The organism is Kocuria salina, from assembly GCF_013368965.1.
Classification (GTDB): domain Bacteria; phylum Actinomycetota; class Actinomycetes; order Actinomycetales; family Micrococcaceae; genus Kocuria; species Kocuria rosea.
Genome location: NZ_SSSF01000001.1, coordinates 336,792 through 392,154, shown reverse-complemented (window position 1 = coordinate 392,154; position 55,363 = coordinate 336,792). Strand labels below are relative to the sequence as shown.

Below are 55,363 nucleotides of genomic sequence, written 5' to 3'. Positions count from 1 at the left end.
AGTTACCGCCCGAGCTCGGCCAGCCGGTCTGCGACGATGGCGGGGATGTCGTAGTCGGTGTGCGCCCCGGCAGTGGTGATCCGCTGGGCCTGGTCATAGCCGGCCTCCCGGAACTCCGTCTCGGCCTGGGCGGCGGCGTCCAGGGCCGACCAGGCCCCGGAGTCGGAGGCCCAGGTGCCGTCCCGGTGGCCCACCACCCAGGTCAGGTCGAGGTCGTCGGTGGCCGGGGTGGCCTCGGCGATGGGCTGGCCGTAGGTGCCGCCGCCGCCGATGAAGGCTGCCCCGGAGCCGGCCGGCAGCCAGTCCATGCCCTCGCGCAGCAGGCTCCGGGAGAGGAACTCCGCGCCGCCGGAGTAGCCCGCCATCAGCACCCCGGCGTCGGTGGTGGGGGTGATGTTGGTGGTGGCGAACTGGCGCACCGCCGCGGCGGTGGCCGCGGTGTCCCCGGCGCGCCAGCTGCGGGTGCCGTTCGGGGCCTCGACGAACACGAAGGCCCGGTTGGTCTCGGCGGCGACCTCGGCCAGACGGGTCGCGAAGGGGCCGTCGGGCTGCTCGGCGCGGGCCGTGCCGTCCCCGTCGAAGTAGAAGACCGCTCCGGCCGAGCGATCCCAGTCCACGCCGTCGGCGTAGTAGTGGTAGCTCAGCGTGATGCCGTTGTCCGCGCGGAACGTCCGGTCGGTGCCGCTGACGGGGTGCCACCCCGTGGAGCTGGTGGTCACGGCGTGGGCCGGGGTGGCGGTGAGGGCGAGCGCCGCAACGGCGAGGATGCCGACGCCGGTCCGGAGCAACGGCGTGCGCACGCGGCGGGCAGGGACGGAGAAGAGTGCTGAGCGGGGGGAGGTCATCGTGGTCGCTTTCATCGTCGGTGATGGGGCGGAGCATCCGCGGGGGCGCCCGCGGGCACGGTGCGGCGGAGCCCTGGGGGAGGGCGTCCCGGCTACCCGGGACAGCCTAGGGGCGTGCGGCCTGGCCACGGCGGCTATCGCGCCTGGTGGGAGGGGTGTGCCGACCGGGGAGCGGGCCCTTGGATGGCCGGCCGGCGCGCCGTGCCCGCCGAGATGGACGACGACGCCTCCGGCCACGGGCCTCGCTCTCCTCGTAGGCTGGATCGCATCCGAGACGGGCAGGAGGCCGAGGTGGCCGAGACAACGGTGGACGACGTGCTGGCCGAGCTGGCCGCGCTCGAGGACCCCAGGGTGCGCGCGGTGAACGAGCGGCACGGCGACAACCACGGGGTGAACCTGACTAGGCTGCGGGCGGTCGCGAAGCGCCTCAAGACGCAGCAGGACCTCGCGCGTCAGCTCTGGGAGACCGGGGATACCGCGGCGAGACTGCTGGCACTTCTACTCTGCCGGCCGAAAGCTTTCGAACGGAACGAGCTGGACGCCATGGTGCGCGAGGCGCGCACCCCCAAGGTCCAGGACTGGCTCGTGAACTACGTGGTGAAAAAGAGCCCGCATGCCGAGGAGCTGCGCGTGGCGTGGTTCGCCGATCCGGATCCCGCGGTCGCGAGCGCCGGCTGGGCGCTGACCACCGAGCGCGTGGTGAAGAAGCCCGAGGGCCTGGACCTGGCTGGACTGCTCGACGTCGTCGAGGCGCAGATGGGAGATGCCCCGGAGCGCCTGCAGTGGGCGATGAACACCTGCCTGGCGCAGATCGGGATCGAGCACCCGGAGCACCGGACCCGGGCTCTCGAGATCGGCGAGCGCCTGGAGGTGCTCAAGGACTACCCGACACCGCCGAACTGCACGTCCCCGTACGCGCCCGTCTGGATCGCCGAGATGGTGCGCCGACAGGCCGCTCCGTAGCAGCACCGGCCCGCGGTGGGGCTAGCGTGAGGTGAGCGCGGTCACGCCGCGCACTCCCGTCCCGCCGTGAAAGGCCCTGCATGTTCCTCCGCTCCGGCGCCGCGCCCCGCCGTCGTCCCGTGCTGCCCGCCCGTGCGGCGTTCTGGGTGCAGGCGTCCGTGCTGGTGGTGGTCATGGCCGCCTCGAGTGCGCCCAGTCCGCTGTACCCGCTGTACCAGGACCTGTGGGGCTTCCCGCCGGTCGTGCTGACCGTCATCTTCGCCGCGTACGTGGTGTCCCTGCTCGCCGCGCTGCTCACGGTGGGGGCGCTGTCCGACCACCTGGGGCGCCGGCCGGTGCTGCTGGCCGCCCTGGCCCTGGAGATCGCCGCGATGCTGGTATTCGTGCTGGCGGACAGCGAGGCGACCCTGGTGGTGGCACGGCTGGTCCAGGGCGTGGCGACCGGCACCGCGACCGGGGCGCTGGGCGCCTACGTGATCGAGCTCGAACCGGAGGGCCGACGAGGGCTGGGGACCGTGATCACCGGGGCGGGGCCGGTACTGGGACTGGCCGGGGGAGCGGTGGCCTCGAGCCTCATCGTCGCGGCCGCCCCGCAGATGATCGACCTCATCTTCCTCGTGCTGCTGGGGCTGCTCGTGCTGCAGGCCGTGGGAACGGCGCTCGGCCCCGAGACCGTGGAGCGCGCCCCCGGGGCGCTGGCCTCGCTGCGCCCGCGCGTCTCCTTCCCGCCGCAGGTGCGCCGCTCGGCGGTGTGGGTGCTGCCCGCCACGGCCGCGTGCTGGTCCCTGGGCGGTCTGATCATCTCCCTGGGGCCCAACCTGGTCCGCTCGCTGACCGGGGCGGACTCCGTGGTCCTCACCGGACTGGTGGTCGCGGCACTGACGGGCACCGGCGGGATCGCGATCCTCCTGTTTGGCCGGACGGCGCCGGAGCGGGTGCTCGCCGTGGGCATGAGCGTCCTGGTGGTGGGCATGGCCGCCACGATCGCCGCGCTCGTCGTCGGATCCGTGGGGCTGTACTTCACCGCGACCGTGGTGGCCGGCGTCGGCTTCGGCGCCGGCTTCCTCGGGGTGCTGCGCACGCTCCTGCCTCAGGCGGCACCGCACGAGCGGGCGGGACTGCTCTCGGCGATCTACGTGGTCAGCTATCTCTCCCACAGCATCCCGGCGGTGGCGGCCGGTGCCGTCGCGGGCGAGGTCGGCCTGGTGCCCACGGCGATCGGCTACGCGGGCATGGTCCTGCTGCTGGCCGTGGTCGTGCTCCTCGGCCTCCTGCGGAACCGCACGCGCCGCTCATGACCTCCGGCGGTGGTGGAGCACGAGCAGCCGCGCGTAGCCGTCCGTGAGGTGGTCGATGAGATCCACCTTCAGGTACTCGTGCTCCGAGATCCGGCGCACGGTGTGCAGGGAGATCCCGTCGTACTGCACGGGGTGGGGCAGCTCGCCCCGCCCGCCGGGAGGCTCCACGTCCAGCCGCCACGCGTCCAGGTCCTTCTGGGGTGTGGGGTCGTGCAGCGGCGTGCGGGTCCACAGCCGGCCGTCCGTGCCGACGACGAGGCCGCGGACGACGTGCCACCCATAGCCGCACGCGACCCGGGAAAACGCGTGGCCGACCAGGGGATAGGACCTGGCGCCGCGGGGGACGTGCACGAGCTTGGCCGGCTTCAGGCCCTCTCTGCGCAGCAGGTCGCTCGCCTCGACCCCGACCTTCCGCACCTCGTCCAGGGCCCGTTCCAGGCCGGTCTCGCGTGCACCGCGGTCGTGCGGGGTACGGCGGCGCGGCTGCGGCTCGTGCGGTGCCCGGGCGGCAGCGCGGGTGCGCCGTTCGTCCTCGATGCTCATGCCAGCCCCTTGTCTCGGTGGCCTCGATTCTATGTGGGCCACATCACTCACGGGGTATTTCCGACGGGGGCGGTGCGCGTGGTCCTCCGCCGGATCTCGCGTCGGTCGCCGCCGGTGCCGAGGGTAGACGTCCGGTCCGGTCACCCCGGGCCGTCGACCGAGGTTCCCGGGCCGGGGCTGCGCGGTGCTGTCCACTCGGCGGCCGCGCGGCGTTCGGCGTCCCGGCCGAGGGGTCACGTACCCCGGCCTCGGACGCGGCGCTCCAGCGCCACTAGGAGCGTGAGCAGGACGACCGCCACCAGGACCTGCCACTCGCCCTCGACCGCTCCGAGGCTTCCGGCGGCGTTCCAGGAGGCGTGCTGGATGCCGATGGCCAGCACGCTGCCGCCCGTGTCCAGCAGGTGCATGCCCAGCAGGTACCGGTAGACGGGAACGAGCAGGAAGAGCAGCGCGAGGTTCCTGGCGGTCTCCGCGCTCCAGCCCTCGGCCAGGTACAGCGGCAGGTGGATCGCGGCGAACGGCAGGCCGGTGAGCAGCGCGGCGATCAGCAGTCCGTGCCGGGCGATCAGCCGGGACTGGAGGAACCCGCCCCAGGCGGTCTCCTCCCACAGGTTGAGCACCAGCGCCCCGTAGACCAGGGTGGCGAACAGGTACCACCCCGCCTCGGCCGCCCAGCCGGCCGGAGGGCTGCGCAAAGACCCGGTGGCCGCGGCCAGGACCAGGGTGAGCACCGGCATGCCCAGCAGGACCACGGCCCAGCGGGCTGCGCCGAAGCGCCAGGCGAAGGCCCGCCCCAGCAGCCGGCGGACCGCGCCCGGCCCGTCCGCCAGACGGGTCACCAGCAGGGCCCAGCCCAGCAGCGCGACGAAGTTCACGAACAGCAGGAACGGCTCCATCGGGGCCCCGGTGAGCGCGGGAACCGTCAGCGCCGTCCAGCCCAGGCCCAGGGACAGGACGAGGAACACCGTGACGGGCCGGCGCCGGGCCGGCGAACGATTCCGGGGACGGTGGCCGGTGTCCCGGGGGCCCGGGGCGGACGTGGTCATGGTGTTCCTCCCGGCCGGTGCATGCCGTCCGCACCCGGGGACGGGAGATCCTACCGCCGCGTGCGCGGGCGGTGCTGATCGTCGTCGTGGCGCGCCCTGGTGCGTGACTCTCACAGTGCGCGCGGGAAAGGACGGGAGCAAGGGGGAGCGGCCGGGGAGCACTTGTGTGTCGCCGCCAGCCGACCATGATGGAGAAGGCACGGCCACGCGCGGTCCGTCCGCAGCCGGACCGGGATCGCCTCCCGAGCCCGGAGATCCGATCGAGTGGTTGCCACGACGTACAGGAGGTCTCCGATGACCCGCACCGTCTTCTACACCGCCACCACCCTGGACGGCTACCTCGCCGACGAGCAGGACTCCCTGGAGTGGCTGTTCCGGCAGGACTCCGATCCCGAGGGCCCGTTCCGCTACGACGAGTTCATCGCCGGGATCGGGGCGGTCGTGATGGGCCGCACCACCTACGAGTGGGTCCGCGCGCACCTGCAGGCCTCCGGAGAGGACTGGCCCTACGACATGCCCACCTGGGTGGTCACCCACGCCGAGCTGCCAGGGATCACCGGGGCCGACCTCCGCTTCGCCCAGGGAGAGGTGGCACCGATCCACGCCGCCCTCGCGGAGGTCGCCGGCGGAAAGGACATCTGGGTCGTCGGCGGCGGCGACCTGGCCGCCCAGTTCGCCGAGGCCGGACTGCTGGACCAGCTGATGGTCTCCATCGCGCCGGTCACACTCGGGGCGGGCCGCCCGCTGTTCCCCCGCCGGTTCGACCTGGAGCTGAAGGACGTGGCCCGCAACCGCGCGTTCGTCTGCGCGACCTACCGCGTGGTGGGCCCGATGGCGCCCTCGGACGGATAACCGACCGCCTGAAGCCGGGCCCGGCTCACATCTCGATGCGGTGGGCCTCCCGCAGGTTCACGAAGCGCTCGGGGTTCGAGGTCAGCACGATCACCTGGGTCCGCTCCCCGGCGGTGGTGATGGCCGAGGCCAGCCGGCGGAGCCGCTGCGGGTCGGAGTGGCCCAGGGCGTCGTCGAGCAGCACCGGCACCCCGTCCTCCGGGTCCACGAGCAGGGCGGTGGCGAGCCGGATGAGGATCACCAGCTGCTCCTTGGCCCCGGTGGAGAGGGCGGAGAAGGGCAGCCAGTCGCCGTCGAGCTTGCGCTGCTCCACCTCCAGGGACCCGCTCACCTGGACCTCGAAGTCCGGGCCGTAGACCGACCTGCCGAGGTGCTCCACCTCGGTGCGGAACGGCTGGACGTACTGGGCGTGGGCGCGCTCGCGGTGCTCCAGCAGCGTCCGCTCCAGGAGCAGGGCGGCCTCGGCCCGCCGCTCGATCCCGGCGAGGTGGCGCCGGGCGGCCTCGAGCCGCGTCTCGGCCTGGTCGTGGGCCAGCTGCACCCGGTCCCGGCCCATGCCCTCGAGCCGGCCCGCCAGGGACTGGTGGCGGCCCCGTCGCTCGCCCAGCATCGTCTCGAGCCCCGTGATCTCGTCCGCGACGTGCTGCTGGTCGGCGAGCACCCGGTCCGCGTCGAGACCGGCGAGGGCCGCCTCGTGCTCGTCGATCTCCGCCTGGACCGATGCCAGCGCCTCGGCCGCCGCGGTGGCGGCACGATCCAGGTCCTCGTCCGGGGCCTCGCGGCGGGCGTCCTCGAGCCGGGCCCGGGAGCCGGCGAGGGCGCGTTCCTGCTCGAGCGCGGCGCCCTGGAGGGAGTGCAGCGTCGTCTGGGCGGACTGCAGGGCGGACCGGGCGGCTTCGGCAACGGCCTCGGCGTGGAGCGCGGCGTCCTCGGCGTCGTTGAGGGCGGCCTCGGCGGCCTCAACCGTTTCCTGGGCGGCACCGGCGGTCTCCGGCAGCGGAGCGCCGCGGTCGCGTCGGTCGCCGTACTGCTCGATCGCTGCGGCGAGGCGGTCCCGGTCGTCGCGCAGGCGGCTCTCGTCCTCGCCGTCGAGCAGCCGGTCGCGCTGGGCCACGGCCTCGCGCACCTGCTGCGCCAAATCCTGCGCGGCACGCCACTCGGTGCGGGCCGCGGCGACCGACTCGACCCCGTGTCGGGCCAGCAGCGCGGTGAACCGCTCGCGGGCCGTGCGGGCGGCGTCCCGGCGGGCCGCGATGCCCTGCTCCGGGAAGACCCGCAGCCGCCACTCGCCGGGGATCTCCACCTCGACCTCGTCCGTCACCGGGACGGACCACGGCTCCTCCGGGGCGATCTCCTCGGTGCTGTCGCCGCGAGTGATCGGGCGCGCGCGGCCCAGCGCGGTCAGCTCCACCCGGGCGCTGCCGGCCGCCAGCTCCGCCTCGGCCTTCTCCGCCGCCCGCTCGGCCCGCTCCAGCTCGTCCAGGACGTCCTCGTCGATCTCCGTGCCGGGACGGGACCGCAGCTCGGCCAGCTGCGCCCGGACCGCTTCGAGCGAGTCCAGGATCTCGAGCACGCGGCGGTGGCGCTCGACGTCGTCGAGGTGCTTCCGGTCCTCCCGGGCGGAGCGGTGGGCCGCCCGGGCCTCCTGCACGGCGGCCTGGGCCGCGGTCCGGCGCTCCTCGGCCTCCTCGGCGTGCTCCCGCACCGGGGCGAGCTCCTGCTCGCAGGACCGCAGGTCCTCGGCGAGTGCTGCGCTGCGCTCCTCGTCGGCGGTCAGCGCGGCCACGAGCTCCGCGCGGCGGGCCGAGCGCTCCCGGGCGCGGTCGAGCTCGCCCTGGGCGGCGTCCCGCCGGCGCTGGGCCTCCTGCCGCTGCCGCTGGACGGCCTCGATCTCCCCGGCGGCACGGTCCAGATCCGCCTTCTCCGCGCGGGCAGTCCCGAGCTTCCGGCCGGTGGCGGCGATCTCCTCGGTGAGCTCGGCGAGCTCCTCCTCGACCACCGCGATGCCCCGCAGCTCCTCGGCGGCCTCCGCGGCCGCGGTCCCGGCCGCACGGCAGTCGGTCTCGGCCTGGAGGTACTTGGCGTTCTTCTTCCGCGTCGAGGTCCAGTACCTGTCGCACTCCGCACTCACGCGTTCCAGGAGGGAGGCGACCTCGCGGTCGTCGCCCTGGGCCTGACCGGCGTGGCACTCCAGGGCCCGGCGCAGGGCCGCGCTGTCGGTGAGGGCGTTCTGGGTCAGCCCGCCGGCCTGCATGAAGCGCAAGGCCTTCCACAGCGCGGTGTCGGCCCCGCCCCACAGCTGCTCGGCGGCGTCGTGGGCCTCGCGGCTAGTGAGCTTGTGGCCGCTCCGGGGGCCCGAGATGTACTCCAGGGTGGTGGACGGCCGCTTCAGCCACTGCTTGGTGTAGACCACGCGATCGGTCCCGATCGAGAACTCCGCCTCCACCAGGACGGGCACGTCCCGGCCGGCGGGCTTGGCCTCGGCGATCTTCTTGTGCCGGCTGCTGTCCGGGAGCTCGATCAGCGCGTCCAGGGCGTCGATCATCGAGGTCTTGCCGATCTCGTTGCGGCCGGTCAGCACCACGACCCCGGCGTCGGGAAACTCGACCTCGCGGGCGGTCACGCCGCGGAAGTTCTCCAGCTTGAGACGGTGCAGCTTCATCGGGTCGGTCCTCCCACGAGGCGGTACAGGAGCCGGAGCGCGTCCCCGGCGGTAGGCGCGGACGCGGAGTCCGAGGCCGCCAGTTCGCGCAGATCGGTCACGGCGTCGGCGGCGTACCCGCCGACGTCCAGGTCCTCGAACTCGTGCTCGTCCGGGATCACCACCAGGTCGGTGTGCCGCTCCCACGCGTTGAGGCTCGCGAAGATCTCCGCCTGCTCCTCGAGCAGCCGGTCCAGCTCTGCGGACTCGGAGAGGTTGAGGGTGCCGGTGAAGACGGTCTTGAGGATGATCCGCTCCTTCGGGGTGAGGGCGGCGAGCTCGGCCCGCAGCGTCCCGACGTCGTCAGCGCCGTCGAGCTGCCGGGCGAGGACGCGGTGCTCCCACTGGCCCACCTCGTGGGAGGTGACCTCCACGGTGCTCCCGTCCAGCGCCACCTCGAGGACGTGGCCGCGGCCGTGCTCGCGGAAGCCCGTGGACTCGTGGGTGCCGGAGTAGTGGATCGCGCCGCGGTCGTCCTCGGGCCAGCGGATGTGCCGGTCGCCCAGCGCCACGTAGTGGATCGCCCCGCGGGCCAGCGCCTCGTCCAGGGGCGCCCGGCGCACGGTCACCTGAGAGGTACGGTCGGGGTCCAGCTCGTCGAGCATCCCGTGGCCGACGACGACGCGCAGCGTCCCGTCCGGTTCCAACCCTTCCAGGGCCGGGGCGACCGGGTCCGCGTCGGGCCGCTTGCTGCGCCAGGGCGCGGCCACGAGCTCGACGCCCTGGGCGACCGGCCAGGGGCCCACCTCGTCCAGGAGGACGACGTTGTCCGGTTTCGCGCCGACGAACGCGTCCTGGGCGTAGATCGACCCCGGACCGAGCGGGTCGTGGTTGCCCGGCAGCAGGTACACCGGCAGCCCCACCGAGCCCATGGCGTCCAGGGCGCGCCCGACGTCCCGACGGCTGAGATTGGCGTGCTCGAAGACGTCGCCGGCCACCACCACGAACGCGCATCCCCGGGCGCGGGCCAGCTCCCCGATGCGGCGGATCGTCTCGACCCGGTCGCCCGTGTACCGGGACTGGGCCTCGCCCTCGAGGTAGTGCCGGGTCATGCCGAGCTGCCAGTCGCTCGTGTGGAGGAATCGGATGCTCGTCATCGAGGCTCCTCGTGCGGTCGGGGGGTGCTCTCCCAGGGGGTGGGTCCAGTGCCACGCTATCGGGATCGGCGGACACCGAAGGCCCCGGCACCCCGGCGTGTGCTTCGATGGGGCTCATGGAGCCGAGCAACCGGAACGACCTGTGGGCTGCCATCCACGCCGAGCGCGCGCGCCTGGCCGAGGACCTGGCCGGCCTGGACGAGACGCAGTGGGCGGCGCCGTCCCTGTGCGAGCGGTGGACCGTGGAGGACGTCGTCGCGCACCTGACCGCGGCCGCGAGCATCGGCCGGCTCCGCTGGCTCCGGAGCGTGCTCGGCGCCCGCTTCGACTTCGACCTGCACAACCAGCGCCGCCTCGAGGAGCACCGGGGCGCCACCCCGGCCGAGACGCTCCAGCGGTTCCGGGCCGTGGCCGGCAGCACCGCGGCGCCCTCCAAGGACACGGCGGCGTGGCTGGCGGAGGTCGTGGTCCACGGCCAGGACGTCCGCCGCCCGCTGGGGCTGCCGCGCACGCCGCCGGTCGGGACCGTGACCGCGGTGGCGCGGTTCTACGCGAGCAAGGACTTCGCGGTGCCCAGCCGCAGCGCCGCCCAGGGCCTCCACCTGGTGGCCACCGACGGTCCGTTCGAGTCCGGCGCCGGGCCCCTGGTCAGCGGGCCCACCCTGGCGATCGTCATGGCGCTGGCCGGCCGCGCGGCGTACTGCGACGACCTGACCGGTGAGGGCATCTCGATCCTGCGGTCCCGCTGCTCGCCCGCCTGAGCGCGTTTCGCCGAGCGCGGGACACCGGCGGTGCCCATGGGGCGCGGGGTGGAGCCGTCCGGGATGTCCGGATCTGTGGGACGGTCGTCCGGTCGGACGCTGGGCATTCCGCCACCGGTGGGAGAGAGTGAGGAGAGGACCGGCCGCGTGCCGGTCCCGCACGACACCACGCACCCGAGCAGAGGAGACACCTTGGCCGAGACCATCGCCGGCATCACCGTTCCGGACTCCGCCCTCGTCCGCGAGACCACCGAGCTGGTCCGGCGGGCCGCCGACGAGAGCCTGTTCAACCACTCCCGCCGGGTCTTCCTCTTCGGCATGCTCAAGTCCGCCGCGCGTGGACTCGAGGTGGACCCGGAGCTCGCCTACGTGGGGGCGATGTTCCACGACCTCGGCCTCACCGACGATTACCGCACCCAGGACCAGCGCTTCGAGATCGACGGCGCGGCGGCGGCACAGGCGTTCCTGCGCGACCACGGCCGCTCCGCCGAGGAGGCGCGCAACGTGTGGCTGGCGATCGCCCTGTACACCACGCCGGCCATCCCGCTGCACCTAGAGCCCGAGGTCGCTGTGGTCACCCTCGGCGTCGAGACCGACGTGCTGGGCCTGGACCTGGACCAGATCTCCGAGGAGCACCGCGCCGAGGTCGTCGCCGCGCACCCCCGGCCGGACTTCAAGAACAAGATCCTCCGCGCGTTCTACGACGGCATGGCCGACCGGCCCGAGACCACCTTCGGCACCATGAACGACGACGTGCTCGCCCACTTCGACCCCGACTTCCACCGGGAGGACTTCGTGCGCATCATCCAGGAGAACGCCTGGCCCGAGTGAGCCCGAGCGCACCGGCGGTGGGGGAGAACGCGACCGTGACGACCGGTTCCCGGCGGGTGGTGTTCCTCGTGTTCGACGGCGTGAAGATGCTCGACGTCGCCGGCCCGGCCGAGGTGTTCGCCGAGGCCAACACCCTGGGCGCCGACTACGCGCTGAGCTACGCCTCGCCATCCGGGGAGCCGGTGCGCACGTCCGTCGGGGCCCTGCTGCCGGTGGACGCGCCCGTCGCCGAGCTGTCCGACGCCGACACGCTGATCGTCGCCGGCGGTGACGGCCTGGTCTCCGCGCCGCTGCCCGAGGAGCTCGTCGACGCCGTCCGCGCATCCGGGGCCCGGCCCCGGCGGCTGGTCTCCATCTGCACCGGGTCCTTCGTGCTCGCCGCCGCAGGGGTGCTCTCCGGTCGGCGGGCCACCACGCACTGGCGCCACGCCGAGCTCCTGGCGCGGGCGCACCCCGACGTCCGGGTGGAGCCGGACGCGCTGTTCGTCGAGGACAACGGGGTGTTCACCTCGGCCGGGGTCTCCGCCGGCATCGACCTGGCCCTTGCCCTCGTCGAGCGGGACCACGGGCCGGAGCTCGCCCGGGACGTCGCCCGCGGCCTAGTGATGTTCATGCAGCGCCCCGGCGGCCAGTCCCAGTTCTCCGCCCCGCTGCAGGCCCCGCCCCCGCGGACACCGGTGCTGCGCGCCGCCGTCGACCGGGTCTGCGCCCAGCCCGCCCTGGACCACAGCGCCGAGGCGCTGGCCGCCGCCGTCGGTGTCAGCTCCCGCCACCTCTCCCGGCTCTTCGCCGCCGAGCTGCAGAGCACCCCGGCCAAGTTCGTGGAACGCACCCGCCTGGACCACGCCAAGGGCCTCCTGGACGCCGGGCACAGCATCGCGGAGACCGCCCGCGCCGCCGGCTTCGGCAGCACCGAGACCCTGCGCCGGACGTTCGTGGCCCGGTTCGACGTCTCGCCCAGCCAGTACCGCGACCGCTTCGCCAGCACCGGCACTGAGGACCGGCCCCGCTGAACGGTGCCGCACACCGTGCACCGCAACGGGGCGGTCACATCGTTGTGCCGATCGGAGGGCGGGGGGAGCATGGAGACCCGGCCCGCCGAAGCTCCAGGAGTTCCCGTGGCGTACAAGTTCTTCCCCCACATCCCCGTCGCCGACCTGGAGCGCTCGCGGTCCTTCTACCAGGCCCTGGGCTGGCGGACGGCCCCCGGCATGGCCGAGGGGCACAGCCTGATCCTGGACCTCGGGGAGGACTTCGGGGTCACGCTCGTCGAGCGGCGGTTCATGCAGCAGGCCGTCGGCGAGGGCCAGGAGCTCGCGGATCCCCTTCGTACGGTGAGCGGCAGCTTTGCCCTGCTCGTCGACATCCCCGAGGAGGTCGACGCCCTGGTCGAGCGGGCGGTCGCCGCCGGTGCCACCGCGGGGCACCGCAAGGATGACAGCTACACGAGCCACCGGGTGTTCGCCGACCTGGACGGCCACCGGTGGAACATCGTGTGGGCGGACCCCATCGTGACGGCCCGGGACTGAGGCATGATCCGTTCTGGGGAGCAGTACGTTGGAGACGTCAGATTCACAAGATTCACAAGATTCACCGACATTCACAGGGGCAGCGTGGAGAATCCTTTTCGTCCCACGGCCGGGGCCTCCCCGCCCGAGATCATCGGCCGGGCCGGAGTCCTGGACGAGTTCGCCTACGGACTGCGTCTCCGTTCGGGAGCACCCGGACTGCTGACCATCTTCACGGGGGCCCGGGGAGTGGGCAAGACCGTGATGCTGGGCGCAGCCGAGGACCTGGCCCGGGCCGAGGGCTGGGCCATCGTGTCCGAGACGGCGACACGGGGATTCATGGGCCGCATCGGCAACTCGATGCGTCGGCTGGCCGACGAGCTCGGCAGCGGACCCCAGGGCCGGCGGCTCACGTCCGTCACAGCGGCGGGCTTCGGCTTCACCACTCAGCTGCCACCACACCAGCAGCTGGAGTGGCGCGAAGAGGGGCTGCGACTGCTGCGGCTGTTGGAGGAGCAGCGGACGGGACTGCTCATCACCGTGGACGAAATCCATGCCGCAGACCGCCAGCAGATCGCCCAGCTGGCCGCGGACGTGCAGCACTTCATCCGGGCGGACCTGCCCATCGGTCTGCTCTTCGCCGGCCTGCCGGCGGCCGTGTCGGACCTGCTGAACGAGGGGGTGGCCACATTCCTCCGCCGCGCCGACCGGATCGACCTGCACGCGGCCGCGGTCGGCGAGGTCCAGCAGTCCTACCTGGAGACCTTCGCGGCGGGCGGCTTCGTCCTCGACGACGATCAAGCCCGCCGTGCCGCCGAGGCCACCGGAGGCTATCCCTTCCTGATCCAGCTGGTGGGGTACTTCCTGTGGCAGGAGGCGGAGAAGGTCTCCGCCGCGCTCACGGACGAGATGGTGGACCACGCCGTGACCGCCGCTCGCCGCCGGAACGAGCGCGTGGTCATCGAGGCGGCGCTCTCGACGGCCTCCCCGCGCGATCTCGACGTCCTCCGGGCCATGGCCGAGGACGACGGCCCGTCCACCGCCGGGGACATCGGCGCCCGGATCGGGGCCCGGCCGAACACCGTCGGCAACTACAGGACCCGGCTCATCGACGCCGGGCTGATCGAGCCCGCGGGGTACGGGCGGGTCCGCTTCGCCATTCCCGGGCTGCGCGAGCACCTGCGACAGCCCCCGCACCAGGACGCCCGGGGTGCCGAGAATCCGCGTGTCCCCTAATCAGGGGATAGGAGACAGCCCTAAAGCGGTGAGACGACATCGGTTCTCGTCATGAAACCAGTGTTTTCCGTGGCCAGCGACCGATTATGGGCCTTTGACCACCTCATTGCCCTGGTGGGTGATCACCCTTCTTATGATGCACAGACAACGAATTACGTGTGCACACACTTGGAGGATCAGCATGAAGAAGACCGCAGCAGCAGTGGCCGCACTGGCCGTCGCCGGGTTCACGGGACTGTCGATGGCCCCGGCCTCGGCGCAGATGTTCCAGAACTGCAAGGCGGCGAACAACGCCGGTTACTACAACATCCCTGCCTCGTCCGCCGCTTACAGTCCCGACCTTGACGGCAACAGCGACGGCGTGGCGTGCGAGGGCGGCGGCACCACGGTCTACATCTCCCCGACGGTCGACACGCCGGTCGCGCCGGACACGTCCGACGTCGTGCAGAACACCGCCGTGTTCGACAACTGCACCGAGGCTCGCGCGGCCGGCCGGGTCAACATCCCCGCCGGTGATCCCGCGTACGGCCTGCACCTCGACGCCGACCGTGACGGCTTCGGCTGCGACGCCGACGGTACCGACGACGGCGTGCAGTACCAGGAGATCATCGACCGGGTGCCGGCGGACTGGGCCGACGGCGGACAGGGCTACGACCAGGTCGGCCAGGTGCCCGCCGGCGGTGCCGACACCGGTGTCGAGGGCGAGTCCGCCGTGCCGGGTCTCGTGCTCGCGGGCGGTCTGACCGTGATGGCGGCCGCCGGTGCGACCGTCGTGGCCCGCCGCCGCGCCACCCAGGGCTGAGCCGATAGCAGGTCCGCGACAGCGGGGTAGGTTCGTGCCCGTGCTGATGTTCTCCCGCGACCGCCGCAACAGCTTCCTCGCTGCTGCGGCGGTCGCTGCCCTGCTGCTCGCCGGGTGCGCCCAGGAATCGCCGGCTGAACCCGGAGCGGGCGCGGCCGGTCCGGCGTCGTCGTCCTCCTCGTCCGTGCCTTCGCCCAGGGCGACACCGTCGGCGGGGACGACCTCCGCGCCCGCCTCCGCCCCGACACCCAGGACGACAAGTGGGCCGACGGGTGAGCCGACAAGCGGCCCGCGGCCCATGACGGAATCGGAGCCGCTCTCGGTCGACATCCCCGCCCTCGGTCTCGGCTCCGAGCTGCTGCACCTGGGCCTGCGGGGGGACGGCACGCTGGACGTGCCACCCGGCGATCCGGGCTCTCCCGCGTCCTGGTACGACCAGTCGCCCACACCGGGAGAGCAGGGGCCGGCGATCCTGCTAGGCCACGTCAACGCGACCGACGGCGGCCCCGGCGTCTTCGCCGGCCTGCGCGACCTGGTGCCGGGGGACACCGTCGAGGTGGTCCGGGCGGACGGCTCCACCGCCGTGTTCGCCGTGGATCGCGCCGAGCAGTACTCGAAGGACACCTTCGACACCCGTGCGGTCTACGGGAACACCGAAGGCCCCGAGCTTCGGCTCATCACCTGCGACGGCTACAACCTCTTCACCGGCGAGTTCGACGACAACTACGTCGTCTTTGCGACGCTCATCGGCTGAACCGCGCATCCCTGCCGAGTGCAGCGCCCGCCCCGGCTCATCCGCGCCGGTAGGCGTGGCCCATCTCGGTGTGGGACCAGCGGGTCTCGATCCGGGCGTCGCCGCTGCGCCGCACGGCCTCGGCGGTCTCCCGGTCCAGCTCGGAGCGCCACTCCTCGATGGTGAGCAGGTCCGAGGAGCGCAGCAGCGGCTGCCGGTAGATGTTCAGGGCCCGGGTCACCTCGCCCTGCTCGAGGGCGGTCCGCAGCTGCAGGACGTCGCTGGTGACGGCGGACGGATCGGCGAAACGATAGGGGCCGGTGGTGATCACCGCCCCGAGCCGGCGGCGGACCCGGTGGATCTCCGTGCGGACCGTGCCGGGGGTGCCGTGCTCGCCGTAGAGCTCATAGGCCATCTCCTCGGCGCTCCACCCGCGCTCGCGCAGGCTGAGCAGCGCGAGGATCTCCGCCGAGCGCGTCGGCAGGGGGAACCAGTCCCCGCCGCCCACCCGGGCCGCGGCCGGCTCGGCGAGCAGGCGCAGCTCCAGGGACGGCGTGCCGGTCGTGCCGGCGGGGTGTCGTGAGGCCGTATGGGCGGCGAGCAGCGTCTCGACGACGCGCGCGGCCGAGCGGACCAGGGCCCTGGTGTCCGGGGTGGCGGTGCCCCGCGGCCCGGACAGGTCGATGACGCCGAGCACCTCCCCGCTGCCCGGGTGGCGCACCGGGGCGGACGTGCAGTCCCAGGCGCTGTGGGACCGGGCGAAGTGCTCCGTGCCCCGCAGCTCCTCCGCGGCCCCGCTGCGCAGCGCCTGGGCGATCGCGTTGGTGCCCACGCCGTGCTCGTCCCAGCCGGCGCCCTCGACGAAGCCGAGCCCGTCGGCGCGTCCCAGCGGCGAGCGTCCCCCGCGCCGCCACAGCACGGTGCCGTCGGGGCCCGTGAGGACGGCGACCCGGGCCTCGGCGGCATCACGGACGACGCCCAGGAGGTCGGCGACGACGTCGACGTGCGCCCCCAGTGGGGAGAGTGCGCGCAGCTGCTCGACCTCGTGGTCCGGGAGCACCTCCCGCGGGCCGTCCAGGTCGCGGGACATGCCCCGGGCGGCGCACCGCTCCCACGCCGAACGCACCCGTTCCGGTGTCCTCGCCGATCCGCAGCTGTCCACAGCGCGCTCCTCCGTCCTCTGCGCCTGTCCTGACGTCACCGGGCCCGTCACGGCGTCCGTCCTGACGTCACCGGGCCCGTCACGGCGTCCGTCCTGATGCAACGCCGGGGAAACCCCCTCGGCCCCACAGTGGTGACACGCATCACATCGGACCCTATGCCACTGGGCGTCCGGCGTACACCGAGGAGGAACCATGACCACGATCGACACCGGCGTGGGAGCCGGCACGGACACCGCCCGCTCCTGGCTGGCCGCCCTGGAGGACGCCCTCGCGGCCGGCAACGCGGACGCGGCGGCGGATCTGTTCGCGGAGGAGAGCTACTGGCGCGATTTCCTGGCGTTCACCTGGAACCTGAAGACGCTGGAGGGCCGCGAGCAGATCTGCCGGATGCTCGCGCAGACCCTGCCGCACGTCCGGCCCTCCGGGTGGGAGGTCGAGGGCGAGCCCACCGAGGCGGACGGGGTGACGGAGTGCTGGGTGCGCTTCGAGACCTCCGCCGGCTCCGGGTGGGGCTACCTGCGGCTGCGCGACGGGAAGGCGTGGACCCTGCTGACCACGCTGCAGGACCTGCGCGGCTCCGAGGAGCAGAAGGGGCCGCGCCGGGACCGCGGGGTGGTCCACGAGATCACCCGCGAGCGCACCACCTGGCTGGAGCGGCGCCGGGCGCGGGAGGAGGCCCTCGGCCGGACGGAGCAGCCGTACTGCCTCGTCGTCGGCGGCGGCCAGGGCGGGATCGGCCTGGCCGCGCGGCTGCAGCGCCTCGGCATCCCCACGATCGTGGTGGACAAGCACGAGAAGGCCGGGGACGCCTGGCGCAACCGCTACAAGTCCCTGCACCTGCACGACCCCGTCTGGTACGACCACATGCCCTACCTGCCGTTCCCGGACGACTGGCCGGTGTTCCCCGCCAAGGACAAGGTCGCCGACTGGCTGATGCACTACGCCGACATCATGGAGCTGAACTACTGGGCGAGGACCGAGTGCCGGTCGGCCGAGTGGGACGAGCAGTCCGGGACCTGGACCGTGGTCGTCGACCGCGACGGCGAGGAGGTCGTGCTGCACCCCACTCAGCTGGTCTTCGCGCTGGGCGTCTCCGGGTACCCGAGAATCCCTGACTTCCCGGGCGCCGACGTCTTCCGGGGCGCGCAGCACCACTCCTCCGCGCACGCCGGCGGCGACGACTGGGCGGGCAAGCGGGCCGTGGTGATCGGCTCCAACAACTCCGCCCACGACATCTGCGCGGACCTCTGGGAGCACGGGGCCGAGGTCACCATGGTCCAGCGCTCCTCCACCCACATCTCCCGCAGCGAGTCGCTCATGGACCTCGTCCTGAAGCCGCTCTACTCCGAGGAGGCGCTGGAGGCCGGCATCACCACGGAGAAGGCGGACATGCTCTTCGCGTCCTGGCCGTACCGGGTCCTGCCGGACGTCCAGCGGCCCGCGTTCGAGGCGATGGCCGAGCGGGACCGGGAGTTCTACGACGCGCTCGAGGCGGCCGGCTTCGACCTCGACTTCGGGGAGGACGGCTCCGGGCTGTTCCTGAAGTACCTGCGCCGGGGCTCCGGGTACTACATCGACGTGGGCGCCTCGCAGCTGATCATCGACGGGCGGGTCCGGCTGGCCACCGGTCAGGTCGACCGGCTCACGGAGGACGCGGTGGTGCTCGACGACGGGACCGAGCTGCCGGCCGACCTCGTCGTCCACGCCACCGGCTACGGGTCCATGAACGAGTGGCTCGCGGACCTGATCTCCCCGGAGGTCGCCGACCGGGTGGGCAAGTGCTGGGGCTACGGCTCCGACACCACCCGGGACCCCGGGCCCTGGGAGGGCGAGCTGCGGAACATGTGGAAGCCCACCAACGTGGAGAATCTCTGGATCCACGGCGGGAACCTGCACCAGAGCAGGCACTACTCCAAGTACCTCGCCCTGCAGCTCAAGGCCCGGATGGAGGGCCTTCCCACCCCGGTGTTCGAGCTCGCGGAGTCCCACCACCCCCGGTGATGCCGGCCCGGGCGCGTTGACGGGGCGCCGGGACGGATCGACCGTTCCGGCGCCCCGTCCGCGGGCGGGTCACTCCTCGAGCTTCCGGGCCTGTTCCTCCCAGGCGGTGCGGGCGTCCCGGCCCGCGGTGGGGTGGTGGGTCTCCCGCAGGGCGCGGAGCGCGGCGGTGCGCTGCTGGGCCAGGGCCTCCGCGGCGGCCCTCGTGGCGGCGTCCTCGCGGGCCTGGGCCCGGGCGGCGGTCACGGCGTCCATGATGAGGTCCACCCCCAGGGCGCCGCCCTCCAGGTAGGCGGTGCGGACCTGCCGGTCCGGGTGGTACAGGTACTGGTCGTTGACCTGGCCGAGGGCGGTGTCGAACTCGGCGTCCGTCAGGTCGGAGATCATGGCGACCACCCGGTCCAGGCGGGCGTCCAGCTGGTCGAGCAGGTCGTGCCGCCGGGCGCCGCGGCGCAGGGACCACAGCGCGCGGCCGTGCGTGCGGAGCCGGTCCACGTCCCAGTCCGCCTGCGGCACCACGGACAGGGTGCCCACGAGGAGCCGGGGATCCCGGGAGTCCTCCGGCGGGGGCAGGGAGCGGAGGTGCCACGAGATCCAGGCCGTGCGCATGTTGGACGCCCCGGCCGCCCGAGCCTCCTCCACCGACGTCCGCCCGGTCTGCGGGGCGGTCAGCGGCGGCCCGGCGTCGTCGTCCTCGGGCGCGTCCTGCCCGGCGGCGCGGGTCCGGCTCGTGATGACGCCGGCGCTGAGCCAGATCAGCAGGCCGACCAGGACCACGCCGAGGAGGGCCACCCCGCCGAGGAGCACGAACCGGAACAGGCCGACGGCGACCACCACGGCGACCACGACCACCACCCAGACGGCGGCTCCGCTGCTGCTCCCGGTGTTGTTCATGACGGCCCCCGAATGACCACGTGCGTGCTGGGCACCCATTCTACCGCCGCGGCTCCAGCGGCCCCGGGGGCTCAGGACCGCTGAGGCAGGCCCTCGCGGAAGACCCGCTTGAGCTCGGTCAGCTCCGGGCCGTGGCCGGTGCCCTCGGTGTTGAGCGCCGGCTGGTGCCCGGCGACCCAGTGCTGCTCGAGGGCGTCGACGTCGTCCTTCGTCCCGCACTCCGCCCAGCCGAGGAGCAGGTGCTCCTGCATCCACGCCGTGAGCCGCTGCTCGTGCGCCTCGTCGAGGACCACGCGCCCCCGCCCGTCCACGGCGGCGCCGTCCCTCCAGGACGGGTCCCCGGGCAGGAGGACGGCGAGCAGCGTGCGCCGCAGCGCGGAGGAGCGGGTGCGCCGCAGGTGCTGGCCGCTGATCCGCTGGTGGAGGTCGCGCCGGGCGCGGCCCACGTAGAGCAGCTCGGCCGTCCCCGACGAGTGGCGGAGCCGCGGCACCGCGGGCAGGTGCAGCCCGGCCGCCTCCGGGGTGGGGGAGCGGGCGGTGTCCAGCCACCAGGCGTAGACGCCGCGGGAGGGGCGGACCTCCGCCTCCAGCGGCGTGCTCAGTGGGAGCGCGGCGAGGCCGGGCTGCGTGCTCACGGATCACCACCTCCTCGGGGCGTTCTCTTCTGCAACTCTGCTTCGACTGTAGGCGCAGGACGCGGCGGTGCCCACCCCGCCCGACTCGCGCCGTTGTTTCCGGCGCCACGCTTGCCATACCTAGCGCTGCTAGGGTTCAATGCATAGCACACCTAGGTATCAGGAGGCGCAGTGCGCATCGACAAGGACCTGGTCGCCGCCTCGGCCACCCCGCTCGTGCTGGGGATCCTGGCGGACGGCGACCTGTACGGCTACGCGATCCTCAAGCGCGTCAGCGAGCTCTCCGGCGGCTCCATGCAGTGGACCGACGGCATGCTCTACCCGCTGCTGCACCGGCTCGAGCGCCTCGGCCACGTGTCCTCCTCGTGGGGCACGTCCGAGGCCGGGCGCCGGCGCAAGCACTACGCGATCACGGCCTCGGGCCGGGCCGCGCTCGCCGACCGGCAGGAGCAGTGGACGGTCGTCGCCGACGCGCTGCGGCAGGTGTGGCAGGCCGCGCAGCAGCCGCCCGCCACGACCGAGCGGTGGGCGTGATGGAGCTGCACGCGGAGCAGGAGGCCCAGATCGGGCGGTGGCGCGGCTGGGTCCAGCGCCGCCAGGCGATCTCCCCGGCCGACGTGGACGAGCTCGAGGACCACCTGCGCGAACAGGTCGCGGACCTGAGGGCCACCGGGCTCGACGACGACGAGGCCTTCCTCGTCGCGATCAAGCGCATGGGCAACCTCGACGCCGTCTCGCACGAGTTCGCCCGCGAGCACTCCGAGCGGCTGTGGAAGCAGCTCGTGCTCCTCCCGGAGGACGCCGAGGACGCCGGCGCGCCGCCGTGGCGGGAGCTGGGCGTCGTTCTGGCGCTCGCGGTCGGGGCCGGGCTGGCGGTCAAGGCCGGCACCGCCTGGCTCGGCGACGAGGCGGTGCTGGCGCGCAACCTCGGCCTGCTCGTGCTGCCCTTCCTCGCCGGGTACTTCGCGTGGAAGCGCCGGCTCACCGCGCGCGTGGTGGCGGCGCTGCTCGTCCCGTTCGCGCTGCTGGCGGTGGTGCTCAACGTCTATCCGTTCGTCCCCGGCGGTTCCACCGAGCTGCTCGCCGTCCTGCACGCACCGGTGGTCCTGTGGCTGCTGGCCGGGATCGCCTACACGGGCGGGAGGTGGCGCTCCGACAGCCGGCGGATGGACTTCGTCCGCTTCACCGGCGAGCTCGTGATCTACTACACGCTCCTGGCCCTGGGCGGGGCGGTATTGGTCGGGCTCACGTTCGGGGCCCTGCAGGTCCTCGGGATCGACCTGGAGCCGGTGCTGGAGGACTGGATCCTGCCGTTCGCCGTGCCCGGTGCCCTCGTGGTGGCGGCGTGGCTGGTCGAGGCCAAGCAGAACGTCGTGGAGAACATCGCCCCGGTCCTCACCCGGGTGTTCACGCCCCTGACGATCCTGATGCTGGTCGCCCTCCTCGTGGTGCTCACGGCGGCCGGCGGGCTCGTGGACGTCGACCGCGGGCTGCTGATCCTGATGGACGCGATCCTCGTGCTGGTCCTGGCGCTGCTGCTCTACTCGATCTCCGCCCGGGACCCGCTCGAGCCTCCCGGCCTCTTCGACGGCCTGCAGCTGGTGCTCGTCGTCGCGGCGCTGGCGGTGGACGCGGTGATGCTGACCGCCATGCTGACCCGGATCGCCGAGTTCGGCTCGAGCCCCAACAAGATCGCCGCGCTCGGGCTGAACCTGCTGCTGCTGGTGCACCTGGTGCGGGCGGCCTGGCTGAGCGCCGGGTGCCTGCGGGGACGCCGGCCGTTCGCGGAGCTGGAGCGCTGGCAGACGCGCTACCTTCCGGTCTACGGCGTGTGGGCCGCGATCGTGGTGGTGGTCTTCCCGCTGGTCTTCGCCTTCGCCTGACCGGCGGGCTCCGCGGTCACACCGCGGAGCGGCTGCTGCGGGCGGAGAGGGGCCTGCGCGTCCCGGTGGCAGGGGAGTCGCCCCCCGACGACTGACCAGATGGTCCGAGGCCCGCTGCCACCAGGACGGCGGCATCATGATCGTCGTCGTGCCGGCGGCCTTGCGGCCGGTCGTCCCGACGCGATCCTCACGCGGCGGCTCAGCCCCCCGGCTGATCACCTGCGTGATGCATCAACACTAACACTGGCTTATTACCCGATCGATTCGCATTCTGTCCACAGTTGCGCCGACTTGCCTCGGAGCTCCGCCCCGCACCCGACGGCGTGCTGGCCCTCCGGTCCTGCGGTGGGAGCGTCCGGTGCTCAGGCGCTCGTGCGCACGACGAGCTCCGGAGGGAGCCGGACGCTCTCCACGTCCCGGCCGTCGAGAACGTCCATCAGCATCTCGAAGCCCTGCCTTCCGATGCTGTGCATGGGGGAGCGCACGGTGGTGAGCCCCACGCTGCCGGCCAGCGGCGTGTCGTTGAACCCGACGAGGGCCAGGTCCTCCGGGACCGTGATCCCCTCCCGGGCGAAGACGCCGAGCGCGCCGATCGCCGCGAAGTCGTTGACCGCGAACACCGCCTCGGGCAGCGGCCCGGCGGCCAGGATCCGGGCGGCGGCCACGCTGCCGGCCGGGGCGTCGAAGCCGCCGGGGACCACCCGCTCCGGGTCCACCGCGAGGCCGTGCCCGGCGAGCGCGTCCAGGAAGCCGGCGCAGCGGTCGATCGAGGTCGAGGCCCGCGGATTGCCCGCGATGAGCCCGAAGGTCCTCCGGCCGGACGCGACGAGGTGCTCCGCGACCATGCGTCCCCCGGCGTAGTCGTCGCAGGTCACGGACCGGTGCCCCGGGGACCGCCGGCTCACCAGCGTGAAGGCCACGCCGCGGTCGGCGAGCTCGTCCAGGAAGGGGTCCTCGAACAGGGCGTCGCCGAAGATCAGGCCGTCGGCGCGGCGGTCCAGCAGCTTCTCCGCCTTGGCGCGGTGGGCCGCGGGGTCGTCCAGGGAGTTGGAGACCACGGTGAAGTAGCCGTGCTCGGAGGCGGCCTCGTCGATGCCCTCGTACATGGTGGCCAGGACGTAGTCCTGCAGGCGGGGCACGACGACCCCGATCATGTGCGACTTGGCCGTGCGCAGCGACGCGGCGTAGGGGTTCTTGCGGTAGCCGCGCTCCTCCGCGAGCGCGAAGATCCGCTCCGTGGTGTCCGGCGAGGCCCACTTGGAGCCGAGGCCCTTGGGGTCGTTGAGCACCCGGGAGACCGTGGAGGGATTGAGGCCCAGCTCGGCCGCCAGGGCCTTCAGCGTGACCGCCGGTCGTGCGCCCATGTCCACCTCCTCGCGGCTGTTTCCACACAGTAACGGACGTTAAATTCTCGTGAATGTGTTGCGCATCACTCTAGAGACGCTCTATGGTCGATCCCAACATCGTACGCAATCGATTGCGGCATTCGTTTGCATAGACCGTTGACGCTCCCGCGGAGCGGGACGACCCCACGGAAGGGAGGCGGCACGTGACACACATCCAGCTGCTCGGCACGGGGGGCACCATCGCGTCCCGGGGCGGCGGGTCCACGGGCTCCGTGGCCACGGACACGGCGGCCGACCTGTCCCGGAACCGGTACGGCGAGCTCACCGTCTCCGCCCGGGACGTCCTCACCACGGGCAGCTACCGGCTCACCCTGGGGGAGCTGCGGGCGATCGCCGAGGCGGCCCGGGACGCGCTGGCCGATCCGGCCAACGACGGCGTGGTGGTCACCCACGGGACCGACACCCTGGAGGAGACGGCGTTCCTGCTGGACCTGGTGCACGGCTCCCCGAAGAGCGTGGTGCTCACCGGCGCCCAGCAGCCGGCCGACAGCCCGGCCCCGGACGGCCCCCGCAACGTCGAGGAGGCGGTGCTGGCCGCCGCCTCGCCCGAGCTGCGGGGCAGCGGCGCGCTGATCTCCTTCGACGGGACGGTCCGCTCCGCCCGCGGCGCCCGGAAGGCGCACACCACCGCGAGCAGCCCCTTCCAGGGCGGCGCCGAGGTGGCGCACATGGCCGGGTCCGGGCTCGTCGTCACGGCCAGGCCGGTCCGCCGGGAGCCGCTGCCGCTGCCGACGGCGGCCTTCGACAGCACCAGGGTCGAGATCATCACTGCCCACACCGGCGCCACCCCGGACCTCTTCGACTTCGCCGTGCGCTCCGGCGCGCAGGCCGTGGTCCTCGCCGGATCGGGCGTCGGCAACGCGGGGCCCGGCTTCGCGGAGTCGGTGGCCCGTGCGGCCGGGGCCGGCTGCGCCGTGGTGCTCAGCACCCGTGCCCCGTGGGGACCCGTCGTCCCGCTCTACGGCAACGGCGGGGGCACCGACCTCGTGGCGGCCGGCGCCGTCCCCTCCGGGGACCTCAACCCGCTCCAGGCGCGCGTCCTCGCCGCCCTCCTGCTCTCCCTGGGGACCTCGGCCGCCGAGTTCCCCGGGGCCTTCACCGCCCACCTCTAGAACACCCACCACCAGAGGAGACATCATGTCCAAGAAGATCTACGTGTCCGTCGGTATCGACGTCGACGCCGTCGGCGGCTGGCTCGGCTCCTACGGCGGCGAGGACTCCCCGGGCGACATCTCCCGCGGCCTCTTCGCCGGCGAGGTCGGCGTGCCGCGGCTGCTCCAGCTCGCCCAGCGCCGCGAGATGCCCGTCACCTGGTTCTGGCCCGGCCACTCCGTGGAGACGTTCCCGAAGGAGTTCGACGCGGTCGTCGCCGCCGGTCACGAGATCGGCGTCCACGGCTACAGCCACGAGAACCCCATCGCGATGACCCGCGAGCAGGAGACCGAGATCCTCGACTACTGCACCGACCTCATCGAGCGGCGCTCCGGGAAGAAGCCCGTCGGCTACGTGGCGCCCTGGTGGGAGTTCTCCGGGGTGACCAACGAGATCCTGCTCGATCGCGGCTTCCTCTACGACCACTCGCTCATGCACGACGACCACACCCCGTACTACGTGCGGGTCGGGGACACCTGGACCAAGATCGACTACGACGCGGCCTCGGCCCAGGAGTGGATGAAACCGCTGGTGCGCGGCGAGGAGACCGACCTCATCGAGATCCCCGCCTCGTGGTACCTGGACGACCTCCCGCCGATGATGTTCATCAAGTCCAGCCCGAACAGCCACGGCTTCGTGTCCCCGCGGGACATCGAGCAGCTGTGGAGGGACCAGTTCGACTGGGTCTACCGCGAGATGGACTACGCGGTCTTCCCCCTCACGATCCACCCCGACGTCTGCGGACGCCCGCAGAACCTGCTGATGCTCGAGCGCCTCTTCGACCACATCCAGGGTCACGACGGCGTGGAGTTCGCGTTCATGGAGGACGTCGCCCGCGACTTCGCCGCCCGCAGTCCCCGCACCTCCGCCTGATCCCACCGGCACGAAGGAACACCGCCATGTCCGCTCTGCGCTCGAACCCGACGCCCTCCGGCGTCGAGCCCTGGAACGTGCCCATCACCCCGAAGGTGGTCAAGCAGGTCTCGATCGTCTGCTTCATCGCCTGAGTGGCCTCCGTCTACGACTTCACCCTCTTCGGCACGCTGCTCCCCGTGATCGCCGAGGACTTCGGCTGGTCGGTGGCCGAGTCCACCGCGATCAACACCTACGCCACGATCGGCGTGTTCATCGTGGCCCTGGCCGTGGGCACGATCATCGACAAGATGGGCCGCAAGAAGGCGCTCATCGTGCTCATGCTCGGCGGCGCCGTGGCGTCCGGTCTCACCGGCGCCGCCATCGGCGCCGCGAGCCTGGTCATCATCCGCTCCTTCTCCGGCTTCTCCATGTCCGAGGAGGTCGTCAACGCGGTCTACCTCAACGAGATCTACAAGGAGGCCAAGAGCCGCGGCCTCATGTACTCGCTCGTCCAGGGCGGCTGGCCGGTCGGCGCGCTGGTCTCCGCGGGGCTGTCGGCCCTGACGCTCCCGCTCATCGGCTGGCGCTGGAGCTTCGTGGTCGCCGCGGTGCTGTCCCTGATCGTCGTCGGCCTGGCCCTGCGCCTGCCGGAGTCCCCGACCTTCGCCGCGATGAAGGAGGTCCGGCGGCGCCGGGCCGCCGGCGACACCGCCGGTGCCCACGCGCTGGCCGACGAGCACGGCCTCGAGGAGGCGGCCCACCACGCCACCGGCGTGAAGGACGTCTTCACCCCGGAGCTGCGCCGGCACACGACCTGCCTGTCCCTGGCGTGGTTCTTCAACTGGTTCGGCATCCAGGTGTTCTCCGTCCTGGGCACCACCATCCTGGTCGAGGCCAAGGGCGTCTCCTTCGACAACGCCCTCATCATCCTGGTGCTCTCCAACGCGGTGGGCTTCGTGGGCTACGTGTTCCACGGCTGGCTGGGCGACAAGATCGGCCGCAAGCCGACCGTGGTCCTCGGCTGGATCGCCGGCGGCATCGTCAGCCTGGCGATGCTGCTGGGCCCGGGCACCTCCGGCTACATCATCCCGCTGTACGCCATGACGCTGTTCTTCCTCACCGGACCGTACGCGGCGCTGCTGTTCTACATGGGCGAGTCCTTCCCGCCCCAGGTGCGCGGCATGGGGGCGAACGTGGCCCACGTGATGGCGCCGCTCGGCGGCATCGCCGGCTCCGGGCTGCTCACCATCCTGCTGACCGCAGGGGTGGACACGGCCACGGCGGCCATCATCACCGGCTCCGGCGGGCTGATCCTCTCGGCGCTGTGCATGGCCGGGACCCGCACCCTGAAGGACGCCCACCTGAAGACCACGGTGATCGCATGAACCGCGACGACGGACTCGAGGGAAAGGTCGCCGTCATCTCCGGCGGCGGCAGCGGGATCGGCCGGGCGCTGGCGGTGGCCTACGCCCGGGCCGGGACCCACAGCGTCATCGGCTACCTCCCCTCGGACCCCCACGACGCGACGGACACCGTCCGCGCCGTGGAGGCCGCGGGCGGGCGCTGCACGGCCGTCCCCATGGACGTGCGCAGCTTCGAGGACACCGAGAAGCTCGCCCAGGCCGCGCTCGACGAGTTCGGCCGGCTGGACATCTCGGTGGCCGCGGCCGGCATCCTGCGCCGTGCCGCGCTCGCGGACATGACCGACCAGGCGTGGGACGACATGATGGCCGTCGACCTCTCCGGGGTGATGCGCGTCTTCCGCTCCTGCAGCACGCGGATGACCCACGGCGGGGCGATGGTGGCGACGTCCTCGATCGCCGGTGGCGTCTACGGGTGGGAGGAGCACAGCCACTACGCGGCGGCGAAGTCCGGGCTCATCGGCCTGTGCCGCTCGCTGGCCGTGGAGCTCGCCCCCCGGAAGATCCGGGTCAACGCCGTCATCCCGGGGCTGATCGAGAGCCCCCAGTCCCTGGACCCCGTGAACTCCCTGGGCCGGGAGGGTCTCGACGCCGCGGGCTCGATCATCCCGTGGGGCCGCGTGGGCAACGTCGACGAGGCCGCCCGCACCATCCGCTTCCTCACCGGCGACGACTCCGCCTACGTCACGGGTCAGCAGCTGATCGTCGACGGCGGGCTCACCGTCCGCTGGCCGAGCTGAGCCCACCAGGAAAGGCAGACATGGAACAGCAACTGACCGGCAAGGTCGCCGTCGTCACCGGCGGCGGCAGCGGCATCGGAGCGGCCATCGCCCTGCTCTTCGCCCGGGAGGGCGCGGACGTGGCCGTGCTGGACCGCGACGAGCAGCACGCGGCGGCCGTCGCGGAGGAGAGCGGCAGCTTCGGCGGGCGCACCACGGCGATCGCCGTGGACGTCACCGACGGCGAGGCGGTGCAGCAGGCGATGGAGAAGGTCGTCGAGGAGCTCGGCGGGATCGACGTCCTCGTCAGCGCCGCCGGCATCCTCGACGAGACGCCGCTGCTGGAGATGACCGAGGCGACGTTCGACAAGGTTCTGGCCGTGGACCTCAAGGGCGTCTTCCTGGCCGCGCGCTGGGCCGCGCCCCACATGGTGGCGCGCGGCGGCGGGCGGATCATCAACATCGCCTCGCAGCTGGGGATCAAGGGCGGCACCGGCCTGACGCACTACGTGGCGGCCAAGGCCGGGGTGATCGGCATGACGAAGGCCATGGCGCTGGAGCTCGCCGAGCACCACATCCTCGTCAACGCGATCGCGCCGGGTCCCGTCGTCACGCCGCTGATCGAGGGGCTGTCCGAGGAGTGGAAGGCCGCCAAGCAGGCGGAGCTGCCCATCGGCCGCTTCGGTCAGGCCCACGAGGTGGCGCCCACCGCGCTGCTGCTGGCCTCCTCGCCCGGCGGCGACCTCTACACCGGCCAGACGCTGGGTCCCAACAGCGGCGACGTGATGCCGTAGCCGGCCCGGGAGGAGATGTCACGATGTGCGCAGGATGCCCCGGAGGGCGTGCGGTCTCGAAGGTGACCGCCTACATCAACCTCAACGGGATGAAGCAGGCCGTCCTCGCGGAGTTGCGGCGCAGCGTGGGGCGCCGCGCGAGGATCACCGTGCTCGGCGACCGGTGGGTGCTGGGCTCCCGGACGGGCGCCCAGCAGGTCTTCCCCGACGTCGAGACGCTGGCCGACGCCCTGGTCGACCAGCACCTGGTCGACCGGCGCCTGCTGCCGGACGACGGCGGCGCGGAGTTCGAGCGGATCCTCGCCGCCGGGACCCACAGCGCCCCGCCCCTGGACGCGGGGCGGCTCGTGCGGGCGCTTCTCCTCAGCGCCGACACCGTGTGAGGCTGTCAGAGGCACCCGCCGACCGAACCACCCCTGAACGACTGTCGAAGGAGACGCACATGCCGGAACTCGACCCCCTCTGGTCCCCCCTGCAGATCGGTCCCGCCGCACTGGAGAACCGCGTGGCGCTGGCGCCGATGACCCGGATCAGCGCCACGGAGGAGGGCCACGCCACCGAGCGCATGGTCTCCTACTACGAGGCCTTCGCCCGCGGCGGCTTCGGGCTGCTGATCACCGAGGGGATCTACCCCGACGCCGCCCACGGGCAGGGCTACCTGTACCAGCCCGGGATCGCCACCGACGACCAGGCACGGGCGTGGGCCGAGGTGGTCGACGCCGTCCACGCGGCCGGGGCGAAGATCTTCGCCCAGCTCATGCACGCGGGGTCCCAGGCCCAGGGCAACCGCTTCGTCGACTCGACGATCGCTCCCTCCGCGGTGGCCCCCAAGGGCGAGCAGCTGGGCTTCTACCGCGGTGAGGGCCCGTACCCCGTGCCCGCGGAGATCACGGCGGAGCAGATGGCGGAGGTCCGGCAGGCGTTCGTGGACGCCGCGCTGCGCGCCCGTGACGCAGGGTTCGACGGCGTCGAGATCCACGGCGCCAACGGGTACCTGCTCGACCAGTTCCTCACCGACTACCTCAATCTCCGCACCGACGAGTACGGAGGTTCGCCGGAGAACCGGGTGCGGTTCGCCGCCGAGGTCTGCCGGGCCGTGCGCGACGCCGTGGGACCGGACCTGGCGGTGGGCATCCGGATCTCCCAGGCCAAGGTCAGCGACCACGACCACCGGTGGAGCGGCGGGCCCGACGAGGCCGAGGTGATCTTCTCGACCCTGGGCGCCACCGGGATCGACTTCGTCCACACCACCGAGTACCGGGCGACCGCCCCGGCGTTCGGCGACGACGGGCCGTCGCTCGCGGCGCTGGCCAAGCAGCACTCGGGCGTGCCGGTGATCGCCAACGGGCACCTGGACGACCCGGAGACGGCCGTGTCCATGCTGGCGGACGGCACGGCCGACGTCGTCGCCCTGGGCAAGGCGGCGCTGGCCAACCGGGACTGGCCGCAGCGGGTGCGCAGCGGCCGGCCGCTCGCCGAGCTCGACGGCAGCCTGCTCGCGCCCCTGGCCGACGTCAAGGACTGGGAGCTGGAGCTCTCCTGAGCGGACGCACCGCGGCGGGCGGTGCCGGTGCGGCACCACCCGCCGCGGGCCGCGAGCCCCGGCCGCTCACAGCGCCCAGATCTCCTCCAGCCGCTCGGCCCGCTCGTGCCGCGCCTGCAGGGCCTCCTCCATGGACACCGCGCGGAACCGGGTGGCCGTGCCCGGGGCGGCGCGGGCCAGCAGGTCCATGTCCGCGGAGATCACGGTGCCCACCATGGCGTAGCCCCCGCCCGAGACCGCGTCCCGGTGCAGCACGATCGGCTGGGTGCCGCCGGGGACCTGGATGGAGCCCACGGCGTAGCCGGCGTCCACGATGTTGGAGGGGTCCGAGCCCGCCCCGAACGGCTGCCGGCGCTGGATCCACTCCACGCCGGGGCCCTCGAAGCGCAGGCCCATCCGGTCCGCCACGGGGGTGAGCTTCCACTCCTCCTCGACCAGCCGGCGCCGGCCCTCGTCGGTGAGCAGGTGGTCGTAGAGGCCCCACATGATCCGCAGCTCCAGCGACCTCCCGAAGCCCGGGCGGAGCCGCTCCGGGATCTCCTCGACCTCGGGCAGCAGGCCGGTGGGCTCGCCCACCGGCACCACGTCCCCGGCCTCCAGCTTCCGGCCGTCCAGTCCGCCCAGCCGCCCGATCGCGTAGGTGGAGCGCGAGCCGAGCACCTCCGGCACGGCGATGCCGCCGCGGACGGCCAGGTAGAACCGGGCGCCACCGCGGAGCACGCCGAACTTCACGGCGTCCCCCGCCGCCAGCTCGATCCGCCGCCACGACGGGCGCTCCTCGCCGTTGACCAGCACGGGGAGGTCCGCGCCGGTCACGGCGATCGTCGTCGGGGCGTCCACGGTGAAGGCGGGGCCCGTGTAGGTGCACTCGAGCACGGCCTCGACCGCGGTGTTGCCGACCAGCTTGTTCGCCGCCTGCGCGGACTCCTGGTCCATGGCCCCGCCCTGCGGGATGCCCACGTGGTAGTACCCGATCCGTCCCTGGTCCTGGACGGTGGTCAGCAGTCCGGGCTGCTCAATCGTCAGCGCCATCGAGGGCCTCCAGAAGGGTGCGGTTGTAGCTGTCGGGATCGGCGAGCGCGGCTTCGACGTCGAGGGTCACGGGTGCCTGCTTGTACCGCCAGGTGCCGTCCTCGACCTGCTGCTGGATGGAGCGGTACTCGGCCTCGTCGACCGGCCGGAACTTCACGAGGTCCCCGGGCCGGAACAGGATGAGGAAGTCCCGGAAGTCGCGCAGGTGCTGCTCGGGGTCGTAGATGGGGGCGGCGGCGATGCCGAACATCTGGTAGCCGCCGGCGCCGCGCACCGAGTAGATGCACGCGAAGCACCCGCCGTGGCCCACGGTGAGCGGGGGAGTGTCGGTGCGGGGGCTGAGGTACTTGGGCACCTCGAGCTGCCGGTCCCTCGGCACGAGCTGGTACATGAACGGCAGCCCGGCCACGAAGCCCACCATGGACACCAGCCACGGGGACTCGTGGTGGCGGCGGATGAACTCGGCGGCGTCCGCGAGGCCGTTGACCTTCGCGGCGTAGTCGAGGTCGGTGCCGGAGGGGTCCTGGTGGTAGCCCTCGCGGAAGCGGGCCACGACCTCGGCGGTGTAGGGGTCCTGGTACCAGACCGGGACCTCGATGATCCGGGTCTCGGCGGTGTACTGCGTGGACTCGCGGGCCTGCCCCTCGAGCTCCTGGGTGCGGCGCTTGAGGTCCTCGGCCCTGATGACGTCCGGGTCGAAGCGCACCAGCAGGGACGCGTTGGCGGGGCAGACGTCCACCACGCCGGGCAGGTCCAGGGCGGAGAGGCCGTGCGCCACGGTGGTGGCCAGGTAGTTGGCGGTGAGGTTCATGGCTTCGTCGAACTCCACGAACAGGAACTCGTCACCGCCCCACGTGTACCGGGCGGTGGGCAGGTACAGGGTCTCGGTCATGGTGCGCTCCCCTCACTGGGACTGTCGCCGGGCTTGTCGCCGGGCTCGTCGCTGGGTGTGCCGCCGGCCCGGCCGGTCAGCAGCTCGGTCTCGATCCAGGTGGTGTGGTGCGCCACGGCCGCGAACTCCGGGTCCAGCACGAGCCGCCGCAGCAGCGGCACCGTGGTCCTGATCCCCTCCACGTGCGTGGCGGCCAGGGCCGCGCCCATCCGCTGCACGGCCGTCTCCCGGTCCTCGGCGTGCACGACCAGCTTGGCCAGCAGCGAGTCGTAGTACGGGGCCACGGTGTCGCCGCTGCGCACGCCGGAGTCCACGCGGTACTCGGAGCCCTCCGGCCAGTCGAGGCGGCTGATCGTGCCCGGGCTCGGCATGAACCCCTTCTCCGGGTCCTCGGCGTTGATCCGGCACTCCACGGAGTGCCCGGCGAAGGAGATGTCCTCCTGCCGCAGCTCCGTGCGCCCGGTCGAGGCGATCGTGAGCTGCTCGGCGACCAGGTCCACGCCCGTGACGAACTCCGTGACCGGGTGCTCCACCTGCAGGCGGGTGTTCATCTCGATGAACGCGGCCTCGTGCCGGACGGGGTCGTAGAGGTACTCGACCGTGCCCACCCCGGTGTAGGAGCACAGCCGGGCCAGGTTCACGGCGGAGTCCCGGATGCGCTCGCGGACCTCGTCCGGCAGGTCCGGGGCGGGGGCCTCCTCCACGATCTTCTGGGAGCGGCGCTGCAGGGAGCAGTCTCGGTCGCCCAGGTGCAGGAAGGTCTGCCCGTCGCCGAGGACCTGGACCTCCACGTGCCGGGCCCGCTCCACGAACCGCTCCAGGTACACGGTGGGGTCCCCGAAGCTCGCCCCGGCCTCGGACCGGGCGGTGTCGACGGTCCGCAGGAGGTCCTCCTCGGCGCGGACCAGGCGGATGCCGCGCCCGCCGCCACCGGCCGAGGCCTTGATGACGAGCGGGTAGCCGACCTCCCGGGCCAGCGCCAGGACGGCGTCGTCGTCGCCCTCCAGGGGCCCGTTGGACCCTGCGAGGACGGGCACCCCGGCTGCGATCGCGGCCTCCAGCGCCCGGGTCTTGTGGCCCATGAGGTCGATGACGTCGGGGGCGGGGCCCACCCACGTCAGCCCCGCCTCCTGGACGCGCCGGGCGAACGCGGCGTTCTCGGAGAGGAAGCCGTAGCCGGGGTGCACGGCGTCGCACCCGTGCTCCAGGGCCGCGGCCACGAGCGCCTCCGCGTTCAGGTAGGACTTCTGGGCCGGGGCGGGGCCCACCACGGCCACGGCGTCGGCGAGCTCCGCCGCCATGGAGTCCTGGTCCACCTCGCTCACGGCCAGCACGGTGCGCAGGCCCATCTGCTGCGCCGAGCGCAGGATCCGGACCGCGATCTCGCCCCGGTTGGCCACCAGGAGCGTGGAGATCGGCACGGCTCAGCTCTCCGCGACGACGGCGATGACGTCCCCCGGGTTGACCATGTCGCCGTCCTCCACCTCGAAGGCCTGGATCGTGCCGTCGGCGTCCGACTGGACCTCCGAGAACTGCTTCATCACCTCGATGAGACCGATGACCTGGCCGGCCTCGACCGGGTCGCCGTCCCGGACGAACGGGTCCTTGTCGGGGGACGGGCGGCGGTAGAAGACACCGGGGAGCGGGGACTGGATCTCGGTCATGGTGCGGGTCCTTTCGGTCGGGTGGGAAGACGTGGGGTCGGCGGGCACCGGGTCGGAAGGCCGGGACGACGGCGGCCGGGCGGGTCAGGTGCCCGTCGCCGCGTGGGCGTCGATCGCCGCGCGGACGGCGCGGGCCACCGCGGGCGCCCCCGGGGCGTCGGAGTGCACGCAGACCGACTCGAAGCGCATCGGCAGCTCCGTGCCGTCCTCGGCCCGCACGACCCCCTCGGCCAGGGCCTGCGTCACCCGGTCGGCGGCGGCGCGCGGGTCGGTGGCGTGGGGCGTGCGCTGGATGATCAGCCCGCCCTCGGCGTTGTAGTCGAGGTCCACGTAGAGCTCGGCCACGAACGGCACGCCGCGCTCGGCGCACACGGACTCGTGGGCGGTGCCGGCCATGCCGAGCACGGGCACGCGGTAGTCGGCGGCCACCGCCGCCACCGCCTCCATGAGCGCCGGGTCCTTGGCGACCATCCCGTAGAGCGAGCCGTGCGGCTTGAGGTGGTGCAGGTCCGCCCCGTGCTGGAGCAGGAAGCCGGTGAGGGCGCCCACCTGGTAGCGGACCAGGGACTCGACCTCCTCCGGGGCGAGCACCATGGCGCGGCGGCCGAAGCCCCACTGGTCGGGCAGGGAGGGGTGGGCGCCGATCGCGACGTCGTGGGCCACGGCGGCGGCCACGGTGGCGGACATGATGTCCGGGTCCCCGGCGTGGAAGCCACAGGCGACGTTGGCGAGGTCCACGACCTGCAGCAGCTCCGGGTCGTTGCCGAAGCGGTGCAGGCCGATCCCCTCGCCCATGTCCGAGTTGACGGTGGGCCGGGTGCGGGTCTCAGGTGTGGCCATGGTCACAGCCTATGGACGCGACGCGCCCGTGGGAACGGCCTCGGGGCGATCCCCCGGCGATCTCGGGGTGTCCGCGGGGGCAGTGGGGCCCGTCACTGTGCTTTTCCCCGAACACCTGTAGAGTCATCACCAGTTGTTGAAGTTTCGTTCTTGCAGTTCAAGCAGTTCGCCCGGACATCGGGCGCAGCAGTTTTTCTGAGAAGACGTTTTGGCAGGCATCGCAACGCCCGAGCACCCCGATCGCCGGGGACGCTCCGTTTCCCAGAAAGACAGGTTCCCCATGACTACTGGCACCGTGAAGTGGTTCAACGCCGACAAGGGCTTCGGCTTCATCACCCCCGAGGACGGCTCCAAGGACGTGTTCGCGCACTTCTCCGCGATCAACTCCGGCGGGTTCCGCTCCCTCGAGGAGAACCAGCGCGTCGAGTTCGAGACCCAGGACGGCCCCAAGGGCCCCCAGGCCGCGAACATCACCGTGCTTGCGTGATCACGCTCTGATCTCCTCGTGAGATCTCCGGCGCGGGGCTGAACGCCCCGGCGTCGACCTGACATCGCCACCCGGCTCCGGCCGGGTGGCGATGTCTTTCTCTGCCGGACCCCCGCACCGGGTCCCGGGTCCGGCAGCCCGGATCGGGGCGCGCCCGAGCCGACGCAGCCGGGAGGAGGGGCGGAGGATGCCCGAGGTCGAGGTGCAGCCGACGGCCGCCCAGGTGCGCCGCCTGCTGGAGGCGCAGCTGCCGCGGGAGCTCCGCGGACTCCTGGACCTGACGCCGACCCCGGTGGCGCAGGGCTGGGACAACGCACTGTTCCGGCTCGGCCCCGCCCACGCGGTGCGCCTGCCGGTGCGCCGCGCCGCCGTCCCGTGCCTCCTCCACGAGGTGCGGTGGACGGCCGTGGCCGGCGCACCGCTGGCCGCGCTGGGGATCGCCGTGCCCCGGCCGGTGTTCCGCGGCGGCCCCGGCGCCGGGTACCCGTGGCCCTGGGCGGTGGTCCGGTGGATCGAGGGCGAGGCCGTCGCGACCCTGCCGCTCGCCCGGCGCGGGCGGCTCGCGGAGGACCTGGCCCGGGCCCTGTCCTCGCTGCACCGGCCGGCACCCGGGGAGGCCCCGCGCAACCCCTACCGGGGCGTCCCGATCGACGCGCGGCTCCGCGCGGCGCCCCCGTCCTGGCCGGCCGCGGCCGCGCTGCTCGGGGCGCGGCGCACCGAGCGGCTCCGCGGCGTCGTCGACGACGGCCTGCGCGCCGCCCCGTGGTCACGGCCGGCGGTCTGGCTGCACGGGGACCCGCACCCCTGGAACCTCGTGCACCGGGACGGGCGGCTGGCCGGTCTCGTCGACTTCGGGGACGTCTGCGCCGGGGACCCCGCGTCCGACCTCGCCGGCGCGTGGCTGGCCTTCGACGCGGACCAGCGCTCCGGGTCCCGCGCCGTCGCGGACAGCACCGGCCGGTACGACGACGACGTGTGGCGCCGCGCCGCCGCCTGGGCCGCCCTGTACGTCGCGGCGCTGGCGGCGAGCCCCGGCGCCGGTCCGGACTTCGGTCCCGTGCTCCGGCACGCGGCCGCGCAGCTGGACCCCGGCTCCTGAACCCCGCTGGATCGCCTGCCACCGGTCCGAGGACAATGGGCCTCCCAGTGCACGAGGAGGGGCAGCTCATGGACATCGTCATCGTGCCGACCGCCGCGGACGTCGCCACGTACGCGGCCGACGTCGTCGCCGGCCGGATCGCCCAAGAGCCGGACACCGTGCTGGGGGTGACCACCGGGTCGTCGCCGGTCGGGATCTACCGGGAGCTGGCCCGGCGCCGGGCCGAGGGATCGCTCGACCTCTCGCACCTCACGTGTTCGCCCTCGACGAGTACGTCGGTCTCCCGCCGGAGCACCCGCGCAGCTACGCCGCGTACCTGGACCGGGAGGTCGTCCGGCCCTTCGGCCTGGCCCCGGAGCAGGTCCGGGTGCCCGACGCCTCCCGCGCCGATCTGGGCGGGGCCGCCGAGGAGTACGAGCGGGCGATCGCCGCGGCCGGCGGCATCGACCTCCAGGTCCTGGGGATCGGCACGAACGGCCACATCGGCTTTAACGAACCGATCTCGTCGCTGTCCTCCCGCACCCGCGTCGCGGCTCTATCCGCGCAGACGCGCGCCGACAACGCCCGCTTCGTCGACCGGCCCGACGACGTCCCCACCCACTGCCTCACCCAGGGGCTGGGCACGATCCTCGAGGCACGCCAGGTGCTCCTGGTCGCGCAGGGGGAGCGGAAGGCGGCGGCCGTCGCCGCGGCCGTGGAGGGTCCGGTGGCCGCCCGGTGCCCGGCGTCGGTGCTGCAGTTCCACCCCCGGACCACGCTGGTCCTCGACGAAGCCGCCGCGAGCGGGCTGACGCTCGGGGACGGCCACAGCCCTGTCCCGGACCAGGGGGATGGGCGAGGATCGGACGGTTCCGCGCCCGCGTCATGAAACTCACAGAATGCACCGCGATGCAACCAGTCAGAGCGGAAATGGCAGATTTCCGCCGGAAACCGGGCCCGCCGCGCCGCGCGGACGCCGGCATCACTATCCGACCCGTGACGTTGCAGTGGTGAACCTCCTACGATGCGCTTGCACATCAGCACTCCCAGAAGCGAGGGAACACCATGAAGAACAGTGCAGCGGGCGTGGCGGCGGCGGCGATCGGGCTCGCGGTCCTGACGGCAGGACCGGCGACGGCCGCGCCCGGTGACGCGATGGTCTTCACCGACTGCGCCACGGCCGCCGGGTACGGCGTCCACAACATCCCGGTGGGCTCCGTCAGCTACAGCACGAGCCTCGTCGACGACGACGGCGACGGCGTCGTGTGCGAGAGCGCCGAGTGGCCCTACGACCCCACCCGCATCCCCGTGGAGAACGCATCGGGGGGCTGGAGCCACACCGTCATCGACTGGGTCCCCGGCGCCGGCCCCGGGCCGGACGCCCAGCCCGGCGAGGTGCCCGGCGAGGTGCCCGGGGAAGTGCCTGCCGAGGACCCGTACACCCAGGTGGGCGAGGTGCCCGTGGGCGGCGCCGACACCGGTGCCGCCGTGGACGCCGGTCCCGGCGCCCCGGTCCTCGCCGGCGGTCTGGCCCTGGCGGCGGTGGCCTCGGCGGCGGCCGCCGCGGTGGCGGTGCGCCGGCGCGGTGCCGGCCGGGCCTAGGCCGGTCCGGGCGGAGGGACCGGTCCCCGTGCCGGATCCGACCGCCGACCGCCGCAGGGGCCGCCTGGTCCCTGCGGCGGTCGTCCTCCTGCTGCTCAGCGGCTGCGCGGGCGGGTCCCCCGCGCAGACCGCTGCCCCGTCGTCGTCGGCAGTGTCCGCCGCGCCGGCGCGGACGCCGGCGCCGGGTACGACGGCCGCGCCCACCGCACCGGCTCCCGCGCCGTCCGCCGCCCCGGCGCCCGAGGCGCTGCCGCCGGTGCTGCCGGGGTCCGCGCCCGTGGCGGTGCGGATCCCCGCGGTGGGGGCCTCGTCCGAGCTGCTGCACCTGGGCCTGCGCCCGGACGGCTCGCTGGAGGTGCCGCCGACCGGTCCCGGGGCCCCGGCCTCCTGGTACACGTCCTCGCCCACGCCGGGGGAGCGGGGGCCGGCCGTCCTGCTCGGCCACGTCAACGCGACCGACGGCGGGCCCGGTGTCTTCGCGGGGCTGCGCGGGCTGGCCCCCGGCGACACCGTGGAGATCGCGCGGGCGGACGGCAGCACGGCGGTGTTCGTCGTCGACCGCGGGGAGCAGCACGCCAAGAACGCATTTCCCACACGGGCCGTCTACGGCAACACGGCCGGGGCGGAGCTGCGCCTGATCACGTGCGACGGCTACGACCCCGCCACCGGCCTGTTCGACGACAACTACGTGGTCTACGCGACCCTCGCCACCTGACCCCTCCCTTCTCCCGCGAGATGGCAGCTGCCGGCGACCGGGGGCGCCGCTGTCGCCGACACCTGCGATCTCGCGGGCCCCAGGGCGCAGGGCCCGGGGCGGGGGACACGCCTCGTCCTGAAGACGGAGGTGCGATCGCACACCGCGGGGGAGGATGGGAGGGCGCATCCTGTGCCGTTGCCGTTCCACCGAAGGAGATCCTCATGAGCAACCCCTATCCCCAGCAGCCCGAGGGCGCCCGCGGCGGCCCGCCGCAGTACCAGGCCGGCGGCGATCAGTACGGAGCCCACCAGGGCGGGCACCCCGGCGCCGCGCCCCCCGAGGTCAAGCGGCTCCTGACCCTGACCCTCGTCTCCGCGGCCGTCTACCTGCTCAACGACATCGTGGGGATCATCGCCGCGACCACCGTGGACACCACCGAGATGTACCGGGAGATGGGCCTGTCCGCCGACCAGATCGCGGCAGCCGACCAGGCCTCGGGCATCGGGCAGATCACCGGCATCGTGATGCTGGTGATCGCCCTGGGCCTGTACGCCCTCGTCTACGTCTTCCTGAAGAAGGGCAAGAACTGGGCCCGCGTCCTGGGCATCGTCCTGTCCATCCTCAGCGTGGTCGGGACCCTGATCGGCCTCCTCGGCGCGATGGCCTACGGCGGGCTGGGGATCGTCCTGCTGATCCTCGGGCTGGTGCTGGTCGTGGTGAACGTCCTGTGGCTGGTCACCGCGTTCAAGGCCCCGGTCAAGGAGTGGTTCGCCCCGCGCCGCATGGTCTGATCCGCTCCGGCGCCCCTCGGGCGCCCGGCAGTCCCCACCGGAACGCCGCCCGGCCCCCGTGGCCGGGCGGCGTTCCGCCGTGGCTGGCGGGCCGGACCGCTCAGCGGCCCGCCCCGATGACGCGGTCGCGCCCGGCGAAGAGGGCCACGACGCACAGCACCGCCATGAGACCCGCCATGAGCAGCAGGGGCGGCTCCCACCGCCCTCCGGCGTCGTAGAGGGCGCCGAAGACGGCGGGGGCGATCGCGGCCAGCGCGTAGCCCACGGACTGGGCCATCCCGGACAGGGCCGCCGCCTGGCGGTGGTCGGTGGACCGGAGGCTGAACAGGGACAGCGCGACGACGATGAGGCTGCCGCAGCCGATCGACCCGAGCACGATCCACAGCAGCGTCAGCTCCGGCGCGGCGGCCAGCCCCGCGAAGGTGGCCAGGGCCAGGGCGCTGCCCGCGAAGGCCACGGGCCGCTGGTCGCCCAGCCGGTGCATGAGCGCCCCGGTGCCCAGGCTGGCGCCCATCCCGATCAGCAGGAACAGCGCCATGTGCGTGCCCGCGGCGGTCGCCGAGACGCCGTGGCTGCGCTCGATGCTCGGCAGCCACGCCATGAGCACGTAGAACGCCACCGACTGCAGGCCCATGAACAGGGTGACCTGCCAGCCCAGCGCCGACCGCCACGGGGACCGGTAGGGGCCCGGTTCCGCCGCGGGGACCGCCGGCCCGGAGCTCCCGGTCCGCAGCCCGGGCGAGAGCACCACCAGCGCCACGACGGCCGGCACCGCCCACACCGCCAGGGCCAGGCGCCAGCCCGCCGGCCCGGAGTGGGCGATCGGGACCACCAGCGCCGAGCCGGCCGCGGCCACCGCGCCCTGGATCGACGTGTACACGCCGGTCACCTGGCTCACGCGCAGCGGGAACTCCCGCTTCACCAGCGAGGGCAGCAGCACGTTGAGGAACGCGATGCCGATGCCGATCACCGCCGTGCCCACCCACACGGCGCCCTCCACCTGGGCGGAACGGCCGGCGATCCCGGCCGCGAGCAGCAGCAGCGACAGCCACAGGGCCCGGTCCAGGCCGGTCCGGGCGGCCACCGCCGGGGCCACGGGGGAGAACAGGGCGAACATGGCCAGCGGCAGCCCGGCCAGCAGCCCGGCCTGGCCCGCCGAGATGCCGAGGTCGCGGCTGATCTCCTCGAGCAGCGGCCCCACGGTCACGAAGCCGACCCGCAGGTTGACCGCGATCAGCACCACGCCGAGGAAGCCGAAGCCGAGGCGGGCCCGCCGGCCCGTGGCCGATGACGCGTTGGTGAGCACGGCACACCCTTTCAGGACGCGGGAGGGAGGATCTCCGGACAGCGTAGACGGGGCGGCGTGCCCCGGCACGCCGCCCCGTCCCGACCGGTGCTGTCCGGTCCTGTGCCGGAGACCTGTCGTCGTCCTGCCGCGGTCAGCCCAGGATGAGGTTGAGGACGAACAGCAGCGGGATGGACCCGGCCCAGACGGCGGTGGTGATCCCGGACCAGCCCTTCAGCGCGTCCGTGCCCTCCAGCCCGGTGAAGCGGGTGACCACCCAGAAGTAGGAGTCGTTGAAGTAGCTGAACACCATGGAGCCCGCCGTGCAGGCCACGGCGGCGACGACGGGGTCGATGCCCAGGGTGGTCACCAGCGGCGCCGAGACGGAGGCCGCGGTGATCATGGCCACCGTGCCGGAGCCCTGGGCGATGCGCACGAGGGTGGCGATGAGGAACGGCACGAGGAACGCGGGCAGCGGGGTGGAGGCGATGGCCTCGGCCAGGGCGTCGCCCACGCCGGAGCTGCGGAGCACCTGGCCGAGCGCGCCGCCGGCGCCCGTGATGAGCAGGATCAGACCGGCCGAGGCCGCGGCCTCGGCGAACCAGCCGTGTGCCTTGTTCCGGGGCGTCCACCGGGGCAGGAGCACGTAGAGGGCCAGGACCATGCCGATGATCAGCGCGACCACCGGGTTGCCGATGAAGGCGAACGGGACCGCCCAGGCGGAGGGCTCGTACCCGTCGCCGCCCACGACCCCCTGGGCGTTCTGGTCGATCGCGCCGGTGACCGTGTTGAGGATGATCAGCAGCAGCGGGATGACCAGCGGCAGGGATCCGACGAACGCGCCGATCCGGTGCGGCTCGGCGCCGGCCGGCGGCTCGCCGAGGTCGTGGGACGGCTCCGCGGCGGGCGCCTGAGCCGCCTCGTCGTCGAGACCGTCCCGGGGGCCGTCCTCCAGGTCCGTGCTCCCGACACGGGAGCTGCCCCCGACGCCGGCCGTGGCAACGGTGCCGTAGACGGCCTCGCGCACGTGCTCCTCGATCTTGGGCTCGAGCTGGGGGCCGATCCACTTGGCGTAGAAGACCACGACGGGCAGCAGGAGCACGGTGAAGGCCAGGCCGACGAGGATGATCGCTCCGATGTCCGCGCCGAGGATGCCGGCCACGGCCAGGGGGCCCGGGGTGGGCGGCACGAGGTGGTGGGTGAGCGTCATGCCGCAGCCCAGCGCCAGGGCGAGGGTCACGTAGCCGGCGCGCTTCACCCGGGCGATGGACCGGGCGAGCGGGTTCATGATCACGTAGCCGGAGTCGCAGAACACGGGGATCGAGACCAGGGCGCCCACGCTGCCCATCGCCCATGGCTCGCGGCCGTGGCCGAAGACGCGGAGGAAGGCGAGGGCGAGCGCGTTGGCGGCCCCCGACACCTCGAGGATCTTGCCGATGCCCACGCCGAGGCCGATCACGATGCCGATCGAGGCCAGGGTGTTGCCGAAGCCGGTGGTGATGGCCGAGACGATGTCGAGCACCGGCTGGCCCGCGACCAGACCGGTGACGAGGGCGGCGATGAGCAGTGCCACGAACGCGTCCAGGCGCGTGCGCAGCACCAGGACGATGATGGTGGCGATGCCCAGCACGAGTGCCAGGAGTAGTTGCAGATCCACGGTGATCGGCTCCTCGGGGACGTGGGACGGCCGGGCTGCTGCCCGGGCGCGGGAATTGACGAGAGCGGCGCTCCATGTGAGGCTAGTCACACATATGACGTCTGACAAGAGGTAGGTACGCGCCGTGAACCCCGATCCCGACGTGCGCACCGCTCCCCCCGTGAGGGCCGCGGCGCGGCGGCGAGCCGATGGCTAGGAAGTCGCTGGTCGAGGCCGTCGCCGAGGACCTGCTCGAACGCATCCTCGAGGGCGAGGTGGGCGCGCACGAGGCTCTGCCCCCCGAGGCGGAGATCGCCCGGGAGTCCGACGTCAGCCGGCTCACCGTGCGCGAGGCCCTCAAGGCGCTCCAGGCGCAGAACATCGTCTACGTGCGGCGCGGCCTCGGGACCTACGTCAACCCCCCCGACGCGTGGACCGGCCTCGAGGCGATCCTGAAGGCCGCCTCCCGGGGGGCGACCTCCCACCAGGTGGCGCTGCGGCTGCTGGAGGTGCGGCGCATGGTGGAGACCGGCTCCGCGGAGCTGGCCGCCGTGCACGTCACCCCGGAGGACCTCGCCGCGATGGAGACCGCGGTCCGGGACCTCGAGCGCGCGCACGAGGCGCAGGACCTGGACGAGGTCACCCGCGCCGACATGGCCTTCCACGACGTGGTGCTCCGGGCCTCGGGCAATCCGTTCGTGCCCGTCCTGCTGGCCCAGCTCTCCCAGCTGCTCTACGCCGAGCGGCGGGCGACCTCCGCCTTCCCCGAGGTGCAGCGGCACGCCATCGAGCACCACCGGCTCGTCCTGGAGGCCATCGGCACCCGCGACCCCGAGACGGCGCGCAAGGCCATGGAGGCCCACATCGACCAGACCTACGCCGACTACGAGCACTACATCGGCGGCGGGACCGCACCCGGCGGTCCCGACCCGGCAACCGGACCCTTTCCCCACAGCACAGGAGATGACTGACATGACCGAGACCATCGCCTTCCCCGCCGAGCGCACCGCCGTGCTCACCGGCGCCGCCTCCCCGCGCGGCATCGGCCGCGCCACCGCCGACCTGCTCGCGAGCCAGGGCTGGAACGTCGCCGTCCTCGACATCGACGGCGAGGCCGCCGCGGAGGCCGCCCAGGACATCGCCGGACGGCACGGGGTGCAGGCCCTCGGGCTGCGCACGGACGTGTCCGACCAGGCCTCCGTGGACGAGTCCGTCGCACGGGTCGAGGCGGAGCTCCCGCCGATCGTGGCCCTCGTCAACCTCGCGGGCATCAGCTCGCCCACGGAGTTCATGCAGGAGACCCGGGAGGCGTGGGACCGGGTCTTCGCCATCAACATGACCGGCACGTTCATGATGACCCAGCGAGTGCTGGCCGGGATGATCGAGCGCAAGCTCGGCCGCGTGGTCAGCGTCTCCTCGATCTCCGCCCAGCGCGGCGGCGGGACCTACTCCAAGGTGGCCTACAGCGCGTCCAAGGCCGCGATCATCGGCTTCACCCGGGCCGTGGCGCGCGAGATGGGCGAGCACGGGATCACCGTGAACTGCATCGCCCCCGGTCCCGTGGACACCGACATCATGGGCGGCACGCTGAGCGACGAGCGCAAGGCGGACATGTCCAAGGACATCCTGGTGGGGCGTGTGGGCACCGTGCGGGACATGGCGGCCCTGCTCGCGTTCCTCGTGGGACAGGACGCCGGATTCATCACCGCGGCGACCTACGACATCAACGGGGGGCTGCAGATCTCCTAGCCGGACCGCGGGAACCGGGCGGGAACCCCTGGGGTCCCGCCCGGTCCGCATCCTGCAGGGCCCCGGATCAGGGCGCGGCGTACCAGGTGCGGTCGCCGACGAACTCGTCCGGTCGGTGGTCGACGAAGGCTGCGCCGTCGAGATCGAGGGACTCGGCGCTGCGCTGGAGCGAGGCCGTCCTGGCGAGGGATCCCCAGCGGCCCGTCTCCAGGCGCTCGTCCATGGCCTCGACGGCGGCGACGTTCTCGGCGACGGTGAAGGTGCAGTGCCCCTCCCGGTCCACGAAGGCCTGCCGGAACAGGGACTGCTCGCCGGCCCGGCGGACCGTCTCGGCGTACTCCTCCTGGTACTCGACCGGGGCCAGCAGGTCGACCAGCGTGTGGGTGGCCAGCACGGGGACCTGCAGCTCGCCGGTGGGCGTCGAGGTCCGCAGCATCCACTCCAGGCCGTCCTCGTCCGGGGTGATGTCGGCGCTGCGGCTCAGCGTCCCGAGGTCCGCGGCGAGATCGAGGCCGGCGAGCCGGTACAGGTGCCGGACCTGGTGGCGCTGGTCGGAGGAGCGCAGCAGCCGGGCGTAGTCGACCCCGGCGGTCCAGCCGCTGTCGCCGCCGGCGGCCTCGACGATGGTGTGGCGGCGCTCGATGACGGTCGGCAGGGTCTGCAGCACCAGTTCGGCCTGGGCGGCCGCCAGCACCTCGGGGTCCTCGGCGTCCACGCCGTCCAGTTCCGTGGGGGTGTGCAGCAGGGCCGCCACCAGGGCGATGCGGGCCCGGCCCTCCGCGGAGCCGCGGGCCTCCTCCAGGGCCTCGCGCAGCGCGGTGATCGTCGCGCCGGACTGGCCCGGGGCGGTGAAGCCGGTCAGCTGCACGTCCTGACCCGGCAGCAGCAGCTCCGCCGCGGCGTGGGCGGCATCCAGCTGGTAGTTGTTCAGGGCCACACCGCCGCCCACCAGCCCGCAGGTGCTGACGGCGCCGTCGATGCCGGCCCCCGGCACCTCCGCCATCAGACTCGTGACGAGCCCGCCCATGGAGCGGCCCATGGCGATGACCCGGTCGGCCTCGCCGAAGCGCTGCTCGAAGGCCGCGAGGGTGTCCAGCTGGTCCTGGACGGCCGTCTCCAGGGCCCATCCGGTCGCGGCGTAGGACGACGACGCGACGGCGTAGCCCCGGCGGATCAGTTCCTGCGCCGTCGGGTCGAACCCGGCGTCCCAGGCGGGGTTGGCGGGCCCGGGGCGGAAGCCGTGGGCGAACAGGACCACCTTGCCGTTCCAGTCCGCCGGCACCTCCGCCCGCCAGGCGGCACCGTTGTCCAGGGTTCCGGTGGCCACGGTCGGGGCCGCCGAGGCGGCCGTGCCGGGGGAGGCGACGACGGAGGCGCCCGGGGCGGCCACGGCGGGGAGGATGCCGGCGGTGGTGGCCAGGGTGGTGGCCAGGGCGGCGACCGGGACGAGCGCGGTGCGACGGAACCGGGGGGAGCGGACCACGAGATACCTCCAGAAGTGAACAGTTCAGTTAGTGAACTGATCCTGCGCCCGTCAGTCTGGTGTGTCAAGGGTCACAGCTGGCGGGGGGTGCCCGGTGCACGTCCCCCCCCCTGACGTCAGAAGGCGACCTGTCGCAGCAGGCGTGCCAGGTCCTCCCGGTCCTGAGGCCGGAGGTCCCCGAGCGACCTCTCGGCGGCGAGGTCCACCGCCGCCTTGGCGCTCGCGTAGAGCTCCCGCCCCGCACCGGTGGGGGCCACGATCTTGGAGCGGCGATCCCGGGGGTCGGCCTGCCGCTCCACCAGGCCGCGCTGCTCCAGCTCGTCGAGGAGGGCCACGGTCTGGCTGGGCTTCATCCGCAGCAGCTCGCCGAGCTCCCGCTGCGTCGGCCCCGTGCCGCTGCAGGCCGCCGCCAGGAGGGAGTAGCTGCGGACCTTCAGCCCGAGCGGGGCGAGCCCCTGGTTGGCCGTCGACGAGCCCAGCGCCGCCGCCCGGGCCATGAGGAAGATCGGCTCCGAGGCCAGGTCGATCTCCGTCAGTCGTGCGAGACCGTCGGGTACGGGGCCGGGGTGGTCCGCGGCGGGGCTGGGGGACATCGGGGCGGCTCGCTTTCACGGGTGGATCCGGACCATCCTACGAGCTGGCGCCGCCCCGGGCGGCACCGCCCCGGCACCTCCCCGGGCTCTTCCGGGGAGGTGCCGGAGGGGCTCACCAGCGGGGGTGGATGTCCGCCCGGAAGTACGCGTCGTAGATCCTGCGGACCCCGGCGTCGATCTCCCGGCCCAGGTCCCCGGTGTCCGCCGCCGAGGCGTTGCCGCGGACCTGCTCCACGCTGCGCGCCCCGGGGATCACGGTGCTGACGCCGTCCTGGGCGATGATCCACGCGATCGCGGCCTGCGCCGTGGTCACCCCGTCCGGGAGCAGCCCGGCGAACTCGCGGACGGCCTCGAGGCCGCGCTGGAAGTCCACCCCGGAGAACGTCTCGCCGACGTCGAAGGCCTCGCCGCCGCGGTTGTAGTTCCGGTGGTCGTCGGCCGCGAACCGGGTGTCCGCCGTGTACTTCCCGGACAGCAGCCCCGAGGCCAGCGGCACCCGGGCGATGATCCCCACCCCGGCCTCCTTCGCCGCCGGCAGCACGGCGTCCAGCGGCTTGAGGCGGAAGGCGTTGAGGATGATCTGGACGGTGGCGGTGCTCCCGCGGGCGATGGCCGCCAGCGCCTCGTCGGTGCGCTCCACGCTGACGCCGTAGTGGCGGATCGCGCCCTCCTGGACCAGGGTGTCCAGGGCGTCGTAGACCTCCTGGTCGCTGTAGACCGGCGTGGGCGGGCAGTGCAGCTGGACCAGGTCGAGGGTGTCGGTGCCCAGGTTCCGGCGCGAGCGGTCCACCCACTGCCGGAAGTTCGCGAGGGTGTAGTTCTCCGGGACCTGGTCCGCGCGGCGGCCCATCTTCGTGGCCACGGTGATGTCCAGGTCGGGGCGCTCGCGCAGGAACGCGCCGATGGTCTGCTCGCTGCGGCCGTCGCCGTAGACGTCGGCGGTGTCGAAGAACGTGACCCCCGACTCCACGGCGGCCTCCAGGACAGCGGTGGCCTCGGCGGGGTCGACGTCCCCCCAGTCCGCGCCCAGCTGCCACGTGCCCAGGCCCACGGTGGAGACCTTCCGTCCGGTCCTGCCGAGTGTGCGTTGCTCCATGCGTAGAATCCCGTTCCGCGATCGGTGGAGGGTCTCCCGGGTGCCCGGGGGACGGCGGCCCGGGTTCCGGGGGCGCCGGGGACCACCATGCGGTGCGACGTGTCCGCCGCGCAAGCACCGGGGGGAGGGAGATCCCTTCCGGGGACCCCTCCACTGGGTCCGTCCGGTGCCGTGCAGTACCGTTCTGGCCATGACCGTCGAGGGTGGTGCGAACTCCGCACGGCCTCCGCGCGCCCCCAACATCCGGGACGTGGCCCGCGCGGCCGGGGTCTCCCACCAGACGGTCTCCCGGGTGATCAACGGGCACCCCGCGCTGCGCGACTCGACCCGGCAGCGGGTGCTGCAGGCCATGGAGGAGCTGCGCTTCCGGCCCAACCGGGCCGCCCGCGCCCTGGTCACGAGCGAGTCGAGGACCATCGGCGCCCTCGTCTCCTCGGGCGCCGAGTACGGCCCGTCGGCCAGCCTCCGGGCGGTCGAGACGGCGGCCGACGAGGCCGGCTACGTCGTGGACACCGCCCACATCGACCACGCGGACCGCGCCTCGATCGAGTCGGCCCTGGACCGGATGGTCGGCCACGCGGTGGAGGGGCTGGTGATCCTCGCACCGCAGTCGCGCACGCTGGAGGTGATCGAGCAGCTGTCCATCCGGATCCCGTTCGTCACCGTGCACTCCCTGCACAGCGAGGACCACCGGATGTCGGTCGACCAGCTGGCCGGCGCCCGGTTGGCCACCCGCCACCTGCTGGAGCTGGGGCACCACCGCGTGGTCCACGTCCCCGGCCCCGAGGGGTGGGTCGAGACGGACGCCCGCCGCCAGGGCTACCGCGAGGAGATGACCGCCTGGGGGTTCGAGCCCGTGGTGGTCCCCGCCGGGGCGTGGACCGCGGACTCCGGCTACCGCGCGGGGCTCGGACTGCGCGGGCGCCGGGGGTTCAGCGCGGTCTTCTGCGGCAACGACCACATCGCGCTCGGTCTCGTCCACGCGTTCGCCGAGGCCGGGCTGGACGTGCCCGGGGACGTCAGCGTGGTGGGCTTCGACGACGTCCCGGAGGCCGCGCACTTCCTGCCGCCGCTGACCACGGTGCGCCAGGACTTCCCCGAGCTGGGCCGGCGCTGCATGGCCGTGCTGCTCGCGGAGCTGCGGGGGGAGCAGCCGGTCCGGCCGGGGGACGTGGAGCCCGTGCTCGTGGTCCGCGAGTCCACGGCCGCGCCCGCCTCCGACCAGGGCTGATGGAACCCCGGCCACGCCGTTACCAAACTGTTATCAAGTGATGTGCGACACGTGCTTCCACGCTGCGGTAGGTTGGCCCGAACATCAGATGTGACCGTTCACATTCCGAGGTGGGCCGGCCGGCGGCCGCCCCTTGCGGAACGTGCGGCTCGAACGACAACGAGGTCCTCCGTGAGCCAGCCCAGCCCAGATCCCACGTACGTCATCGGCGTCGACTACGGCACCCTGTCGGGGCGGGCCGTCGTCGTGCGGGTGCACGACGGCGCCGAGATGGGCTCCGCGGTGCACGAGTACGAGCACGGCGTGATGGACACCGTGCTCGCCGCCACGGGGGAGGCCCTGCCGCCCGAGTGGGCGCTCCAGGTCCCCGCCGACTACGTGGACGTCCTGCGGCAGGCGGTGCCCGCCGCCGTCCGCGCCGCCGGCGTGGACCCGAGCGCCGTGGTGGGCGTGGGCACCGACTTCACCGCGTGCACCATGGTCCCCGTCCGGGCCGACGGCACGCCCCTCAACGAGCTGCCCGGCCTGGCGGGCCGCCCGCACGCCTACGTGAAGCTGTGGCGCCACCACGCCGCGCAGGGCCAGGCGGACCGCATCAACGATCTCGCGGCCCGGCGCGGAGAGCGCTGGCTGGCCCGCTACGGCGGTCTCATCTCGAGCGAGTGGGAGTTCGCCAAGGGCCTGCAGCTGCTCGAGGAGGACCCCGAGCTGTACCACATGATGGACCACTGGGTGGAGGCCGCCGACTGGATCGTGTGGCAGCTGACGGGCAGCTACGTGCGCAACGCGTGCTCCGCCGGGTACAAGGGCATCCTGCAGGACGGCGAGTACCCCGACCGCGAGTTCCTCGGCGCCCTCAACCCCGGGTTCGCCGGCTTCGCGCAGGACAAGGTCGACCACCCGATCGGGGCCCTCGGCACCGCCGCGGGCACGCTCAGCGCCCAGGCCGCGGAGTGGACGGGCCTGCCCGCCGGCATCGCCGTGGCGGTGGGCAACGTCGACGCGCACGTGAGCGCCCCCGCCGCCCGGGCCACCGCGCCGGGTCAGATGGTGGCGATCATGGGCACCTCCACCTGCCACGTGATGAGCTCCGACACCCTGCGCGAGGTCCCCGGGATGTGCGGCGTGGTGGACGGCGGGATCATCGACGGGCTCTACGGCTACGAGGCCGGGCAGTCCGGGGTGGGCGACATCTTCGGCTGGTTCACGGCCCACTTCGTGCCGGGGCGGCTCCAGGAGGAGGCCGCCGAGCGCGGGCTGAGCGTGCACGAGCTGCTCACCGAGCAGGCGAGCCGCGAACCGGTGGGCGCGCACGGGCTCCTGGCCCTGGACTGGCAGTCCGGCAACCGGTCCGTGCTCGTGGACCACGAGCTCTCCGGGCTGCTCGTCGGCCTCACCCTGGCCACCCGCCCGCACGAGGTCTACCGCGCCCTGCTGGAGGCCACCGCCTTCGGGACCCGCACGATCGTGGAGGCCTTCGCCGCCTCCGGGATCCCCGTCACCGAGTTCGTGGCGGCCGGCGGGCTGATCAAGAACGCGTTCCTCATGCAGATCTACGCCGACGTGCTCGGCATGCCGATCTCGGTGATCGGCAGCGACCAGGGCCCGGCCCTGGGCTCCGCCATCCACGCGGCCGTGGCCGCCGGCGCCTACCCGGACGTCCGGACGGCCGCCGCGGCGATGGGCCGGCTCGAGCGCAACGCCTACACCCCGAACCCCGCGCACACCGAGGCCTACTCCGTCCTCTACGAGGACTACACCGCGCTGCACGACCACTTCGGCCGCGGCGGCAGCGACGTCATGCGCCGGCTCAAGGCGCTCCGGCGCAACGCCCGCTCCACCCAGGAGGTCTCCGCGTGAACGCCCTGACGCCCGAGCTCGAGGAGCGGATCGCCCGCGTGCGGCGCGAGGTCGCGGACCTGCACGCCGAACTGGTCCGCTACGGGCTGGTGGTCTGGACGGCGGGCAACGTGTCCGGGCGGGTCCCCGGCACGGACCTCTTCGTGATCAAGCCCAGCGGGGTGAGCTACGACGACCTCGGCCCGGAGAACCAGATCCTGTGCGACCTGGACGGCCGGCCGGTCCCCGGCACCCCCGGCGCGGAGCGCTCGCCGTCCAGCGACACCGCCGCCCACGCCTACGTCTACCGGCACATGCCGGAGGTCGGGGGAGTGGTCCACACCCACTCCCCCTACGCCACGGCCTGGGCGGCCCGCGGCGAGGCTATCCCCTGCGTCCTGACGGCCATGGCGGACGAGTTCGGCGGGGAGATCCCCGTGGGGCCCTTCGCGATCATCGGCGACGACTCGATCGGCCGCGGCATCGTGGAGACCCTCTCCGGCCACCGCTCCCGCGCGGTCCTCATGCTCAGCCACGGGCCGTTCACCATCGGCAAGGACGCCCGCGACGCCGTCAAGGCCGCGGCCATGCTCGAGGACGTGGCCCGCACCGTGCACCTCTCCCGCCAGCTGGGCGAGCCGCTGCCCATCGACCCCGCGCACGTCGACTCCCTGTTCGACCGCTACCAGAACGTCTACGGCCAGCAGCCCGCGGCCGTCCCCACCACCCCAGGAGCGCTCACCCGTGAATCCTCTGCCCACCGCCCTTGACCACTACGAGGTCTGGTTCCTCACCGGCAGCCAGGACCTCTACGGCGAGGACACCCTGCGCCAGGTGGCCGAGCAGTCCCGCGAGATCGTCCGCGTGCTGGGCGAGGCCGGGCTGCCCGTCGAGGTGGTCTGGAAGCCCACGCTGAAGGACGCGGACTCGATCCGCCGCACGGCCCTCGAGCTCAACGCCGCGGACGGCGTGATCGGGGCGATCGCCTGGATGCACACCTTCAGCCCCGCCAAGATGTGGATCACCGGCCTCGACGCCCTGCGCAAGCCGCTGCTCCACCTGCACACCCAGATCAACGTCGAGCTGCCGTGGGGCGAGATCGACTTCGACTTCATGAACCTCAACCAGGCCGCGCACGGCGACCGGGAGTTCGGCTACATCCAGACCCGGCTCGACGTCCCGCGCAAGACCGTGGTGGGCCACGTCTCGACCCCCGGCGTCACCGCGCAGATCGCCTCCTGGCAGCGCGCGTGCGCCGGCCGCGCGGCGGTCCAGGGGCTCAGGGTGGCCCGGTTCGGCGACAACATGCGCAACGTCGCCGTGACCGAGGGCGACAAGACGGAGGCCGAGCTGCAGTTCGGGGTCTCCGTGAACACCTGGGGCGTCAACGACCTCGTGGCCGTGGTGGACGCCCAGTCCGAGGACCGCGTGGACGAGCTCGTCGCCGAGTACGAGGAGCTCTACGACGTGGCCCCCGAGCTGCGCCGCGGCGGCGAGCGCCACGAGTCCCTGCGCTACGGGGCCCGGCAGGAGCTCGGGATGCTCCAGTTCCTGGAGGAGGGCGGCTTCGGGGCCTTCACCACGAACTTCGAGGACCTCGGCGGGCTGCGCCAGCTGCCGGGCCTCGCCGTGCAGCGGCTCATGGCCCGCGGCTACGGGTTCGGGGCGGAGGGCGACTGGAAGACGGCCCTGCTGGTGCGGGCGGCCAAGGTCATGGGCGCCGGGCTGCCCGGGGGCGCGTCCCTCATGGAGGACTACACGTACCACCTGGTGCCGGGGGAGGAGAAGATCCTCGGCGCCCACATGCTGGAGGTCTGCCCGAGCCTCACCACGGCGCGCCCCTCCCTCGAGGTGCACCCGCTGGGCATCGGCGGACGGGAGGACCCCGTGCGCCTGGTCTTCGACACCGACGCCGGCCCCGGCGTGGTCGTGGCGATGTCCGACATGCGGGACCGCTTCCGGCTCACCGCCAACACCGTGGACGTCGTGCCCCCGGACGCCCCGCTCCCGAACCTGCCGGTGGCCCGGGCCGTCTGGCGGCCGCACCCCGACCTCGCGACCTCGGCCGCGGCCTGGCTCACCGCCGGCGCCGCCCACCACACGGTCCTCAGCACCGCGGTGGGCGCCGACGTGATCCGGGACTTCGCCGACATGACCCGGACCGAGCTGCTCGTCATCGACGACACCACCACCCTGCGGGAGTTCCAGCGCGAGGTGCGGTGGAACGCGGCCTACTACCGGCTCGCCCAGAAGCTCTGAGCGGGACGACCGGGACGACCGGGACGACCATGATGACCAGGACCCCTGACGACCACCACGAGATCTCACCAGCACCGACCTCGCTCGAACACTCCCACCACCGGGCAGTGCGGCCCGGACCGACGAAAGGCACGACCATGACCCCGAAGATCGACCTGAAGAAGACCCTCACCGGGGTGACCGCCCTGACCCTCGCCCTGGGCCTCACGGCCTGCGGCGGCAACCGCGGCGGCGCGGAGGAGGGCTCCAACGAGGGCGCCAAGATCGGCGTGGCGATGCCCACGCAGCAGTCCGAGCGCTGGATCGCCGACGGCGAGAACGTCAAGGCGCAGCTCGAGGAGCTCGGCTACGAGGTGGACCTCCAGTACGCCAACGACGACATCCCCACCCAGATCTCCCAGATCGAGAACATGATCAACGGCGGGGCCAAGGCCCTGGTGATCGCCTCGATCGACGGCACCACGCTGACCAGCGTGCTCGACACGGCCGAGACCCAGGAGATCCCCGTGATCGCCTACGACCGCCTCATCAACGAGTCGGACACCGTGGACTACTACACCACCTTCGACAACTACGAGGTGGGCGTGCAGCAGGGCACGTCGCTGCTCACCGGCCTCGGGGTCCTCGACGAGAACGGCGAGCCCACCGGCGAGAAGGGCCCCTTCAACGTGGAGCTCTTCGCCGGCAGCCCCGACGACAACAACGCGACCTTCTTCTGGGACGGCGCGATGGACACCCTCAAGCCCTACCTGGACGACGGCACGCTCAACGTCCCCAGCGGCCAGACGGAGTTCGAGCAGGCCGCCATCCTGCGCTGGCTGCCGGACACCGCCCAGGACCGGATGGAGGACCTCATCACGGTGGGCGGCGGCGACCAGCTCGACGGCGTGCTCTCCCCGTACGACGGCCTTTCGATCGGCATCATCTCCGCGCTGCGCTCCGGCGGCTACTCCCAGGACGAGCTGCCCGTGGTGACTGGCCAGGACGCCGAGGTCGGGTCCGTGAAGTCGATCGTCAACGACGAGCAGTACTCCACGATCTTCAAGGACGTCCGCGAGCTCGGCGAGCGCGCGGTGCTCATGGTGGACTCCCTGATGCAGGGCGAGGAGCCCGAGGTCAACGACGAGGAGACCTACGACAACGGCGTGAAGGTGGTCCCCGCCTACCTGCTCGAGTCGCAGATCGTCACGAAGGACAACTACCAGGAGGTCCTCGTGGACAGCGGCTACTACGAGGCGTCCGAGCTCGAGTGAGCGCGACCGGCCGGGCGGCACTCCGCCGCCCGGCCGGTCCGTCCCGTCCACCCACCCACCAGCTCGAGACGAGGAGGCCCGCATGAGCGAGCACGTTCTGGAGATGCGCCGGATCAGCAAGTCCTTCCCCGGCGTCAAGGCGCTGCAGGACGTCACCCTGGCCGTCGCCCGCGGCGAGGTCCACGCGATCTGCGGGGAGAACGGCGCCGGCAAGTCCACCCTCATGAAGGTCCTGTCCGGCGTGTACCCGCACGGCACCTACGAGGGGGACATCGTCCTGGAGGGCGAGACCGTCTCCTTCCGGGACATCAAGGACAGCGAGCGCAGCGGGGTGGTCATCATCCACCAGGAGCTGGCCCTGTCCCCGTTCCTGTCCGTCGCCGAGAACATCTTCCTCGGCAACGAGCGCGCCACCCGCGGGTTCATCAACTGGAACGAGACCAACGCCAGGGCCGCCGACCTGCTCCGGCGCGTGGGCCTCGACGTGAACCCCAGCGTCCCGGCCGGGGACATCGGGGTGGGCAAGCAGCAGCTCGTGGAGATCGCCAAGGCGCTCTCCAAGGACGTGAAGCTGCTCATCCTCGACGAGCCCACGGCCGCCCTCAACGACGAGGACTCCGCGCACCTGCTGGGCCTGGTCCGCGGGCTGCGCGAGGACGGGATCACCTGCATCATCATCAGCCACAAGCTCAACGAGATCCGGGCGATCGCCGACTCCGTGACGATCCTGCGCGACGGGCAGACCATCGAGACCCTCAGCCTGCACGACGGGTCGGTCACCGAGGACCGGATCATCAAGGGCATGGTGGGCCGCGAGCTGACGAACCGCTACCCCGAGCGGGTCCCCGACATCGGCGCGGAGGTGCTCCGCGTCGAGGACTGGACCGTGCACCACCCGCAGGAGCACTCGCGGGTGGTGGTGGACAACGCGCACCTGTCCGTGCGGGCGGGCGAGATCGTGGGCATCGCCGGGCTCATGGGCGCCGGGCGCACGGAGCTGGCCATGAGCATCTTCGGGCGCAGCTACGGGTCCAACATCACCGGGCAGATGTACAAGAACGGTGAGGAGATCACGGCGCGCACCGTCAGCGAGGCGATCCGGCACGGCATCGCCTACGCCACGGAGGACCGCAAGCGCTACGGGCTCAACCTCATCGACGACATCAAGCGGAACATCTCCTCGGCGGCGCTGGGCAAGCTGACGTCCGCGGGCTGGGTCGACGGCGGGCGCGAGACGCTCGTGGCGCAGGACTACCGCACCAGCATGAACATCAAGGCGCCCTCGGTGTCCTCGATCACCGGCAAGCTCTCCGGCGGCAACCAGCAGAAGGTCGTCCTGTCCAAGTGGATGTTCGCCGACCCCGACGTGCTCATCCTCGACGAGCCCACCCGCGGCATCGACGTGGGGGCGAAGTACGAGATCTACACGATCATCAACAGGCTGGCCGCGCAGGGGAAGGCGGTGCTGGTCATCTCCTCCGAGCTGCCGGAGCTGCTGGGGATCTGCGACCGGATCTACACGCTCGCCGAGGGCCGGATCACCGCCGAGGTGCCCATCGCCGAGGCCACCCCCGAACGACTCATGCAGCACATGACCAAGGAAAAGGACTGACCCATGGCTTCCACCCTCGTCGACGAGGACCGGGCTCTCGACAGCCGGGGCCCGCAGAAGGCCTCCACCGTGGCCGGCGCCGGCCGGTTCCTCATGAGCCGGCTCCGCCAGATCGGCATCTTCCTGGCCCTGCTGGTGATCGTGACGCTGTTCCAGGCCCTGACCGGCGGCGCGCTGCTGCAGCCGGACAACGTCTACAACATCATCGTCCAGAACAGCTACATCCTGCTGCTGGCGATCGGCATGGTCATGATCATCGTGGCCGGGCACATCGACCTGTCGGTCGGCTCGGTGGCCGCGTTCGTGGGCGCCATGTCCGGGATCATGATCCGGGACTGGAGCCTGCCGTGGTGGGTGGCCCTCCTCGCCGCCCTCGCGGTCGGTGCCCTCGTGGGCGCCTGGCAGGGCTTCTGGGTGGCCTACATCGGGATCCCCGCCTTCATCGTGACCCTCGCCGGCATGCTGGTCTTCCGCGGGCTGACGCAGATCGTGCTCGAGAACCAGCGGATCACCGGCTTCCCGCCGGAGTACCGCCAGCTCGGCGGCGGCTCCCTCTTCCCGGGGC

53 protein-coding genes and 1 pseudogene (1 of these 54 running past the window's edge) are annotated in these 55,363 nt (G+C 72.9%); 35 read left to right on the top strand and 19 right to left on the bottom strand.

What is annotated here, in order from left to right; genetic code table 11:
* Nucleotides 1-2: 2 nt before the first annotated feature.
* Nucleotides 3-845: a hypothetical protein gene (locus tag E7Z53_RS01780; protein ID WP_176337032.1), complete on the bottom strand. Its 843-nt coding sequence runs from the start codon at nucleotides 843-845 to the stop codon at nucleotides 3-5.
* A gap of 291 nt (nucleotides 846-1,136) precedes the next feature.
* Here E7Z53_RS01780 and E7Z53_RS01775 point away from each other — a divergent pair, with 291 nt between their 5' ends.
* Together E7Z53_RS01775 and E7Z53_RS01770 are read left to right on the top strand one after the other, a co-directional pair.
* Nucleotides 1,137-1,808 carry a DNA alkylation repair protein gene (locus tag E7Z53_RS01775; RefSeq protein WP_176337031.1) on the top strand — a complete coding sequence of 224 codons (672 nt, stop codon included), beginning with the start codon at nucleotides 1,137-1,139 and terminating at the stop codon, nucleotides 1,806-1,808.
* A gap of 80 nt (nucleotides 1,809-1,888) precedes the next feature.
* Complete coding sequence (locus E7Z53_RS01770) at nucleotides 1,889-3,106, top strand: MFS transporter (protein ID WP_176337030.1); 1,218 nt, start codon at nucleotides 1,889-1,891, stop codon at nucleotides 3,104-3,106.
* Here the strand turns inward: E7Z53_RS01770 and E7Z53_RS01765 are convergent.
* Nucleotides 3,101-3,649 carry a hypothetical protein gene (locus E7Z53_RS01765; RefSeq protein WP_176337029.1) on the bottom strand — a complete coding sequence of 183 codons (549 nt, stop codon included), beginning with the start codon at nucleotides 3,647-3,649 and terminating at the stop codon, nucleotides 3,101-3,103. The genes E7Z53_RS01770 and E7Z53_RS01765 overlap by 6 nt on opposite strands.
* A 233-nt stretch (nucleotides 3,650-3,882) precedes the next feature.
* Complete coding sequence (locus E7Z53_RS01760; RefSeq protein ID WP_176337028.1) at nucleotides 3,883-4,695, bottom strand: CPBP family intramembrane glutamic endopeptidase; 813 nt, start codon at nucleotides 4,693-4,695, stop codon at nucleotides 3,883-3,885.
* 294 nt (nucleotides 4,696-4,989) lie between these two features.
* On the opposite strand from E7Z53_RS01760, the gene E7Z53_RS01755 reads away from it, so the two are divergent.
* The gene (locus E7Z53_RS01755) at nucleotides 4,990-5,547 is read left to right on the top strand and encodes a dihydrofolate reductase family protein (protein ID WP_176337027.1); all 558 of its coding nucleotides are present in this window, start codon (nucleotides 4,990-4,992) and stop codon (nucleotides 5,545-5,547) included.
* Between the two features lie 25 nt (nucleotides 5,548-5,572).
* Here the strand turns inward: E7Z53_RS01755 and E7Z53_RS01750 are convergent, their stop codons facing one another.
* Complete coding sequence (locus E7Z53_RS01750; RefSeq protein WP_176337026.1) at nucleotides 5,573-8,209, bottom strand: AAA family ATPase; 2,637 nt, start codon at nucleotides 8,207-8,209, stop codon at nucleotides 5,573-5,575.
* Nucleotides 8,206-9,345 (bottom strand): metallophosphoesterase family protein, encoded by a 1,140-nt coding sequence (locus E7Z53_RS01745; RefSeq protein ID WP_176337025.1) that lies wholly within the window; start codon nucleotides 9,343-9,345, stop codon nucleotides 8,206-8,208. Before E7Z53_RS01745 ends, E7Z53_RS01750 begins: the two co-directional genes overlap by 4 nt.
* A gap of 107 nt (nucleotides 9,346-9,452) precedes the next feature.
* On the opposite strand from E7Z53_RS01745, the gene E7Z53_RS01740 reads away from it, so the two are divergent.
* The 7 genes from E7Z53_RS01740 (at nucleotide 9,453) to E7Z53_RS20080 (ending at nucleotide 15,237) form a co-directional block, all read left to right on the top strand.
* A complete protein-coding gene (locus E7Z53_RS01740; RefSeq protein WP_176337024.1) occupies nucleotides 9,453-10,106 on the top strand; it encodes a maleylpyruvate isomerase family mycothiol-dependent enzyme in 654 nt (217 codons plus the stop codon).
* Between the two features lie 192 nt (nucleotides 10,107-10,298).
* Nucleotides 10,299-10,937 carry an HD domain-containing protein gene (locus tag E7Z53_RS01735; protein WP_176337023.1) on the top strand — a complete coding sequence of 213 codons (639 nt, stop codon included), beginning with the start codon at nucleotides 10,299-10,301 and terminating at the stop codon, nucleotides 10,935-10,937.
* Nucleotides 10,934-11,950, top strand: a complete 1,017-nt coding sequence (locus tag E7Z53_RS01730; protein ID WP_369597938.1) for a GlxA family transcriptional regulator — start codon at nucleotides 10,934-10,936, stop codon at nucleotides 11,948-11,950. The genes E7Z53_RS01735 and E7Z53_RS01730 overlap by 4 nt, the downstream gene beginning before the upstream one ends.
* 105 nt (nucleotides 11,951-12,055) lie before the next feature.
* Entirely contained in the window at nucleotides 12,056-12,466 is a 411-nt protein-coding gene (locus E7Z53_RS01725) for a VOC family protein (protein WP_176337022.1), read from the top strand.
* 84 nt (nucleotides 12,467-12,550) lie between these two features.
* Nucleotides 12,551-13,681 (top strand): AAA family ATPase, encoded by a 1,131-nt coding sequence (locus E7Z53_RS01720; RefSeq protein WP_369597937.1) that lies wholly within the window; start codon nucleotides 12,551-12,553, stop codon nucleotides 13,679-13,681.
* A 181-nt stretch (nucleotides 13,682-13,862) separates the two neighbouring features.
* Complete coding sequence (locus E7Z53_RS01710) at nucleotides 13,863-14,483, top strand: excalibur calcium-binding domain-containing protein (RefSeq protein ID WP_176475273.1); 621 nt, start codon at nucleotides 13,863-13,865, stop codon at nucleotides 14,481-14,483.
* A 298-nt stretch (nucleotides 14,484-14,781) separates the two neighbouring features.
* A complete protein-coding gene (locus E7Z53_RS20080; protein WP_255219360.1) occupies nucleotides 14,782-15,237 on the top strand; it encodes a class F sortase in 456 nt (151 codons plus the stop codon).
* Nucleotides 15,238-15,274: 37 nt separating this feature from the next.
* On the opposite strand, the gene E7Z53_RS01700 is transcribed toward E7Z53_RS20080, so the two are convergent.
* On the bottom strand, nucleotides 15,275-16,342 hold the full coding sequence (locus E7Z53_RS01700) for a GAF domain-containing protein (protein WP_176337020.1): 1,068 nt from the start codon (nucleotides 16,340-16,342) through the stop codon (nucleotides 15,275-15,277).
* 229 nt (nucleotides 16,343-16,571) lie between these two features.
* On the opposite strand from E7Z53_RS01700, the gene E7Z53_RS01695 reads away from it, so the two are divergent.
* Nucleotides 16,572-18,380, top strand: a complete 1,809-nt coding sequence (locus tag E7Z53_RS01695; protein WP_176337019.1) for a flavin-containing monooxygenase — start codon at nucleotides 16,572-16,574, stop codon at nucleotides 18,378-18,380.
* A gap of 69 nt (nucleotides 18,381-18,449) precedes the next feature.
* Here E7Z53_RS01695 and E7Z53_RS01690 read toward each other — a convergent pair whose 3' ends face one another.
* Entirely contained in the window at nucleotides 18,450-19,271 is an 822-nt protein-coding gene (locus E7Z53_RS01690; RefSeq protein WP_176337018.1) for a hypothetical protein, read from the bottom strand.
* Nucleotides 19,272-19,342: 71 nt separating this feature from the next.
* The gene (locus E7Z53_RS01685; RefSeq protein WP_109244164.1) at nucleotides 19,343-19,906 is read right to left on the bottom strand and encodes a GIY-YIG nuclease family protein; all 564 of its coding nucleotides are present in this window, start codon (nucleotides 19,904-19,906) and stop codon (nucleotides 19,343-19,345) included.
* 171 nt (nucleotides 19,907-20,077) lie between these two features.
* Between E7Z53_RS01685 and E7Z53_RS01680 the strand changes: the two genes are divergently transcribed.
* Together E7Z53_RS01680 and E7Z53_RS01675 are read left to right on the top strand one after the other, a co-directional pair.
* Nucleotides 20,078-20,440 (top strand): PadR family transcriptional regulator, encoded by a 363-nt coding sequence (locus tag E7Z53_RS01680; protein WP_035923597.1) that lies wholly within the window; start codon nucleotides 20,078-20,080, stop codon nucleotides 20,438-20,440.
* Nucleotides 20,440-21,789 (top strand): permease prefix domain 1-containing protein, encoded by a 1,350-nt coding sequence (locus E7Z53_RS01675; protein WP_176337017.1) that lies wholly within the window; start codon nucleotides 20,440-20,442, stop codon nucleotides 21,787-21,789. Before E7Z53_RS01680 ends, E7Z53_RS01675 begins: the two co-directional genes overlap by 1 nt.
* A gap of 362 nt (nucleotides 21,790-22,151) precedes the next feature.
* Here E7Z53_RS01675 and E7Z53_RS01670 read toward each other — a convergent pair whose 3' ends face one another.
* On the bottom strand, nucleotides 22,152-23,153 hold the full coding sequence (locus E7Z53_RS01670; RefSeq protein WP_176337016.1) for a LacI family DNA-binding transcriptional regulator: 1,002 nt from the start codon (nucleotides 23,151-23,153) through the stop codon (nucleotides 22,152-22,154).
* Nucleotides 23,154-23,338: 185 nt separating this feature from the next.
* Here E7Z53_RS01670 and E7Z53_RS01665 point away from each other — a divergent pair, with 185 nt between their 5' ends.
* From E7Z53_RS01665 to E7Z53_RS01635, 7 genes are all read left to right on the top strand, one after another.
* The gene (locus E7Z53_RS01665) at nucleotides 23,339-24,307 is read left to right on the top strand and encodes an asparaginase (RefSeq protein WP_176337015.1); all 969 of its coding nucleotides are present in this window, start codon (nucleotides 23,339-23,341) and stop codon (nucleotides 24,305-24,307) included.
* 25 nt (nucleotides 24,308-24,332) lie between these two features.
* Nucleotides 24,333-25,220 carry a polysaccharide deacetylase family protein gene (locus tag E7Z53_RS01660; RefSeq protein WP_095650177.1) on the top strand — a complete coding sequence of 296 codons (888 nt, stop codon included), beginning with the start codon at nucleotides 24,333-24,335 and terminating at the stop codon, nucleotides 25,218-25,220.
* Nucleotides 25,221-25,354: 134 nt separating this feature from the next.
* Nucleotides 25,355-26,587 (top strand): MFS transporter, encoded by a 1,233-nt coding sequence (locus tag E7Z53_RS01655; protein ID WP_241482796.1) that lies wholly within the window; start codon nucleotides 25,355-25,357, stop codon nucleotides 26,585-26,587.
* Nucleotides 26,584-27,363 (top strand): SDR family NAD(P)-dependent oxidoreductase, encoded by a 780-nt coding sequence (locus tag E7Z53_RS01650; RefSeq protein ID WP_126349687.1) that lies wholly within the window; start codon nucleotides 26,584-26,586, stop codon nucleotides 27,361-27,363. The genes E7Z53_RS01655 and E7Z53_RS01650 overlap by 4 nt, the downstream gene beginning before the upstream one ends.
* 20 nt (nucleotides 27,364-27,383) lie before the next feature.
* A complete protein-coding gene (locus E7Z53_RS01645; RefSeq protein ID WP_176337014.1) occupies nucleotides 27,384-28,136 on the top strand; it encodes an SDR family NAD(P)-dependent oxidoreductase in 753 nt (250 codons plus the stop codon).
* 62 nt (nucleotides 28,137-28,198) lie between these two features.
* Nucleotides 28,199-28,519: a hypothetical protein gene (locus tag E7Z53_RS01640; protein WP_109268413.1), complete on the top strand. Its 321-nt coding sequence runs from the start codon at nucleotides 28,199-28,201 to the stop codon at nucleotides 28,517-28,519.
* A gap of 59 nt (nucleotides 28,520-28,578) precedes the next feature.
* The gene (locus E7Z53_RS01635; RefSeq protein ID WP_176337013.1) at nucleotides 28,579-29,679 is read left to right on the top strand and encodes an oxidoreductase; all 1,101 of its coding nucleotides are present in this window, start codon (nucleotides 28,579-28,581) and stop codon (nucleotides 29,677-29,679) included.
* Nucleotides 29,680-29,745: 66 nt separating this feature from the next.
* Here the strand turns inward: E7Z53_RS01635 and E7Z53_RS01630 are convergent, their stop codons facing one another.
* The 5 genes from E7Z53_RS01630 to E7Z53_RS01610 all read right to left on the bottom strand — a co-directional run bounded on the left by E7Z53_RS01630 (nucleotide 29,746) and on the right by E7Z53_RS01610 (nucleotide 34,107).
* Nucleotides 29,746-30,711, bottom strand: a complete 966-nt coding sequence (locus E7Z53_RS01630; protein WP_109268411.1) for a biotin-dependent carboxyltransferase family protein — start codon at nucleotides 30,709-30,711, stop codon at nucleotides 29,746-29,748.
* Nucleotides 30,695-31,603, bottom strand: coding sequence for a 5-oxoprolinase subunit B family protein (locus E7Z53_RS01625; RefSeq protein WP_017834475.1), 909 nt, complete (start codon nucleotides 31,601-31,603; stop codon nucleotides 30,695-30,697). The genes E7Z53_RS01630 and E7Z53_RS01625 overlap by 17 nt, the downstream gene beginning before the upstream one ends.
* The gene (locus E7Z53_RS01620) at nucleotides 31,600-33,024 is read right to left on the bottom strand and encodes an acetyl-CoA carboxylase biotin carboxylase subunit (protein ID WP_176337012.1); all 1,425 of its coding nucleotides are present in this window, start codon (nucleotides 33,022-33,024) and stop codon (nucleotides 31,600-31,602) included. The genes E7Z53_RS01625 and E7Z53_RS01620 overlap by 4 nt, the downstream gene beginning before the upstream one ends.
* Before the next feature lie 3 nt (nucleotides 33,025-33,027).
* Nucleotides 33,028-33,267, bottom strand: a complete 240-nt coding sequence (locus E7Z53_RS01615) for an acetyl-CoA carboxylase (RefSeq protein ID WP_176337011.1) — start codon at nucleotides 33,265-33,267, stop codon at nucleotides 33,028-33,030.
* Nucleotides 33,268-33,351: 84 nt separating this feature from the next.
* Nucleotides 33,352-34,107, bottom strand: a complete 756-nt coding sequence (locus tag E7Z53_RS01610) for a 5-oxoprolinase subunit PxpA (protein ID WP_176337010.1) — start codon at nucleotides 34,105-34,107, stop codon at nucleotides 33,352-33,354.
* Between the two features lie 280 nt (nucleotides 34,108-34,387).
* Between E7Z53_RS01610 and cspE the strand changes: the two genes are divergently transcribed.
* The 6 genes and pseudogenes from cspE (at nucleotide 34,388) to E7Z53_RS01580 (ending at nucleotide 38,762) form a co-directional block, all read left to right on the top strand.
* Entirely contained in the window at nucleotides 34,388-34,594 is a 207-nt protein-coding gene (gene cspE, locus E7Z53_RS01605) for a transcription antiterminator/RNA stability regulator CspE (protein WP_035923571.1), read from the top strand.
* Between the two features lie 187 nt (nucleotides 34,595-34,781).
* On the top strand, nucleotides 34,782-35,693 hold the full coding sequence (locus tag E7Z53_RS01600) for a phosphotransferase (protein ID WP_176337009.1): 912 nt from the start codon (nucleotides 34,782-34,784) through the stop codon (nucleotides 35,691-35,693).
* 68 nt (nucleotides 35,694-35,761) lie between these two features.
* Nucleotides 35,762-36,561 (top strand): annotated as a pseudogene (nagB, locus tag E7Z53_RS01595) (glucosamine-6-phosphate deaminase).
* A gap of 176 nt (nucleotides 36,562-36,737) precedes the next feature.
* Nucleotides 36,738-37,274, top strand: coding sequence for an excalibur calcium-binding domain-containing protein (locus E7Z53_RS01590; protein WP_176337008.1), 537 nt, complete (start codon nucleotides 36,738-36,740; stop codon nucleotides 37,272-37,274).
* Between the two features lie 28 nt (nucleotides 37,275-37,302).
* Nucleotides 37,303-37,989, top strand: a complete 687-nt coding sequence (locus E7Z53_RS01585) for a class F sortase (RefSeq protein ID WP_176337007.1) — start codon at nucleotides 37,303-37,305, stop codon at nucleotides 37,987-37,989.
* A gap of 203 nt (nucleotides 37,990-38,192) precedes the next feature.
* Entirely contained in the window at nucleotides 38,193-38,762 is a 570-nt protein-coding gene (locus E7Z53_RS01580) for a hypothetical protein (protein WP_176337006.1), read from the top strand.
* Between the two features lie 100 nt (nucleotides 38,763-38,862).
* On the opposite strand, the gene E7Z53_RS01575 is transcribed toward E7Z53_RS01580, so the two are convergent.
* Nucleotides 38,863-40,068 carry an MFS transporter gene (locus tag E7Z53_RS01575; protein ID WP_369597935.1) on the bottom strand — a complete coding sequence of 402 codons (1,206 nt, stop codon included), beginning with the start codon at nucleotides 40,066-40,068 and terminating at the stop codon, nucleotides 38,863-38,865.
* Between the two features lie 133 nt (nucleotides 40,069-40,201).
* Nucleotides 40,202-41,704: a GntP family permease gene (locus tag E7Z53_RS01570; protein WP_035923564.1), complete on the bottom strand. Its 1,503-nt coding sequence runs from the start codon at nucleotides 41,702-41,704 to the stop codon at nucleotides 40,202-40,204.
* A 188-nt stretch (nucleotides 41,705-41,892) separates the two neighbouring features.
* Between E7Z53_RS01570 and E7Z53_RS01565 the strand changes: the two genes are divergently transcribed.
* Together E7Z53_RS01565 and E7Z53_RS01560 are read left to right on the top strand one after the other, a co-directional pair.
* Nucleotides 41,893-42,654 (top strand): FadR/GntR family transcriptional regulator, encoded by a 762-nt coding sequence (locus E7Z53_RS01565; protein ID WP_176337005.1) that lies wholly within the window; start codon nucleotides 41,893-41,895, stop codon nucleotides 42,652-42,654.
* Between the two features lies 1 nt (nucleotide 42,655).
* Nucleotides 42,656-43,432: an SDR family NAD(P)-dependent oxidoreductase gene (locus E7Z53_RS01560; RefSeq protein ID WP_035923560.1), complete on the top strand. Its 777-nt coding sequence runs from the start codon at nucleotides 42,656-42,658 to the stop codon at nucleotides 43,430-43,432.
* A 67-nt stretch (nucleotides 43,433-43,499) separates the two neighbouring features.
* Here E7Z53_RS01560 and E7Z53_RS01555 read toward each other — a convergent pair whose 3' ends face one another.
* The 3 genes from E7Z53_RS01555 to E7Z53_RS01545 all read right to left on the bottom strand — a co-directional run bounded on the left by E7Z53_RS01555 (nucleotide 43,500) and on the right by E7Z53_RS01545 (nucleotide 46,604).
* A complete protein-coding gene (locus E7Z53_RS01555) occupies nucleotides 43,500-44,915 on the bottom strand; it encodes an alpha/beta hydrolase family protein (RefSeq protein ID WP_176337004.1) in 1,416 nt (471 codons plus the stop codon).
* 116 nt (nucleotides 44,916-45,031) lie between these two features.
* Complete coding sequence (locus E7Z53_RS01550; RefSeq protein ID WP_176337003.1) at nucleotides 45,032-45,508, bottom strand: MarR family winged helix-turn-helix transcriptional regulator; 477 nt, start codon at nucleotides 45,506-45,508, stop codon at nucleotides 45,032-45,034.
* Nucleotides 45,509-45,620: 112 nt separating this feature from the next.
* The gene (locus tag E7Z53_RS01545) at nucleotides 45,621-46,604 is read right to left on the bottom strand and encodes an aldo/keto reductase (RefSeq protein ID WP_095650194.1); all 984 of its coding nucleotides are present in this window, start codon (nucleotides 46,602-46,604) and stop codon (nucleotides 45,621-45,623) included.
* A gap of 190 nt (nucleotides 46,605-46,794) precedes the next feature.
* Between E7Z53_RS01545 and E7Z53_RS01540 the strand changes: the two genes are divergently transcribed.
* The 7 genes from E7Z53_RS01540 to mmsB form a co-directional block, all read left to right on the top strand.
* Nucleotides 46,795-47,835, top strand: a complete 1,041-nt coding sequence (locus E7Z53_RS01540; protein ID WP_109221456.1) for a LacI family DNA-binding transcriptional regulator — start codon at nucleotides 46,795-46,797, stop codon at nucleotides 47,833-47,835.
* A gap of 171 nt (nucleotides 47,836-48,006) precedes the next feature.
* Nucleotides 48,007-49,695, top strand: coding sequence for a ribulokinase (gene araB, locus E7Z53_RS01535; RefSeq protein WP_176337002.1), 1,689 nt, complete (start codon nucleotides 48,007-48,009; stop codon nucleotides 49,693-49,695).
* The gene (locus E7Z53_RS01530) at nucleotides 49,692-50,444 is read left to right on the top strand and encodes an L-ribulose-5-phosphate 4-epimerase (RefSeq protein WP_095650197.1); all 753 of its coding nucleotides are present in this window, start codon (nucleotides 49,692-49,694) and stop codon (nucleotides 50,442-50,444) included. The genes araB and E7Z53_RS01530 overlap by 4 nt, the downstream gene beginning before the upstream one ends.
* Complete coding sequence (araA, locus tag E7Z53_RS01525; protein WP_095650198.1) at nucleotides 50,419-51,933, top strand: L-arabinose isomerase; 1,515 nt, start codon at nucleotides 50,419-50,421, stop codon at nucleotides 51,931-51,933. The genes E7Z53_RS01530 and araA overlap by 26 nt, the downstream gene beginning before the upstream one ends.
* Nucleotides 51,934-52,070: 137 nt before the next feature.
* Nucleotides 52,071-53,186, top strand: coding sequence for a multiple monosaccharide ABC transporter substrate-binding protein (gene chvE / locus E7Z53_RS01520; RefSeq protein ID WP_176337001.1), 1,116 nt, complete (start codon nucleotides 52,071-52,073; stop codon nucleotides 53,184-53,186).
* An 82-nt stretch (nucleotides 53,187-53,268) separates the two neighbouring features.
* Complete coding sequence (gene mmsA / locus E7Z53_RS01515) at nucleotides 53,269-54,798, top strand: multiple monosaccharide ABC transporter ATP-binding protein (protein ID WP_109244182.1); 1,530 nt, start codon at nucleotides 53,269-53,271, stop codon at nucleotides 54,796-54,798.
* Nucleotides 54,799-54,891: 93 nt separating this feature from the next.
* A protein-coding gene (gene mmsB / locus E7Z53_RS01510) for a multiple monosaccharide ABC transporter permease (RefSeq protein WP_095650319.1) crosses the window boundary here: on the top strand, nucleotides 54,892-55,363 show its start. The gene runs 692 nt beyond the window's last position; the window shows 472 of its 1,164 coding nt (coding positions 1-472); the start codon lies at nucleotides 54,892-54,894; the stop codon falls past the right edge of the window.

What these genes read in the sequence shown, in the direction of transcription:
- E7Z53_RS01635 (WP_176337013.1), top strand. Translation starts at nt 28,579, where the DNA reads ATGCCGGAACTCGACCCCCTCTGGTCCCCCCTGCAGATCGGTCCCGCC.
- E7Z53_RS01760 (WP_176337028.1), bottom strand. Translation starts at nt 4,695, where the DNA reads ATGACCACGTCCGCCCCGGGCCCCCGGGACACCGGCCACCGTCCCCGG.
- E7Z53_RS01560 (WP_035923560.1), top strand. Translation starts at nt 42,656, where the DNA reads ATGACCGAGACCATCGCCTTCCCCGCCGAGCGCACCGCCGTGCTCACC.
- E7Z53_RS01755 (WP_176337027.1), top strand. Translation starts at nt 4,990, where the DNA reads ATGACCCGCACCGTCTTCTACACCGCCACCACCCTGGACGGCTACCTC.
- E7Z53_RS01675 (WP_176337017.1), top strand. Translation starts at nt 20,440, where the DNA reads ATGGAGCTGCACGCGGAGCAGGAGGCCCAGATCGGGCGGTGGCGCGGC.
- E7Z53_RS01600 (WP_176337009.1), top strand. Translation starts at nt 34,782, where the DNA reads ATGCCCGAGGTCGAGGTGCAGCCGACGGCCGCCCAGGTGCGCCGCCTG.
- E7Z53_RS01765 (WP_176337029.1), bottom strand. Translation starts at nt 3,649, where the DNA reads ATGAGCATCGAGGACGAACGGCGCACCCGCGCTGCCGCCCGGGCACCG.
- E7Z53_RS01590 (WP_176337008.1), top strand. Translation starts at nt 36,738, where the DNA reads ATGAAGAACAGTGCAGCGGGCGTGGCGGCGGCGGCGATCGGGCTCGCG.
- E7Z53_RS01645 (WP_176337014.1), top strand. Translation starts at nt 27,384, where the DNA reads ATGGAACAGCAACTGACCGGCAAGGTCGCCGTCGTCACCGGCGGCGGC.
- chvE (WP_176337001.1), top strand. Translation starts at nt 52,071, where the DNA reads ATGACCCCGAAGATCGACCTGAAGAAGACCCTCACCGGGGTGACCGCC.
- E7Z53_RS01670 (WP_176337016.1), bottom strand. Translation starts at nt 23,153, where the DNA reads ATGGGCGCACGACCGGCGGTCACGCTGAAGGCCCTGGCGGCCGAGCTG.
- E7Z53_RS01540 (WP_109221456.1), top strand. Translation starts at nt 46,795, where the DNA reads ATGACCGTCGAGGGTGGTGCGAACTCCGCACGGCCTCCGCGCGCCCCC.
- E7Z53_RS01630 (WP_109268411.1), bottom strand. Translation starts at nt 30,711, where the DNA reads ATGGCGCTGACGATTGAGCAGCCCGGACTGCTGACCACCGTCCAGGAC.
- E7Z53_RS01660 (WP_095650177.1), top strand. Translation starts at nt 24,333, where the DNA reads ATGTCCAAGAAGATCTACGTGTCCGTCGGTATCGACGTCGACGCCGTC.
- E7Z53_RS01545 (WP_095650194.1), bottom strand. Translation starts at nt 46,604, where the DNA reads ATGGAGCAACGCACACTCGGCAGGACCGGACGGAAGGTCTCCACCGTG.
- E7Z53_RS01690 (WP_176337018.1), bottom strand. Translation starts at nt 19,271, where the DNA reads ATGAACAACACCGGGAGCAGCAGCGGAGCCGCCGTCTGGGTGGTGGTC.
- E7Z53_RS01780 (WP_176337032.1), bottom strand. Translation starts at nt 845, where the DNA reads ATGACCTCCCCCCGCTCAGCACTCTTCTCCGTCCCTGCCCGCCGCGTG.
- E7Z53_RS01550 (WP_176337003.1), bottom strand. Translation starts at nt 45,508, where the DNA reads ATGTCCCCCAGCCCCGCCGCGGACCACCCCGGCCCCGTACCCGACGGT.
- E7Z53_RS01750 (WP_176337026.1), bottom strand. Translation starts at nt 8,209, where the DNA reads ATGAAGCTGCACCGTCTCAAGCTGGAGAACTTCCGCGGCGTGACCGCC.
- E7Z53_RS01740 (WP_176337024.1), top strand. Translation starts at nt 9,453, where the DNA reads ATGGGGCTCATGGAGCCGAGCAACCGGAACGACCTGTGGGCTGCCATC.
- E7Z53_RS01625 (WP_017834475.1), bottom strand. Translation starts at nt 31,603, where the DNA reads ATGACCGAGACCCTGTACCTGCCCACCGCCCGGTACACGTGGGGCGGT.
- mmsA (WP_109244182.1), top strand. Translation starts at nt 53,269, where the DNA reads ATGAGCGAGCACGTTCTGGAGATGCGCCGGATCAGCAAGTCCTTCCCC.
- E7Z53_RS01615 (WP_176337011.1), bottom strand. Translation starts at nt 33,267, where the DNA reads ATGACCGAGATCCAGTCCCCGCTCCCCGGTGTCTTCTACCGCCGCCCG.
- E7Z53_RS01650 (WP_126349687.1), top strand. Translation starts at nt 26,584, where the DNA reads ATGAACCGCGACGACGGACTCGAGGGAAAGGTCGCCGTCATCTCCGGC.
- E7Z53_RS01580 (WP_176337006.1), top strand. Translation starts at nt 38,193, where the DNA reads ATGAGCAACCCCTATCCCCAGCAGCCCGAGGGCGCCCGCGGCGGCCCG.
- cspE (WP_035923571.1), top strand. Translation starts at nt 34,388, where the DNA reads ATGACTACTGGCACCGTGAAGTGGTTCAACGCCGACAAGGGCTTCGGC.
- E7Z53_RS01610 (WP_176337010.1), bottom strand. Translation starts at nt 34,107, where the DNA reads ATGGCCACACCTGAGACCCGCACCCGGCCCACCGTCAACTCGGACATG.
- E7Z53_RS01710 (WP_176475273.1), top strand. Translation starts at nt 13,863, where the DNA reads ATGAAGAAGACCGCAGCAGCAGTGGCCGCACTGGCCGTCGCCGGGTTC.
- E7Z53_RS01770 (WP_176337030.1), top strand. Translation starts at nt 1,889, where the DNA reads ATGTTCCTCCGCTCCGGCGCCGCGCCCCGCCGTCGTCCCGTGCTGCCC.
- E7Z53_RS01695 (WP_176337019.1), top strand. Translation starts at nt 16,572, where the DNA reads ATGACCACGATCGACACCGGCGTGGGAGCCGGCACGGACACCGCCCGC.
- E7Z53_RS20080 (WP_255219360.1), top strand. Translation starts at nt 14,782, where the DNA reads ATGACGGAATCGGAGCCGCTCTCGGTCGACATCCCCGCCCTCGGTCTC.
- E7Z53_RS01745 (WP_176337025.1), bottom strand. Translation starts at nt 9,345, where the DNA reads ATGACGAGCATCCGATTCCTCCACACGAGCGACTGGCAGCTCGGCATG.
- E7Z53_RS01565 (WP_176337005.1), top strand. Translation starts at nt 41,893, where the DNA reads ATGGCTAGGAAGTCGCTGGTCGAGGCCGTCGCCGAGGACCTGCTCGAA.